Source organism: uncultured Shewanella sp. (assembly GCF_947495455.1).
Lineage (GTDB): Bacteria > Pseudomonadota > Gammaproteobacteria > Enterobacterales > Shewanellaceae > Shewanella.
This window is the reverse complement of record NZ_CANLZC010000023.1, coordinates 1-57,671: the sequence shown is the minus strand read 5'-3', so window position 1 is coordinate 57,671 and position 57,671 is coordinate 1. Positions and strand designations below refer to the sequence as shown.

The 57,671-nt window shown below is 43.1% G+C and carries 48 protein-coding genes (1 of these 48 running past the window's edge); 37 read left to right on the top strand and 11 right to left on the bottom strand.

What is annotated here, in order from left to right; translation table 11 throughout:
- Nucleotides 1-106, bottom strand: the 5' end (the start) of a protein-coding gene (locus tag Q0791_RS08635; protein WP_299004895.1) for an SET domain-containing protein. Its footprint begins 668 nt before the window's first position; the window shows 106 of its 774 coding nt (coding positions 1-106); the start codon lies at nucleotides 104-106; the stop codon falls past the left edge of the window.
- Nucleotides 107-771: 665 nt separating this feature from the next.
- On the opposite strand from Q0791_RS08635, the gene Q0791_RS08630 reads away from it, so the two are divergent.
- Nucleotides 772-1,626 (top strand): alpha/beta hydrolase, encoded by an 855-nt coding sequence (locus Q0791_RS08630; RefSeq protein WP_299004893.1) that lies wholly within the window; start codon nucleotides 772-774, stop codon nucleotides 1,624-1,626.
- 61 nt (nucleotides 1,627-1,687) lie between these two features.
- Here the strand turns inward: Q0791_RS08630 and grxB are convergent, their stop codons facing one another.
- The 8 genes from grxB to sfsA all read right to left on the bottom strand — a co-directional run bounded on the left by grxB (nucleotide 1,688) and on the right by sfsA (nucleotide 9,026).
- Nucleotides 1,688-2,338: a glutaredoxin 2 gene (gene grxB, locus Q0791_RS08625; RefSeq protein ID WP_299004890.1), complete on the bottom strand. Its 651-nt coding sequence runs from the start codon at nucleotides 2,336-2,338 to the stop codon at nucleotides 1,688-1,690.
- 150 nt (nucleotides 2,339-2,488) lie between these two features.
- The gene (panC, locus tag Q0791_RS08620; RefSeq protein WP_299004887.1) at nucleotides 2,489-3,334 is read right to left on the bottom strand and encodes a pantoate--beta-alanine ligase; all 846 of its coding nucleotides are present in this window, start codon (nucleotides 3,332-3,334) and stop codon (nucleotides 2,489-2,491) included.
- A gap of 80 nt (nucleotides 3,335-3,414) precedes the next feature.
- The gene (panB, locus tag Q0791_RS08615) at nucleotides 3,415-4,209 is read right to left on the bottom strand and encodes a 3-methyl-2-oxobutanoate hydroxymethyltransferase (RefSeq protein ID WP_299004884.1); all 795 of its coding nucleotides are present in this window, start codon (nucleotides 4,207-4,209) and stop codon (nucleotides 3,415-3,417) included.
- A gap of 30 nt (nucleotides 4,210-4,239) precedes the next feature.
- On the bottom strand, nucleotides 4,240-4,740 hold the full coding sequence (gene folK / locus Q0791_RS08610) for a 2-amino-4-hydroxy-6-hydroxymethyldihydropteridine diphosphokinase (RefSeq protein WP_299004881.1): 501 nt from the start codon (nucleotides 4,738-4,740) through the stop codon (nucleotides 4,240-4,242).
- A complete protein-coding gene (pcnB, locus tag Q0791_RS08605; protein WP_299004911.1) occupies nucleotides 4,737-6,188 on the bottom strand; it encodes a polynucleotide adenylyltransferase PcnB in 1,452 nt (483 codons plus the stop codon). Before pcnB ends, folK begins: the two co-directional genes overlap by 4 nt.
- Nucleotides 6,189-6,752: 564 nt before the next feature.
- Nucleotides 6,753-7,628 (bottom strand): tRNA glutamyl-Q(34) synthetase GluQRS, encoded by an 876-nt coding sequence (gene gluQRS / locus Q0791_RS08600; protein ID WP_299004880.1) that lies wholly within the window; start codon nucleotides 7,626-7,628, stop codon nucleotides 6,753-6,755.
- 81 nt (nucleotides 7,629-7,709) lie between these two features.
- Nucleotides 7,710-8,153: an RNA polymerase-binding protein DksA gene (gene dksA, locus Q0791_RS08595; protein ID WP_248938269.1), complete on the bottom strand. Its 444-nt coding sequence runs from the start codon at nucleotides 8,151-8,153 to the stop codon at nucleotides 7,710-7,712.
- Between the two features lie 168 nt (nucleotides 8,154-8,321).
- A complete protein-coding gene (sfsA, locus tag Q0791_RS08590; protein WP_299004871.1) occupies nucleotides 8,322-9,026 on the bottom strand; it encodes a DNA/RNA nuclease SfsA in 705 nt (234 codons plus the stop codon).
- Between the two features lie 483 nt (nucleotides 9,027-9,509).
- Between sfsA and pepB the strand changes: the two genes are divergently transcribed.
- The 13 genes from pepB to Q0791_RS08525 all read left to right on the top strand — a co-directional run bounded on the left by pepB (nucleotide 9,510) and on the right by Q0791_RS08525 (nucleotide 22,242).
- Nucleotides 9,510-10,787, top strand: a complete 1,278-nt coding sequence (pepB, locus tag Q0791_RS08585) for an aminopeptidase PepB (RefSeq protein WP_299004870.1) — start codon at nucleotides 9,510-9,512, stop codon at nucleotides 10,785-10,787.
- A 528-nt stretch (nucleotides 10,788-11,315) separates the two neighbouring features.
- Nucleotides 11,316-11,834 (top strand): Hcp family type VI secretion system effector, encoded by a 519-nt coding sequence (locus Q0791_RS08580; RefSeq protein WP_299004867.1) that lies wholly within the window; start codon nucleotides 11,316-11,318, stop codon nucleotides 11,832-11,834.
- Nucleotides 11,835-12,098: 264 nt separating this feature from the next.
- Nucleotides 12,099-14,816: a type VI secretion system tip protein TssI/VgrG gene (tssI, locus tag Q0791_RS08575; protein WP_299004864.1), complete on the top strand. Its 2,718-nt coding sequence runs from the start codon at nucleotides 12,099-12,101 to the stop codon at nucleotides 14,814-14,816.
- The gene (locus tag Q0791_RS08570; RefSeq protein WP_299004861.1) at nucleotides 14,800-15,321 is read left to right on the top strand and encodes a hypothetical protein; all 522 of its coding nucleotides are present in this window, start codon (nucleotides 14,800-14,802) and stop codon (nucleotides 15,319-15,321) included. The genes tssI (Q0791_RS08575) and Q0791_RS08570 overlap by 17 nt, the downstream gene beginning before the upstream one ends.
- Nucleotides 15,322-15,508: 187 nt before the next feature.
- On the top strand, nucleotides 15,509-16,813 hold the full coding sequence (locus Q0791_RS08565) for a pesticin C-terminus-like muramidase (RefSeq protein WP_299004859.1): 1,305 nt from the start codon (nucleotides 15,509-15,511) through the stop codon (nucleotides 16,811-16,813).
- Nucleotides 16,810-17,268, top strand: coding sequence for a hypothetical protein (locus Q0791_RS08560; protein WP_299004857.1), 459 nt, complete (start codon nucleotides 16,810-16,812; stop codon nucleotides 17,266-17,268). Before Q0791_RS08565 ends, Q0791_RS08560 begins: the two co-directional genes overlap by 4 nt.
- Before the next feature lie 75 nt (nucleotides 17,269-17,343).
- Nucleotides 17,344-19,203, top strand: coding sequence for a hypothetical protein (locus Q0791_RS08555; RefSeq protein WP_299004855.1), 1,860 nt, complete (start codon nucleotides 17,344-17,346; stop codon nucleotides 19,201-19,203).
- Nucleotides 19,196-19,606: a hypothetical protein gene (locus Q0791_RS08550; RefSeq protein ID WP_299004852.1), complete on the top strand. Its 411-nt coding sequence runs from the start codon at nucleotides 19,196-19,198 to the stop codon at nucleotides 19,604-19,606. The genes Q0791_RS08555 and Q0791_RS08550 overlap by 8 nt, the downstream gene beginning before the upstream one ends.
- A gap of 61 nt (nucleotides 19,607-19,667) precedes the next feature.
- Nucleotides 19,668-20,300: a hypothetical protein gene (locus tag Q0791_RS08545; RefSeq protein WP_299004849.1), complete on the top strand. Its 633-nt coding sequence runs from the start codon at nucleotides 19,668-19,670 to the stop codon at nucleotides 20,298-20,300.
- Complete coding sequence (locus tag Q0791_RS08540; protein WP_299004846.1) at nucleotides 20,281-20,766, top strand: hypothetical protein; 486 nt, start codon at nucleotides 20,281-20,283, stop codon at nucleotides 20,764-20,766. Before Q0791_RS08545 ends, Q0791_RS08540 begins: the two co-directional genes overlap by 20 nt.
- Before the next feature lie 7 nt (nucleotides 20,767-20,773).
- Complete coding sequence (locus tag Q0791_RS08535; RefSeq protein ID WP_299004843.1) at nucleotides 20,774-21,262, top strand: hypothetical protein; 489 nt, start codon at nucleotides 20,774-20,776, stop codon at nucleotides 21,260-21,262.
- Nucleotides 21,263-21,290: 28 nt separating this feature from the next.
- Nucleotides 21,291-21,821, top strand: coding sequence for a hypothetical protein (locus tag Q0791_RS08530; RefSeq protein ID WP_299004840.1), 531 nt, complete (start codon nucleotides 21,291-21,293; stop codon nucleotides 21,819-21,821).
- Between the two features lie 265 nt (nucleotides 21,822-22,086).
- Nucleotides 22,087-22,242, top strand: a complete 156-nt coding sequence (locus tag Q0791_RS08525) for a hypothetical protein (RefSeq protein WP_299004837.1) — start codon at nucleotides 22,087-22,089, stop codon at nucleotides 22,240-22,242.
- Nucleotides 22,243-22,337: 95 nt separating this feature from the next.
- Here Q0791_RS08525 and Q0791_RS08520 read toward each other — a convergent pair.
- Nucleotides 22,338-23,497, bottom strand: a protein-coding gene (locus Q0791_RS08520) for an IS3 family transposase (RefSeq protein ID WP_299004835.1) whose coding sequence is annotated in 2 segments (ribosomal slippage) — nucleotides 22,338-23,248 and nucleotides 23,248-23,497 — 1,161 coding nt in all. Because the reading frame shifts where the segments join, the coding sequence is not laid out codon by codon here.
- A gap of 592 nt (nucleotides 23,498-24,089) precedes the next feature.
- Here Q0791_RS08520 and Q0791_RS08515 point away from each other — a divergent pair.
- The 23 genes from Q0791_RS08515 (at nucleotide 24,090) to Q0791_RS08405 (ending at nucleotide 56,916) form a co-directional block, all read left to right on the top strand.
- Nucleotides 24,090-24,608, top strand: a complete 519-nt coding sequence (locus Q0791_RS08515; RefSeq protein WP_299004832.1) for an Hcp family type VI secretion system effector — start codon at nucleotides 24,090-24,092, stop codon at nucleotides 24,606-24,608.
- Between the two features lie 323 nt (nucleotides 24,609-24,931).
- Entirely contained in the window at nucleotides 24,932-27,187 is a 2,256-nt protein-coding gene (tssI, locus tag Q0791_RS08510; protein WP_299004829.1) for a type VI secretion system tip protein TssI/VgrG, read from the top strand.
- A gap of 12 nt (nucleotides 27,188-27,199) precedes the next feature.
- A complete protein-coding gene (locus tag Q0791_RS08505) occupies nucleotides 27,200-28,129 on the top strand; it encodes a DUF4123 domain-containing protein (RefSeq protein ID WP_299004826.1) in 930 nt (309 codons plus the stop codon).
- Entirely contained in the window at nucleotides 28,116-31,643 is a 3,528-nt protein-coding gene (locus Q0791_RS08500) for a hypothetical protein (protein ID WP_299004824.1), read from the top strand. Before Q0791_RS08505 ends, Q0791_RS08500 begins: the two co-directional genes overlap by 14 nt.
- Before the next feature lie 51 nt (nucleotides 31,644-31,694).
- Nucleotides 31,695-32,675 carry a hypothetical protein gene (locus Q0791_RS08495; RefSeq protein WP_299004823.1) on the top strand — a complete coding sequence of 327 codons (981 nt, stop codon included), beginning with the start codon at nucleotides 31,695-31,697 and terminating at the stop codon, nucleotides 32,673-32,675.
- 63 nt (nucleotides 32,676-32,738) lie between these two features.
- Nucleotides 32,739-32,957, top strand: a complete 219-nt coding sequence (locus Q0791_RS08490; protein WP_299004822.1) for a hypothetical protein — start codon at nucleotides 32,739-32,741, stop codon at nucleotides 32,955-32,957.
- A 4-nt stretch (nucleotides 32,958-32,961) separates the two neighbouring features.
- On the top strand, nucleotides 32,962-34,080 hold the full coding sequence (locus Q0791_RS08485) for a DUF4123 domain-containing protein (RefSeq protein ID WP_299004820.1): 1,119 nt from the start codon (nucleotides 32,962-32,964) through the stop codon (nucleotides 34,078-34,080).
- On the top strand, nucleotides 34,080-37,364 hold the full coding sequence (locus Q0791_RS08480) for a toxin VasX (protein ID WP_299004818.1): 3,285 nt from the start codon (nucleotides 34,080-34,082) through the stop codon (nucleotides 37,362-37,364). The genes Q0791_RS08485 and Q0791_RS08480 overlap by 1 nt, the downstream gene beginning before the upstream one ends.
- A gap of 37 nt (nucleotides 37,365-37,401) precedes the next feature.
- Nucleotides 37,402-38,688, top strand: a complete 1,287-nt coding sequence (locus tag Q0791_RS08475) for a DUF6708 domain-containing protein (RefSeq protein ID WP_299004815.1) — start codon at nucleotides 37,402-37,404, stop codon at nucleotides 38,686-38,688.
- A gap of 3 nt (nucleotides 38,689-38,691) precedes the next feature.
- Nucleotides 38,692-40,143: a hypothetical protein gene (locus tag Q0791_RS08470; RefSeq protein ID WP_299004812.1), complete on the top strand. Its 1,452-nt coding sequence runs from the start codon at nucleotides 38,692-38,694 to the stop codon at nucleotides 40,141-40,143.
- A 31-nt stretch (nucleotides 40,144-40,174) separates the two neighbouring features.
- Nucleotides 40,175-41,485, top strand: a complete 1,311-nt coding sequence (locus Q0791_RS08465) for a DUF6708 domain-containing protein (RefSeq protein WP_299004809.1) — start codon at nucleotides 40,175-40,177, stop codon at nucleotides 41,483-41,485.
- Nucleotides 41,486-41,648: 163 nt separating this feature from the next.
- Nucleotides 41,649-41,843, top strand: a complete 195-nt coding sequence (locus tag Q0791_RS08460; protein WP_299004804.1) for a hypothetical protein — start codon at nucleotides 41,649-41,651, stop codon at nucleotides 41,841-41,843.
- A 487-nt stretch (nucleotides 41,844-42,330) separates the two neighbouring features.
- Nucleotides 42,331-42,612, top strand: coding sequence for a hypothetical protein (locus Q0791_RS08455; RefSeq protein ID WP_299004802.1), 282 nt, complete (start codon nucleotides 42,331-42,333; stop codon nucleotides 42,610-42,612).
- Nucleotides 42,613-42,961: 349 nt separating this feature from the next.
- Nucleotides 42,962-43,084, top strand: coding sequence for a hypothetical protein (locus Q0791_RS08450; protein ID WP_299004799.1), 123 nt, complete (start codon nucleotides 42,962-42,964; stop codon nucleotides 43,082-43,084).
- A gap of 299 nt (nucleotides 43,085-43,383) precedes the next feature.
- Nucleotides 43,384-43,521, top strand: coding sequence for a hypothetical protein (locus Q0791_RS08445; protein WP_299004796.1), 138 nt, complete (start codon nucleotides 43,384-43,386; stop codon nucleotides 43,519-43,521).
- A gap of 77 nt (nucleotides 43,522-43,598) precedes the next feature.
- Nucleotides 43,599-43,883 (top strand): type VI secretion system PAAR protein, encoded by a 285-nt coding sequence (locus Q0791_RS08440; RefSeq protein WP_299004793.1) that lies wholly within the window; start codon nucleotides 43,599-43,601, stop codon nucleotides 43,881-43,883.
- Nucleotides 43,884-44,222: 339 nt separating this feature from the next.
- Nucleotides 44,223-48,518 (top strand): DUF6531 domain-containing protein, encoded by a 4,296-nt coding sequence (locus tag Q0791_RS08435; protein WP_299004790.1) that lies wholly within the window; start codon nucleotides 44,223-44,225, stop codon nucleotides 48,516-48,518.
- A gap of 161 nt (nucleotides 48,519-48,679) precedes the next feature.
- Nucleotides 48,680-49,291 (top strand): hypothetical protein, encoded by a 612-nt coding sequence (locus tag Q0791_RS08430; RefSeq protein WP_299004787.1) that lies wholly within the window; start codon nucleotides 48,680-48,682, stop codon nucleotides 49,289-49,291.
- Nucleotides 49,292-49,300: 9 nt separating this feature from the next.
- Entirely contained in the window at nucleotides 49,301-49,978 is a 678-nt protein-coding gene (locus Q0791_RS08425; protein WP_299004785.1) for a hypothetical protein, read from the top strand.
- The gene (locus Q0791_RS08420) at nucleotides 49,975-50,412 is read left to right on the top strand and encodes a DNA-binding transcriptional regulator (protein WP_299004784.1); all 438 of its coding nucleotides are present in this window, start codon (nucleotides 49,975-49,977) and stop codon (nucleotides 50,410-50,412) included. The genes Q0791_RS08425 and Q0791_RS08420 overlap by 4 nt, the downstream gene beginning before the upstream one ends.
- A gap of 187 nt (nucleotides 50,413-50,599) precedes the next feature.
- Nucleotides 50,600-53,329 (top strand): ATP-dependent helicase HrpB, encoded by a 2,730-nt coding sequence (gene hrpB / locus Q0791_RS08415; protein WP_299004782.1) that lies wholly within the window; start codon nucleotides 50,600-50,602, stop codon nucleotides 53,327-53,329.
- 9 nt (nucleotides 53,330-53,338) lie between these two features.
- A complete protein-coding gene (gene mrcB / locus Q0791_RS08410; RefSeq protein ID WP_299004779.1) occupies nucleotides 53,339-55,690 on the top strand; it encodes a penicillin-binding protein 1B in 2,352 nt (783 codons plus the stop codon).
- Between the two features lie 464 nt (nucleotides 55,691-56,154).
- Complete coding sequence (locus Q0791_RS08405; protein ID WP_299004776.1) at nucleotides 56,155-56,916, top strand: hypothetical protein; 762 nt, start codon at nucleotides 56,155-56,157, stop codon at nucleotides 56,914-56,916.
- A gap of 3 nt (nucleotides 56,917-56,919) precedes the next feature.
- Here the strand turns inward: Q0791_RS08405 and Q0791_RS08400 are convergent, their stop codons facing one another.
- Nucleotides 56,920-57,483, bottom strand: coding sequence for a DUF4879 domain-containing protein (locus Q0791_RS08400; RefSeq protein ID WP_299004773.1), 564 nt, complete (start codon nucleotides 57,481-57,483; stop codon nucleotides 56,920-56,922).
- Nucleotides 57,484-57,671 lie beyond the last annotated feature (188 nt).

Below are 57,671 nucleotides of genomic sequence, written 5' to 3'. Positions count from 1 at the left end.
CTATTTCTACCTTTGCGATTTGCATATGATGTTGCTGAGCCCAATTAAATAATGCATGGTCATAGGTTGAAGAGGAGCTAACAGCAGTGGTATTGGCTTGGACCATATTAAGGCAGAATGTTGAAAGGCTCTGCATTAATTAATGATTGAGTTTTGACAAAATGCAAGAAAAAGAAGGTAAGCGCTGCCATTGGCTTACGTTTAATACCTGCAGAGTATGAGGGAGTAGAGTTTTTATACCAATTCCATTATATAAGTGATCTTTCAGCGGGAATTCAACATGCTGTAGGCAAGGTCGTTAATTGCTCCTGCATTAACAGACAGTCCCACCATCCATGGTGGTCGCAGATGATTGAAGCTAATAGTTGTTCTCGGCTTGGGTTCAAACGTCGCCCTACCTCCTTCATCCATGAAGTCGTATATCGAAAGCAGCTAACGTAGCATAAAGTATGTTGAAACCCGCACAAAGTGAGCTTCTCAGACATTCCACTTCAGCGTTGCATTCATTTGAAAGGGAACCACCATTACAGCATAAATGCGCCTCAAATTGTCGCTCAACTGATCGCTCTGAGGCTATCATTTTATATTGATTTAGCTATATTAAGTGTAGTGAAAGTTTTTCCCCTAAAGTTAAGGCTTCAAAATGACCTTTTTTGTTGCTTTGAGTTTATGGTGACTGAATGAGAATAATAAGTTGGTCGTTTTTGTTTTTATCAAAGAAAATTGAGGCAAGGTGATGTGAAAGGACTTTGCTTCCTAAGGAAAGCGTCAATGGTCTTAACAAATAAAGACAGCTATTACTTTCATACCAGTGATGGCGTTAAATTGCATTATCTGGATAAAGGTGAAGGTGAGGCTATTGTGATGTTGCCTGGCTGGTCTCAGTCTGTGGAACAGTATCATCATCAAATGGCATTTTTCAGTCAGCATTATCGAACGATTGCACTGGATATGAGAGGGCATGGGCATTCAGAAATCGCAGAATATGGCTATAAAGTCTATCGATTAGCGAAAGACGTGGACGAGCTATTAATGCATCTATCGTTAGATAATGTGGTGTTGTTAGGCCATGATTTAGGCTCTGCGGTGATCTTGTGTTATTGGGATTTATTTGGAGCAAGTAAAATCAATAAACTTGTTTTGATTGAAAGAGTGGCTGCTTTGGTCTGCAACCCCGAATGGAGCCCACAGCAAATTGCCGACTATGGTCCTTTAGTGGATCCTGATTCTGCAATGCAAATTTACAATACTGTGTATGGCAATAAAGGCAATAATTATAAGGCCATGTTATTGAATCATGAAATTTCCAACAAAATGTCAGAGAAAGAAAAACAATGGTTGATTAAAAATAGCTATCATTTTCCGGGAAAATACGCAGCTGAGCTGCTCTATAATCATTTCCATCAAGATTGGCGAGATGTCATTTTACGTATTACTGTGCCAACATTGATTGTCGCGGGGCGAGCGAGTCCCACCTCAGTGAGTTCTCAAGAGTGGATACATAAGCAAATTAAAGGGTCTAAATTGGCCATTTTTGAGGAAGAAGAAGGTGGAAAGCACTTTATGTTTATTGAGGGAGCCGATAAGTTTAATCGGTTAGTGGATGAATTTATAAAAGCGGATTAACCGTATCGTCAATAAAAAACAAAAGCAGCCATACTGAATGGGCTGCTTATTGATTTAGCGATTAAACGGCAACGTCATCAAACAAATGTATGCCTGTCATAGTCGATATTTCTTCAATATATTGACGTATGATTGTTGGAAACTTAATACCTTTAATCACAGTGAGGTTTCTCAATGTTGGGAAAATATTGATATCATCATAGCTAATGCGATCGTTTCGCTCTGATGGCAAGATCAGCCAGTCAATCTTTTTAAGTTGTGAATCTAGTTGGCTTAAGTATTCAGCCGTATTGTGATAAGCCATTTCAAAATCCATTCCCAGTGTCTGGGTTTTCTTCCCTGTAAACCAATCTCTTGCCTCATCACACTGAAATTCTGGAAGGGGGATTTTTAGCCAACGAGGGTACATTAAGGCAGAGCATAATTGTTTTGTTTTTGTGAGCCATTCATCAATCACAGTCTGCAAACACGCAGCGTCAAGCATAGGTTTACCGCTGACGCCATCAAGGTAGTTGACTATGTCTAAGCTTTCGGCCATATAGCTACCATCGGTTTTTTGTAAAATCGGCACTAAATTAGCGCCGACTTTTTCAATGCGAGCTTGAACGTCATGATTTTGCAAAAAGACATATTCAACATCCAATTGCTGGTAACCCACTATCATCATAGCTTTAACGCAATAAGGACAATGATCAAAGAGAAAGAGTTTCATATTGAAAGGCCAATAGAGAGAGTCATGACCTTATTTTACGTGGTTTAGTTTTAAAAAGCACCGCTAGAGGGGAGTATAATGGGCTAATGTTTAGCCCATTATACTATTTTTAAACGAGATGAGAGTTTTAAACGAGATGAGAGCGTGTGGTTATCGACTCACACAGAGATTATCGATAAGGCGAGTGGTGCCCATTTTGGCGGCCACGAGAATGACTAATTCAGTATCCTCATCTGTTGCTGGGTAAAGGTTTGTGGCATTGCGCACTTCGACATACTCAGGCTCAAAACCTGCATCGATTAACGTCTGTTGATGCCTAAAAGTGACTTCCTTGAGGTGGTGGCCTTGTTTAATATCCTCAGACATGGCATCCATCACTTGTTTAATGCTGGCGGCTTGCTGTTTTTCAGTGGGCGTTAGATAACCATTACGAGAACTCATGGCGAGGCCAGACTCTTCACGCATGGTTTCTACACCAATAATTTCAATGGGTAAGGATAAATCTTCAACCATAGTTTTAATGACTAACAGTTGTTGAAAGTCCTTTTTACCAAAAAAAGCGAAATCAGGCTGAATAATATTAAAGAACTTACAGACCACAGTCGCCACACCTCGAAAGTGTCCTGGTCGGCCTGCACCACACAGGGTTTCTGATATTTTAGGCACTTCGACGTAGGTTTGTGCTTCCATGCCATTGGGATACACAGTGGCTGCATTTGGGGCGAAAAGTAAAGCGGTACCTGCCTTAGTTAATGCCTGCTGATCGGCGGCTAAGGTTCTTGGGTAGCTGTCTAGATCTTCATTTTTGCCAAATTGCATGGGATTGACAAAAATGGAGGCCACAACATGATCGGCTTTTTTAGCGGCAGCTTCGACTAAGCTCACGTGGCCTTGATGTAAATTACCCATTGTCATGACTAAAGCAACGGTTTCGCCTTTTTGTCGCCAAGCTTTAATTTGCGCTCTCACTTCATTTACAGTGTGAACAGTGATCATAACGGCTTGATCCTATCTAATATCATTTATGGTTAATGTAACTTGCTTATGCAATTACCCAATATCATTAACTAATATCATTAACTAAAAGTATGCTCAGGGCTAGGAAAAGTGCCTTGTGCGACTTCGTCAATGTAAGCACGAATGGCGCTGCGAATTTCGCCTGTTTGCTTGAGGTAGTTTTTAGAAAAACGAGGGATATAACCGCTTGAGATCCCAAGTACATCGTGCATGACTAAAATCTGACCATCAGTATCATTACCCGCACCTATACCAATAACGGGTATAGTGAGTGTTTCTGTGATGGTTTTGGCTAACGTGGCAGGAATACATTCAACAACCAGTAATTGCGCGCCAGCGGCTTCTAATGCTTTGGCTTCATCAAGAATACGCTGAGCATTATCGGCATCACGGCCTTGTACTTTAAAGCCGCCAAAAACATGAACGGACTGCGGGGTTAAACCCAGATGAGCACAAACAGGAATGCCGCGCTCTGTTAATTTGGTGACAGTTTCCAGTAACCAACGGCCGCCTTCCACTTTGACCATGTTGGCGCCGGCTTTCATTAAGGTGCTGGCATTCATCATGGCTTCTTCAGGAGTGGCATAACTCATAAAAGGCATGTCGGCAATCAGTAACGCGCGTTCTATCCCTCTGCGAACGCAGCGAGTATGGTAGGCAATATCTTCAACCGAGACAGGTAAGGTATCGGAATGTCCTTGAAGCACCATTCCCATGGAATCACCCACTAAGAGCACATCAATGCCTTCGCTGTCGAAAGCACTGGCAAAGCTGGCATCGTAGGCCGTTAATGCAGTGAATTTCTTGCCTTCTTGCTTAAACTTTAATAAGGTCGAACCCGTAATTTTTGACATAATGATTATTTAAACCTAATGAATATTGCGTTATTGCGCCAAGGCGCGCCTTGGCATTTCAATGACACTTAATTCTTGTTCAATTGCTGATGTGATAAATCTTTTTAATGGTGTACCACAAGGTAAAATCAGTGTTGGCGCCAGCTCAAACAGGGGTATTAAGACAAAGCTTCTTAGTGTCATTCCTATGTGGGGAATGGTTAACCTTGGGCTTGAAATTTGCTCATCACCATAGAGAATAATATCCAAATCTAAGGTTCTTGGCCCCCAGTGCTGCAGTCTTACCCGTCCTTGATTGTGTTCAATGGCTTGTAACGCATCAAGTAAGGCAATAGGTGATAAGTGCGTATGAAAACACGCCACCGCATTGACAAAATCAGGTTGCACGACTTCACCCATGGGCTTTGAACGATAATAAGATGACACGTTAAAATCAGATTCAGACAGTAAAGACAAGGCTTGACAGGCTGTGTCTAATTGCGCCTTTGGATCGGCTAAATTGGCGCCTAATGCCACATAAACTAAGGTCATGTGCTTGGTGTATCTTGATGATTAGTGGGTTTACGACGGCGCCCTTGATTAGAGCGACGTCGGCGCGGTGATTGTTTATTGGCCGAACGCGCAATGACAGTACGTTGTTCTTCACTGCCTTCGACAAAGCTTTTCCACCAAGCCGCTTGCTTGGCAATCGCGCCGCCTTCAGCCCCTGCGCGCAATAATAGTAGATCATAAGCGGCTCTGAATTTAGGGTGCTCCATAAATTTAAAGGCGCGTGTGCCTCGATTGCGCTCAAACCTGAGTTGTAGCTGCCAAATATCTTTGGTGATGCTACTAAAGCGTCTTGGAATACTAATAGATCGGCATTGCTGCTCCATGATATCACCCATAGCGGCGTAATAGGCATCATAAGTGCTTAAGCCACTTTCAAGTGCGATATCATCAGCTCGTTGGCTGAGAGGATACCAAAGTAAGGCGGCATAGAAGAAAGCGGGTGTGACAGGCTTTTCTTCTTTAATGCGTTGATCCGTATTTTTCATCACTTGATCTATGAGCGTTGAGATGGGGGCTTGTTTGTCTTCATTTAGCTGTGCATCAATCAGTGGAAACAAAGGACTAAATAAACCTAACTCACGCATCATATTATAATTCTGTTGAGCTTTACCCGATAAGAACATTTTAAGCACTTCTTCATACATACGTGCAGCAGGAATGCCTTTTAATAAAGCCGCTAAACCGGGAATAGGTTTGGCGGCTCTTGCATCGATTTGCATGTCCAACTTAGTGGCAAAACGTACAGCACGTAACATGCGCACCGGATCTTCACGGTAACGGGTTTGTGGATCGCCAATTAACCTTAAAGTGCGAGAAGCGAGATCTTCTAAGCCACCGCCATAACTGCGAATGCTAAAGTCACTGATATCGTAGTACAAGGCATTGACGGTAAAGTCGCGTCTCTCGGCATCCTCATCAATTGTGCCATAGACATTGTCACGTAGTAGGCGTCCTGAGGCATTCTTTTTAGACACTTTTTCGCCGCTATCAACATGATGGCCCCTTAAGGTTGCCACTTCAATGACATCACGCCCAAAGACAATATGGGCTAAACGAAAACGTCGTCCCACAAGGCGACAATTGCGAAATAAACGTTTGATTTCTTCGGGAGTGGCATTGGTGACTACATCAAAATCTTTGGGGGCAAGTCCCAATAAAATATCTCTGACTCCGCCGCCAACTAAGTAGGCTTTATAGCCGGATTTATGTAGCCTATACAGAACCTTAAGAGCATTTTCGCTAATTTGTCTGCGAGAAATACTATGGTCTTTTCTCGGCACAACATCCAGCCTAAGCCCTTCAGTTTTGGCTTCTTCTGTGCTTGTTTTGTCTTCAAATAGCTGCTTGCAGAATTGACTAATACGGCGAAAAATGGGACACCTCTGATTTGAATTGTCACTAAGATTAAAAATTGAGGGGCATATGATACCTCAAAAATGATAGATCCCCAAGCCAACTGAATTCATGAGCAGATTGCGGTATTAAATATGGGAAAACTCACTGATTAAAATAAAAAAATATCTATTTGTGTGGGGATCGAGTTGGGGCTGGTTTATGGGAGTCGTTGGGGGGACTGATGAGTGTTTTTGAACGCTGTGAAACTGAGTTAATCCAAGCGTATTTCTGTTTGTGTGGGAATGGCGTTGGGATCAATTTATGGGAGTCGCTGGGTTGACTGTTAGGATCCTAAGAGTATTTCTGTTTGTGTGGGGATCGAGTTGGGACTGGTTTATGGGAGTCGCTGGGTTGACTGTTAGGATCCTAAGAGTATTTCTGTTTGTGTGGGAATGGCGTTGGGATTAATTTATGGGAGTCATGTGGGGGCGACTGTTAGGAGCTTATGAGTTAATCCAAGCGTATTTCTGTTTGTGTGGGAATCGAGTTGGGACTGGTTTATGGGAGTCGCTGGGGGGGCTGTTAGGAGCTTATGAGTATTTCTGTTTGTCTGGGGATGGTGTTGGGAACAATTTATGGGAGTAGCTGGGGGACTGTTAGGAGCTTATGAGTATTTCTGTTTGTGTGGGAATGGCGTTGGGATCAAATTGAGCGGTAGCTTGAGCCAGCATGATGCGTGTATCGGTCTCAATGGTGACACTTTTTTGCCCTAAAAAGGCTAAGGCCTGATTAATACTGTGTTGGGGTTTCAAAATATCAATGGCAGTGGCATGATTTTGCTTTGATAACTTTTTTCCTTTTTCTTCACAGGCCAGAGGTAAATGGAGCCACTTTGGATGCGGTTTATTCAGTAAGTCAAATAAGCTCATTTGTCGACCTGTGGGCAGAAGTAAATCACTGCCTCTGACCACTTCCGTTATTTGCTGAAAGGCATCGTCAATGACCACGGCTAATTGATAAGCATATAAACCATCGCTGCGTTTAATGATAAAATCTTCTTCAGCAAAATCCGCTGGAATAGGAATAGCGCCCTTAATTTGATCTTGAAACTGAGTAATGGCAATGGGATTGCGAATGCGAATGGCTCCCGATGATTTTGTTGCTTGCCCACAACGGCCATCATAAATTCCTCCCATGGTTTTAATCTCTTTACGGGAGCACTGGCAAAAATAAGCTTGATGCTTGTCAAGCAGGGTTTCTATGATGGCTTGATAATGCTCCACTCGCTGGCTTTGATACAGCACGCTTTCATCCCATTCAAAGCCAAAGGCTTCTAAGCTAAGCAAAATGCGATCTGCAGCCCCTAACTGTTCTCGGGGAGGGTCAATATTCTCCATGCGCACAAGCCATTGGCCCTGTAAAGAACGGGCGCGTAAATAGCTGCCTAAGGCCGCCACTAAGGAGCCAAAATGCAAAGGGCCTGAGGGTGAGGGGGCGAATCGACCTCGATAAACAATGGGGGAAATGGGCATAAAAAGGTCAAGTCAAGTGCTGTGCAGTCAAAATGAAATGAGCGAAGACATATAATTATCTTCGCTCATAAGCCAGTAAGATTAACCGGCTAGTTGTTTTTCTTTAATTTCAGCCAAGGTTTTACAATCAATGCATTGATCGGCTGTTGGGCGAGCCTCTAAACGGCGAACACCAATCTCGATACCACAAGAATCACAGAAACCGAAATCATCTTCTTCAATTTTTTGAAGGGTTTTTTCAATTTTCTTAATCAGTCTACGCTCTCTGTCACGAGCACGTAATTCAAGACTAAACTCTTCTTCTTGGGCTGCACGGTCGACAGGATCTGGGAAATTGGCCGCTTCATCTTGCATATGGTTGAGGGTACGATCGACCTCCTCTCGCAGTTGTCCGCGCCATGCTTCAAGGATCACCTTGAAATGGCTTAACTGCTCTGAATTCATGTATTCCTCACCCGGTTTTTCTTGGTAAGGATCGACTCCTGCTATAGCGAGTACGCCAAGTTTTTTGTTGCCTTCAGGCATAACGCATCTCCTGTTAATCGTTTGCGTTCTGGGTGTCTATAATTAATGGCCGCTATCTATACCAGAATACATAAGTATAATCAAATAATTTATTTTTATTTTATTTTAGCGAAAACGCAAGTATGACTATGGGGCCAAAAGGCCTTTTTATCAAGACTTGGCGTAAATTCAATCGTTAAATGCACAAGCTTTAGTCAATTTGATTTCGTCTTTATTTAATTGGCAGCGATAGGCCAGCACTTCCACGCCCGCTTTTTTTGCCTGTTGAAGTAAATCAGCGTAGTCAGGGTCAATATGCTTTGCTATTTTAACGCTTTGTATTCCTGAGTGTTGTACCACAAAAAGTAATATTGCTCTGTGGCCAGCCTTCACCATTTCCATGAGTTCACGTAAATGTTTTTGCCCCCGTGCGGTGACAGAATCAGGAAAATAGCCTTGTTCATCTTCCATTAAGGTGCAACTTTTCACTTCGATATAGCAAAGGGGTAAACCTTCCGCCTCAAGTAAAAGATCAATACGACTATTTTCGTTACCGTATTTCACTTCCCTTTTTACGCTTTTGTAACCTAATAGTTCGGTGATGATCCCATCCTTAATCGCCTCTTCGGCAACTTGGTTGGCGCGCCCTGTATTGATCCCAATAGTGTCATTATTGGGTGTTTGCATTAATTCCCATGTGCGTGAATATTTTCGTTTAGGGTTTGTGGAGGTTGAAAACCACACTGTCTGCTTAGGAAACAAACAGTTTTTCATGGAGCCTGTATTAGGGCAATGCAGCGTCACTTCTGTACCATCTTGCAATCGAACATCGGCCAAAAAGCGCTTATAGCGTTTAATTAAGGTACCAGACTCTAAAGCGGGAGAAAATTTCATATTTCATCAAAGATTAAAGAAGACGAGATAAAAAGCATACCAAGATTAAGGGGGGAAAATAAGGGGGAGCTCAAGCGCGTGCGATAAGATAACTAGCGCGCAATGAAGCATGTGATAAATAAGGTGCAGTAAGGCATGTGATAAATAAAGTCCAGTGAAGCATGTGATAAATAAGGCGCAGTAAGGCGTGTGATAAATAAGGTGCAGTAAGGCGTGTGATAAAACAGTGTGCTTGAAGCTTGTGATAAATAAGGAGCAGTAAAGCGTTCGATAAACGGTGTGCTTGACGCTTGTGATCGAGTAAACTCTTTGCATTATATTTCCCGTATCATAAAGAATACATAAATAATACATCTTGGTAATGACTCTCTCATGAACTGAAGGATATGGCTCGAATGCGCCAGCGTACCAGCGTATGAAATGAAGAAGGCGGCTAACTATATTCGGGATTCGGGGATGAGCAGAGCGCGATAAGGAGTCAAAATGAGTAACAGAATGACAGTGAAATTAACCCATGATGCAGTACCTGCACATTGGGGACAAGCAAAAGTGAGTTTTCAAAATGAGCAAGCCAATGTGCACTTAAGCAAAGGAGACACATTACGCCAAGTGCAACAGGCAGCGCGAAAGCTTCGCTCTCAAGGTGTCACGGCGGTTGAGTTAGTGGGCACGCAGTGGAACCTTGACAACCAATGGGCATTTGCCCAAGGTTTCGCTACTGCCCGCTTCATTGCCGATATTCATTGGAGTGGTGACGAAGCAATGCGTAAGGTGTTAACTCATAGATTAGAAGCCAGTTTTTTTGCTCGCCAGTTAGTTAATGCAACACCAGAAAATTTAGCGCCCGTCACTCTCGCCGAGCAAGCGGCCACTTGGCTGGCAAAAATTGGTGGTGACAAGGTGTCTTATCGGATCATAGAAGGTGAGGCCTTACTGGCCGAGCAGTGGCAGGGTATTCATGCTGTGGGCCGCGGCAGTGAGCGTCCACCGGCATTATTAGAGCTGGATTTTAATCCATTAGAAAAGGATGCACCGGTTTCAGTGGCCTTAGTGGGTAAAGGCATTACGTTTGATTCTGGTGGTTACAGCATTAAAAGCTCCGAAGGCATGTTGAGCATGAAGTGTGACATGGGCGGCGCGGCCACGGTGAGTGCGGCCTTAGGTTTGGCTATTCAGTCAGGGCTCAATAAGCGAGTGAAATTATTCTTGTGCTGCGCCGAAAACCTCATTAGTGGCCATGCTTATAAACTCGGTGATATTTTAACGTATAAAAATGGAGTCACCGTTGAAGTAGTGAATACTGACGCCGAAGGCCGTTTAGTGTTAGCCGACGGTCTGCAGGCGGCCAGTGACACTGGAGCGGGTTTGATCATTGATGCCGCAACCTTAACTGGGGCTGCTGTAATGGCATTAGGCACTAACTATAATGCGATCTTTTCTCCTCAAGCGGACGTATTAGCCTTAGCACAGAAGAAAGCGGCGCAGGTGGGTGAGCGCGTATGGCCACTGCCATTGGATCCTTGGCATCAAGACATGTGTCCTTCGCCTTATGCGGATACGGCGAATAGCCGCCCCATGAAAGGCGGCGGTGCAGGCGGTGCTTCTAATGCGGCGGGCTTCTTATCCCGTTTTGTTAACCCTGAGGCAAACTGGCTACACATGGACTTAGCTTCGGCATTTTCTGACTCCGGTGACAGTTTGTGGGCTGCAGGGGCAACGGCCCATGGCGTGCTAACCATAGCGGATCTTTTGCAAGATTAAGTGAATAGGGATCATTGCTAATACTGTCACACCGATATGTAATGTGACTAACAAGGGCTCCCTTCAAGAAGTTAATTCGTAAGCGTGGGGGCTTTTTTATGTCTTTTTTCATCATAAAACTGGGCAATTTATTGCTCGATTTGAGCAACTTATTGCTCGATTCGAGCAACTTATTGCCCGAAAAAAACAAGCTAAAAATAAATTTCATTAAAAAACAATAATATAAGAATTGGCACGCTTCATGCTATATCTTGATGCAACTTAAAGTTTGCAGGATAAAGCGTGATGCAACTTAAAGTTTGCAGGATAAAGCGTGATGCAACCTAAAGTTTGCAGGATAAAGAGCATGGCACTCAAAGTGCTTGTTCGTATCCAATAAGAATATCAAGTATGGACGCTGACAATAAACGGCGGCTCATCATAGATGTTAACTAACTATCTGTTAAAACGATTTGTTAAAAACGAGACGTTAAAAACGAGATGTTAAAAAACCATTTAATAACCCGTTTAAAATAAAAGGAATTAATCATGCCAACACCATGTTATATCTCAATCGAAGGTCAAACTCAGGGTAACATCACTGCAGGTGCATTCACTGCAGATTCTGTGGGCGATATCTTCGTTGAAGGTCATGAAGATGAGATGCTAGTACAAGAGTTTAACCATGTCGTGACAGTACCAACGGATCCACAATCGGGTCAACCTTCGGGTCAACGTGTGCATAAGCCGTTTATCTTCACTGTTGCGTTAAACAAAGCGGTACCGCTAATGTATAACGCGTTATCAACTGGTGAAAAATTAACGTCAGTGGTATTGAACTGGTACCGCACTTCTATCGAAGGTAAGCAAGAGCACTTCTTCTCAACCACATTAGAAGGGGCAACCATTGTAGATATCGATTGTCATATGCCACATTGTCAAGATCCGACTCAAGCCGATTTCACTCAGCTAGTCAAAGTGTCGCTTGCTTATCGTAAGATCATTTGGGATCACACGACTGCGGGCACATCGGGTGCTGATGACTGGCGTAAACCGACTGAGGCTTAATGGCTTCTTTTTGCATTAATTGTTTCACATTAAGTGAAAAACCAATAAGCATAGACGATTGAATATCAATCGTGAGTGACTCAAAAAGGCTTCAATTGAAGCCTTTTTATTTAAGCTTTTGATTTAAGCTTTTTATTTAAGCTTTTTTATTTAAGCTTTTTATTGAAACATAGCGTGTGTATTGTTAAAACGTTCCCCCTTGATGTAGGGCAAAGCAGACGCGTTAACAATAAGCATGTGTTAAATGGGGAAAAGGATTTTACTATGACGGGCGCGGCAAATGGCATATTGGCAGGGACAGGGTTACGTTTTCAATTTCAAGCACAAGGGGTAGAGCAAGACACCTTTAATCTCGTGCATTTCGAGTTTAAAGAGGGTTTATCGACGCCCTTTGAAGTGAAGATGACCTTATTGAGCACATTTCATGATTTAAGTGCGGCTGATATTGTCGATGCGGCAGGATTAATGCAATGGGCGGTGAATGGCGAGATAAAACGTCAAGTCCACGGCATAGTCAACGCCTTTTCAAAAGGCGATACAGGTCATCACCATACTGTTTATCATATTACCTTAGTACCTGCGCTATCACGGCTCAAATTACGTCACAATAGTCGCATTTTTCAAGCGCAAAGCGTCACCTCTATTATTTCGACCCTTTTGACTGAAATGAACATTCTTGATGTGGCCTTTAATTGCGATCCAAGCTTAGATGAAAGGCTGCGAGAATATTGCGTACAATACCGTGAAACCGATTTTGAGTTTATCAGCCGCCTCGCGGCCGAGGAAGGGCTGTTTTATCATTTTGAACATACCGACACAGGCCATACACTGGTCTTTAGCGACAGCACCCAAAAGCTGAGTAATATTGGTTTTCCTTTCCCTTATAATGCCCTCAGTGGCGGCGTGGCCGACACGCCCTTTATGGGGGAATTTGCCTTGACCCATCAAGTCAGGCCCACTGTTACCCGTTTAAAAGATGCCAGTTTTCATAATCCTGCCTACTCGTTTTTATTAGAAAGTGAAGGCGAAGTGCTCGATGAGCAGCAACTGCGTTATGAGCACTTTGACTTTCCCGGTCGTTTTAAAGACGATGACAGCGGTCAAGTGTTTACGCAAGCAAGACTGGATTACCTTCGCCGCGATGCGCAAGTGGCGGTGGGCAAAAGCAATATTATGCAGGCCAGTGCAGGCTATAAATTTGATTTAGCCGAGCATATTGACGACACTTTTAATCGTGACTGGCTATTGGTACAGATAAAGCATCAAGGCATTCAAGGGGCGGCCAGCGAAGGTGCCAATACCTCTGTGCCGACGACTTATCATAATGAGATCACAAGTATTCCCGCCAGCAGCCCTTGGCAAGCTAAACCTCAGCCAAAACCTCGCGTAACGGGGCCGCAAATGGCCACTGTGGTCGGCCCTGAAGGGGAAGAAATTTTTTGTGACGAATTTGGCCGCGTCAAAGTGCAATTTCCTTGGGACAGATACAGTAACGGCGATGATAGCGCAAGTTGCTGGGTGCGTGTCAGCCAAGGCTGGACAGGCGGCCAATATGGCATGATGTCGGTGCCGCGCATTGGTCATGAGGTTATTGTCTCCTTCGTCGAAGGGGATCCCGATCAACCTATTATTACTGGGCGCACTCACAATGCCATTAACTTGCCGCCGTATGCGTTGCCGGACCATCAAACGCGAACCGTTTTAAAAACCCAAAGCCATAAGGGCGAGGGCAGTAATGAACTTCACTTTGAGGATCAAGCGGGTGAAGAGGTGGTGTATTTCCATGCACAAAAAGACATGCAGCAGTTAATTGAAAATGATCAAAGCTTGCATGTATTGGGTAATCAGCATTGGAATGTGGCGCAAGACCGTTTTACTCAAATCACTAATGATGATCACCTCACTTTAGAGGCGAATAGTCTTAATTTGATTGAAAAAGATAGTATGTTGGCCGTTAAAGCCAGTCACCATCAAAAAGTCAGTAAAAAACAGCTGATGAAAGTGGGTAGTGAGGTGCACCTTAAATCTAAAGGTGAGTTGATACTCGATGCAGGCAGTGAGATCACTTTAAGCGCAGGTGGTAGCTTTTTAAAAGTGGATCCCGCAGGCGTGCATTTGGTTGGCGCGAAAGTGAATTTGAACTCTGGTGGAGGTGCAGGGAAAGGCAGTGCTTGTAAAGTGAAAAAGCCTGAAGTGGCAGTATGTTTGGATGAGGCCATCCTACCTGAAGAAGGCGAGCTAATTAAGCAGGCCGCGACGTTGGAAGCAACCGAAGGTGAAGAGGTTGTGTTTGAATACGAAGCGGTGGAGCTGAAGCAGTCGCAGGGGGCTTCCACTGTTGGAAATGGTGAGAATGCTGGTGGCAACAATGCTGATAACAAGAGTAATAGTCAAGGTACTGGTGGTGCAGCGGGAGCGACTGGTGCCAGTAATGAGAGTGACAATGAAGGTGTGGAAGAGGCTGAAGATGAACCAATTGCAGAAAAAGCGCTGACGATTAGTGTAGCGGGTGAAGAGTTCATCCATTCTTGGGAGGCTTCTCGTGGGCCAGACTTGATAATATATTTAGACGATGCAGATTTTGAAACCATCGGTTATGGGCATAAATTAACGAAAGCAGAAAAAGAAAGTGGTGTATTTGAACAAGGGATCACAAAGGAACAAGCATTAGCCTTGTTTAAACAAGATGCGAAGATTGTGGAGGCTGCTATTCTTCGCTTAGTGTCAGCGCCGTTAAATCAAGCGCAATTTGATGCCACAGCCTCATTGATTTTTAATATTGGTGCGGGTCGCTTTGCGAGATACAATGCGAGAAAGCAAATGGATAAAGGCAATTATGATGCTGCGATTGCAGAGTTTGCCGATATTAATAAAGTGAGGGATCCACAAACGAATGAATTGAAAGTAAGTATTGGATTAGATCGACGTAGAAAGGCTGAAATAAAATTATTTAAAGAAGGGATTTATGAAAATAATCAATAAAGTAGTTAATATTTTTGTAGCACTATGTTTACTACTTAGTTTAAGTGTTAATGCATATTCAGATGTTAATCTTGATACGAGTGCTGATACTTCAATTCAAATACCTGAAAAATATTTTTATAATTCAGGTATAGATTCAGCTAGTGAGCTAAAGCAATTTTTTGATGAGTTGAAGATAGACATAGCCTCAAATAATAAACAAGGTGTAGCGGCTAAAATTAGTTATCCCATTTCAATTAGAATATCAAAAGAACGAGTGTTAAGTGTTAAAACGAGAGCAGATTTTATTGCGCATTATGATGAGATTATTAATCAACAAGTGAAAGATGCTGTTTCTAAGCAGGATTTTAATGAAATCCGTGGATATTCCTCAGGAGTAAGGATAGGTCGTGGAGTTATATGGATAGGGGCAATTAGTTTAGGAAACGATGATCCTGCCAAAATAAAGATTTATGCGATTAATAATCGATCGTTGAAACGAATAACTGGGACAGCCACTGAATAACTGGGACAGGCACTATTAAAGCTCCTATTAACGCTCTGTTAAAGCTGTATTTAATTTAACCCATAATCACCGGGCGCACGCACAATGCCATTAACTTGCCGCGCTCTTTCTCAGTGCGGCTCTCCCCGACCATCAAACCCGTACCGTCTTAAAAACCCAATCGCATAAAGGTGAAGGCAGTAATGAATTGCATTTCGAGGATCAAGCAGGTGAAGAGGTGGTGTATTTCCATGCGCAAAAAGATATGCAGCAGTTAATTGAAAATGATCAGAGCTTGCATGTGTTGGGTAATCAGCATTGGAATGTGGCGCAAGACCGTTTTACTCAGGTGACTAATGATGATCATCTAACGCTAGAAAGTGATAGCCTAAATTTAATCAGTAAAGACAGTATGCTTGCCGTTAAGGCTAGTCACCATCAAAAAGTGGCTAAAAAACAGCTCATGAAGGTGGGCAGTGAGGTACACCTTAAATCTAAGGGTGAGTTAGTGCTTGATGCTGGCTCAGAAATCACGTTAAGCGCAGGTGGCAGTTTTCTCAAAGTGGATCCCGCAGGTGTGCATTTAGTGGGGGCTAAGGTTAACCTCAATTCGGGAGGAGGCGCAGGTTCTGGATCTGCGTGTAAAGTCAAGAAACCAGAAGCGGCAGTATGTTTGGATGAGGCTATCCTACCCGAAGAAGGTGAGCTCATTAAGCAGGCTGCCTCCATGGAAGCAACCGAAGGCGACGAGGTCGTGTTTGAATATGAAGCGGTGGAGATTGAGCAGTCGCAGGGGACTTCCACTGTTGGAAATGGTGAGAATGCACAAAGCAATGATGGTGCTAGTGGAAGTAGTGATAATGGAGGCGCTGCTGGTGCTGCAGCGGGAACTGCTAGTGCCAGTAATGAGAGTGACAATGAAACCGCTGAAGATCTGTGTCCTGATTGCAATCAAGATAATGATTGTGGTGAAAAAATAGATTTTGACTTTATTAAAATATTAGAAGGTGGAATGGAGCTGACTGCTTATGTACCAGATCCAAAAGGTAGTAAAAGTGGTGTAACGGTTTCTGTTGGTTTTGATTTAGGTGCTAGAAATAGACAAGATCTTATAAATATTGATTTAGATATTGAATTAATTGATAAATTAGTACCCTATCTAGGCTATAAAAAAGAAGAAGCTAAAAAATTCTTAGCTAGAAACCCTCTGAAAATAACAAAAGAACAGGCCGAACAGATTTACTTTAATAATAAGGCTAAAGCAACAAGCAGGCTGATGACTAAGTATAATGCAGATAGTGATGTAAAATTTCATTGCATACCTTCACAAGCACAAACAGTTATTGCATCTGTGGAGTATCAGTATGGTAGCTCAAAAATTAAAACTCCTAACTTTTGGAGACAAGTCACCAATCAAGATTGGGAATCGGCGTATGCAAATTTAATGAACTTTAGAGATGACTATCGTTCTAGAAGAGAGCTAGAAGCTAAAATGTTAAAGGAAATACTATGAAAGGCATAATATTAGCGTTAGCGCTAGTTAGTACTCAACTACTGGCAAATGATTTTGAATTAGATAAATTCAATAACATACAGGAAATTTATCATAATGATAATGCGATCAGTTATATTAAAGATCGTATAGGTAATGCTAAATCATTTGATGGTGAGTTTGTCTATGATTATTTTATGAAGCAACATGCCGCCTCAAAAGGAAAAATAATTAAAATGGATAAATTAACAACAGGAGAGCTTTGCTTCCAAGGTGGATGTGATGGACTGATACAATTTAAAAATGAAGAACCCATTATAATTATTACTTACATTGATCAAGTTTATGTGTTTTTTAAAGGGCACTTATCTAATAAGAATATAGAGTACATCATGCTTTATTTAAAGCCTAAGATAGGCAGTGACCCTTACAGAAAAGATAAAACCGTTATGGAAATAAAATTTATAAATCAGTAATTTTATTCCAATTGTAAGGACGGATATTGTTAAAGCTAACCCATAATCACGGGGCGCACCCACAATGCCATTAACTTGCCGCACTTTTTTCACAGTGCGGCCTTACCCGACCATCAAACGCGAACTGTCTTAAAAACGCAATCGCATAAAGGTGAAGGCAGTAATGAATTGCATTTCGAGGATCAAGCGGGAGAAGAGGTGGTGTATTTTCACGCCCAAAAAGACATGCAGCAGTTAATTGAAAATGATTTAAGCTTGCATGTATTGGGTAATCAGCATTGGAATATCACTAATGATAGATTCACGCAAATAACGGGCAACGATCATCAAACCTTAGAAGCCGACAGTCTAGTGGGGATTACCAAAGACAGCATGTTAGCGGTAAAAGCTAGCCATCATCAAAAAGTGGCTAAGAAACAGCTGATGAAGGTAGGCAGTGAGGTGCATCTGAAATCTAAAGGTGAATTAGTGCTTGATGCAGGCTCAGAAATCACGTTAAGCGCTGGTGGCAGTTTTTTAAAAGTGGATCCCGCAGGCGTGCATTTGGTGGGCGCGAAAGTGAATTTGAACTCTGGCGGTGGCGCCGGATCGGGTAGTCAATGCAAAGTCAAGAAACCTGAGGTTGCCCTAACATTAGACGAAGCGATTTGTCCTGAGACGGGGGAAATCATTAAACAGGCCGCAACGTTGGAAGCCGTTGAAAGCGAAGAGGTCGTGTTTGAATATGAAGCGGTGGAGCTGGAGCAGTCTCAGGGGACTATGAGTGAGGGTGCTGGTGGAAGTAGTGAGAATGGAGGTGCAGCGGGAGCTGCTGGTGCCAGTAATGAGAGTGAAAAGGAAACTAATGAGAGTGCAGCGGGCGAAGGTACCGATGATGTGTATTTAGTATTTTCTGATAAGCGCACCAATGTCGAAGAATTCGCCGAAGAAGTTTATTTGTCAAAAGAACCTGAAATTATTGAACATGTGCTCAACACTAACCCGCATTTAAAGCAAAGTTTCAGTCAAATTCTCGCGGGTATGCCAGTAGTAGTGTCGCCATGGAAATACACCCATGAAGATGAAGCCGATGCTATCGAGCAAGCCGATGAGCTCATGACAGAATATCTGAAATTAAATGAAGAGCAGCGCACTTGGTTTGCCGAGCATCATGAATCTGCCACGAACGCGATATTGATGATGGCGACGTCAGGGTTAGAGACGAGTCTTGGAGAAAGTGGCAGTGATGAGCTAACTGAGTGGAATTTGGGGCACATGCTTGCAGGAACGGGAGCGGTCATAGCTGGCGCGCAAGTACAAGGCAATCGAATTCAGCAAAAAATGGAGAGTTTTGCAAAATACTCTCGTGAAGTCTCGGAGCGCACCAAAGGCTTGTCTGGGCAGGCCTTGTATTCTAATCAAGATTATAAAAATTGGCGTAAGGATGCGAATCGCTTTAAAGGCGAAATGAAAGCCTTGATGTCACAAGTTGGCCAGCCAGGTTATGTGAAGAATATTCAGGTAAAGAATATCAATCGCTACTTAAACATTGATAAACGTCAGCTATATCGAGCCAAGAACTTCTCTCAATCCCTTGCGGGTATCAATATGAGCGGCTTGTATAAAGAAGCGATGAAGTTCAGTAGCCAACTGGGTAAGGTTGGCTGGGCGGTGACGATTTCGGCCTTGTATGGCAATGGGATTGATCTCTACCAACAATGTAATATGAATGGCTGGTTAACAGAGGCTTGTGCCCGTGCAACAACCAAAAATGTTATATCTGGGGTTGTTAATGTTGGTTCTGGGTGGCTTATCGGCACTGCTTTAGCGTTTGCGCCTGTAACTGGAGGGCTTTCTATAGCCATTGTTGGAGCTGGATCTTTAGCGTGGGGTCTTGAAGGTGGTGATATTTCTAACCAGTTTGGTGATAAAATAGAGGAGTTGATCTTTGATTGATTATGAATTGCTGGGAATGGTTTGCGGATTGTTAACCGTTTTGGGCTTTGGTGTTTTTTTAATTCTAATGCCGATTTTGAATTTTAAGTTGCGTAAAAATAGGCGAGGAATGGTAAAAGGTATAATTGATAGCGCTCCCCAGAAATTGCGAGATCGGCTTAACTTGCTAATGGAAAATGGAACATCTTGGCTTGTATTTAGTGGGGCAGGCTATTTGTGGTTTACTTATTTTACATTACGTTATGGTTGGCGGATCCCCAAGTCTGAGATTGTAGATTGGCGAAAAGAAATAAAAATAATTTTTGGTAAAGATTATGGCATTTATCGCATTTTTCTTCTTGCTTTTAATTTTGGAGGATTAGGCTTTGTGGGATTCTGTATTTACAATTATTTGACTAAATAAAAGCAATAAAATTCGATAAGTCGATTTTTATTTAATGATATCCATATCAAGGACGATAAAAATGAGCGAAACAATAAATATTGATAATTTAGCCGTGAAAGATAAATGGAAGCGACGTTTTAAACTATTTGAAGCGCTTGATGCAGGAACGCGCAGCCGAGACGAAATTTTTAAATCAAAGGAATTTAAGACATTAAGCTTTAAAGAAAAACTGGCTTTTAACAGTTTTTGGGGTTTTATTGGTGCGTGGCTTTATTATTTTTATAAGGGCATGCATCTCAAAGGTGGTTGTCTTTTAGCTGTGGCCTTATTGTGGGGAGGAATGTTGAGTCTGTTTGACTTCTTTTCCGGCATAGATATACCCAACGCTGCGTACTGGACGCCCATCTCGGCAATATGTATGTTGTTTGCACCATTAGATTTTTATCGAAAAAGCCTCTTTGGTGAGACCATGTGGCATAATTGGCCAAAAAAACTGCACGATAAAAAAGGGGTCATACAATTTTTGATGGCTGTGATAATACTTCAGGTGATGCTGGCATTCTTTATTTATCACCATACTTTTTTTAGTTTTGCCGCGATGGACTCGAAAGAAGCAGTAAGATTAGTGTGCGGCATTAATAATTATTATGTGACAGAGACAGAACTCATGACCTATGGCAAGGAAAGTATTTGTGCCGAATTTCATCAATAAACTGTGTGGATACTGTTTAGCGATACTACTCATCGTGACTTTCACTGCCTGCACACATGAAAAAGCAGACATTATTGAAACGACCACAACAGAGTTACCTGAAAACGCTTTTTACTATTCAGGTTTTGACTCAGCGAGTGAGCTAAAGCAATTTGTTGATGAGTTGAAAATAGACGTAGCCTCAAATAATAAACAAGGTGTAGCGGCTAAAATTAGTTATCCCATTTCAATTAGAATATCAAAAGAACGAGTATTAAGTGTTAAAACGAGAACGGATTTTATCGAGCATTATGATGAGATTATTAATCAAAAAGTGAAAGATGCCGTTGCTCATCAGAATTTTAATGACATCAAAGAAAATTCATATGGCGTGATGTTGGGCAGAGGCGTGGTTTGGATCGGCTCGATTAAGCTACATGAGCAAGATGACTTTGAAACAAAAATTATTGGCATTAATAATCAGTGAATCTTTGATGTCTTTAATTAATCAAATAGGGAAAGTTGTCGTATGTATTCTATTGGCTTTGCTAGCAATAGTGACTGCATGTGCCAAGAATGATCATAATAAGGATGAAATAAACACTTATTATGGCCATTACAATGTAGTGGATGTTCAAAGGTATCGAGGTGGCCTGACAACAGTGGAGCAAGCTAAACAACACATTGGAGATAAAATTATCTTGTGCCCGACTATTTTTAGTGATTTTATCAGCCAGATAAAACCACCAATTTATAAAGTGGTTATAGAAAAAGTAGAAAAGGAAGAGGGAGTGGTCCCGCCAAAAAATAGTGTATTTTATGGATTTATGCCTGAAAGAGATTTTATTCATTATATCGAAGTTTTCGAAAAGAGTGATATGAAAAATTTTTATACTCGTTATGAAGTAATTGGCCAGAATAAGCTAATGGAAAGTTATGATGGTTTTTTTTATAAAATGGATAAAATTGCTTCTTGCCAATGAGTTGTGATGGTTATTTTTAAAGGGATATATGATAATAATCAATAAATTATATAAAGTGACGCCAACGATATTTTTTATTGTCAGCGTCATCTTAACTATTTCTGTTAAGGCTCAGCCAACGGATAGTTGTAGTTCGACTAAAGCGGGTACGGTTCAACAACAAAATGAAAAACTTCAGGTACCTGAGAAGCATTTTTACAACTCAGGTATCGATTCCGCTTCGAAGTTTAAAGTTTTTTTTGATGAGTTAAAAAATGATATAGCTAAAAATTGTAAAGCTGAAGTGGCTGATAAAGTTCATTACCCAATTTCAATTCGAGTTGCTGATGGTAATGTGTTAGGAATTAATAATAAATCAGATTTTATTGCGCATTATGAAGAGATTATTAACCAAAAAGTGAAAGATGCCTTTGCTCATCAGAATTTTTATAAAATACGCCGTTATAGTGAAGGGGTAATGATAGGTCGTGGTGTGATATGGATTGGTTCATTACTGAATAAGGAGAGTGATCCAATAAGGACTGAAATCATCGCAATTAATAATCAACCGCTTAAGTAGTTTGAATAATCAGAATGAGCATTATTAAAACCAACCCATAATCACGGTACGCACTCACAATGCCATTAACTTGCCGCACTCTTTTCACAGTGTGGCATTGCCGGACCATCAAACGCGAACTGTCTTAAAAACCGTGATCTGTGATAAACCTGAAGCGACAAAGGCGAAGGCAGTAACGAGCCCTCTCTTTAACAGCAAAGGGTCGAGGATCAAGCCGGTGAAGAGGTGGTGTATTTCCACGCCCAAAAAGACATGCAGCAGTTGATTGAAAATGATCAAAGTCTGCTTTTTAAAAGTGGATCCCGCAGGTGTGCATTTGGTGGGAGCTAAGGTGAATCTCACTCTGCACTTATTATCTAAAATCAAGCTGGGGGCGGCGGTGAGACTCTTTATTAAGAAGGTGGCAGTGCATGTAAGGTGAAAAAGCCAGAAGCGGCAGTATGTTTGGATGACGCCAACCTACTCGAAGAAAGTAACTGGGGCAGGCATTGTTATTGTTAAATCATATTGTACTGGTCAACCCAAATTGGACACTTTTAGTTGAGAATATTCAAACTCTACAGGTGACAGATCGCCATTAGCAGAATGAAGCCGCTCTAAGTTGTAGTATTTCATATAGTCAGCCACATTTCTCTTTATAGACTCTCTTGTTGGTTGATTAACTTTTAAAATCCAATCGTGTTTCAAGCTACCAAAGAAACGCTCGACGACTGCATTATCCCAACATGCGCCCACATCCCCCATACTGGCACGGATCTCATAACTCGATAACAGCTTGCCAAATTGCTTACTGGTATATTGTGAGCCTCTGTCACTGTGAAATACCAAGCCTTTAGGCGGTTGCCGAACGTTATAAGCTTTCATTAATGCCTTAGAAATCAAGTCTGTCGTCATGCGTTTATCTATGTGCCACCCCACTATACGACGTGAATATAAATCCATCACTACAGATAAATACATCCAGCCTTCACCCGTCTTCAGATAAGTCACGTCACCTGCCCAAACTTGATTAGCAGAAATTGGATTAAAGTTCATGTTTAGCAGGTTATCTGCAACGCTATCACTGTGTTTTCGCTTTGTTGTCACCTTATAAGCTTGGCGTTGAGTCACCTTGAGTCGTAAACGTCGCATGATTTTACGGACTAAATAACGGCCAACTTGATAACCTTCTTTGCGTAATCGCTTCACCATTTCACGGTTCCCTAGACTGCCTCGACTTTTCTTAAATAAATGCCGAACACGGCGATAAAGCATCAACGTATCAAGGTTTATCACCTTCGCAGGGCGTTTATACCAATCGTAATAGCCAGATTTACTGACACTCATCACACGGCATAACAGCGCTACAGGAAATTGATTAGCGTGTTTTTTAATAAACTGAAATTTTACTTCATTTCTTTCGCAAAGAAGGCGCTTGCCTTTTTTAGGATCTCTTTCTCCATACGCAATTCTTTGTTTTCTTTACGCAATCGTTTTAGTTCATCACGCTCAGATTCTTCTAAAGTCAATCCTTGTTGCTTGGATTCATACTTTTCTTTCCAGGTATAAAGTAGACTTGTACCCACGCCAAGTGACTTGGCAGCATCTGCAACACTGTAACCTTGCTCTAGCACCATCAAGACTGCTTCATCTTTAAATGCTTGCGGATAACTTTTATGCGATTTCTTCAAACTCATATAGACCTCTTAATTTATTAACGATACTGTCTCAAAATTAAGTGTCCGATGGAATTAGACCAGAACATATTGTTATGGCTGGCCTGATTTTTTATTGATGAATGCATAAAAATTATAGTTAAGAATTGTTTTTTGTATAAATAACCACTTTGTTTGAGCTAATAGAATGATTCTCTCGATTTTCTAAAGCCTATTATTTCAGCTTTTTTCAATAAAAAGGTGGGCAATTTTTTGCTCGTTTTGAGCAATTTTTTGCTCATTTTGAGCAAGTTATTGCTCGATTTCTTTCACGTTGAAAATGTTTTACCTTTAAAAACAACAGCTTTAAAAGTTGGCACACTAAATGCTTTATTGAGGATGAAATTTAGAAAAGTGGTCGTTACAGTGTGCTTCACCGTAGAAAGTCAAGAAGGCACTGTGCTCACTGTGCTCACTTTTCATGCATCGTTAGATCGTTCGAAGTAAGTTGGATAAAAAAGGACTTACTTTGTCATTTTGTTGGCCACACTCATGCCTACTATATGATAGGGCAAGCCAGTAAAATAACGACAGTTAAAAATAAATAAGTAGTTAATTAAAAAGGAATTAAACTATGCCAACACCATGTTATATCTCAATCGAAGGTCAAACTCAGGGTAACATTACTGCAGGTGCTTTCACTTCTGATTCTGTGGGTGATATCTTCGTTGAAGGTCATGAAGATGAGATGCTAGTGCAAGAGTTCAATCATATTGTAACAGTACCGACAGATCCTCAATCCGGCCAACCTTCGGGTCAACGTGTTCATAAGCCCTTTATCTTCACTGTTGCGTTAAACAAAGCGGTACCGCTCATGTATAACGCCTTATCAACGGGTGAGAAACTGACCTCTGTGGTATTAAACTGGTACCGCACTTCTATCGAAGGTAAACAAGAGCACTTCTTCTCAACCACATTAGAAGGAGCAACCATAGTAGATATCGATTGTCAAATGCCACATTGTCAAGATCCTTCGCAATCAGATTTCACTCAGCTCGTTAAAGTGTCGCTTGCTTATCGTAAGATTAATTGGGATCACACCATTGCGGGCACATCAGGTGCTGATGACTGGCGTAAGCCGACTGAAGCCTAAGGCTCAGTATGAATCGTGTTTTGCCCTATTGCTAATAGCGTATATTAGCGTACTTTTGCTAGAGTATGTTGCTAGGGCACATTTGTTAGAGCACATTTGTTAGGGCACTTTGTTAGAGTAATAGTGCAGTAGCAGTGTTTAATAATGAAAAGATAAAGGCTTCAACATGAAGCCTTTCATCTTTTTAAAGCGAGTGTATTGCTAAGTTTGTATTGCTAAGTTTGTATTGCTAAGTTTGTATTGATAAGTTAAGCGTGATGCGTAAGATGAGCAGAATTTAGCAATGCGCGCGTATTAGGGACTGGAATAAAAAGGATTTTTGAATGACAGCATCAACAACAGAGCAAGTGGCAACAGGTATATTAGCGGGCACAGGGCTGAGATATCAATTCTCTGCAGAAGGGCTAGATCCCGAGTGTTTTGCATTGACTGAGTTTCGTTTCAATGAGGGCTTATCCACGCCTTTTGAAGTGAAGTTGACCTTGCTGAGCCGTCAAAGCGATTTGAGTCCTATGGACATTGTCGATTTACCTGGGTTGATGCAATGGGCGGTGGATGGTGAAATCACCCGTCAAGTGCATGGTATCGTGAGTGATTTTACTAAAGGCGATACGGGTCATCATTATACTCAATACTATCTAACCTTAGTGCCTGCACTGTCGCGCTTAAAGCTGCGGCAAAATAGCCGAATTTTTCAAGCCACAGGCGTGCTGTCGATTATCTCTATTATATTAAATGAAATGGGGATCACTGATTTTGCGTTTAATTGCGATCCCGCGTTGAATGAGCGCTTACGTGAATATTGTGTGCAATATCGAGAAACGGATTTTGATTTTATTCATCGTCTCGCGGCCGAAGAAGGACTGGTTTATCATTTTGAGCATACCGCGACGGGCCATACCTTAGTCTTTAGTGATTCCAATTTAAAGCTGAGTTTCCTGCAAGCCCATGTGCCTTACAATGCCCTCAGTGGCGGAGTGTCCGGTGCGCCTTTTGTGCGGCAATTGACCTTAACCCATCAAGTCAAACCTGCCAGCGTGCAATTAAAAGATGCGAGCTTTAAAAATCCCAATTATACCTTTTTGCTAGAAAGCTTAGCCAATGATCTTGCGCACCAAAATACTAATTATGAACACTTTGATTTTCCCGGCCGCTTTAAAGACGATGACAACGGCCAAGTGTTTACGCAAGCAAGGTTGAATTATTTACGCCGTGACGCGGTGCAAGCTAAAGGAAAAGGCAATATTATTGCCATGCAAGCAGGCTATAAATTTCCTTTAACAGGCCACAGTGATGATGAAATTAATCGTGATTGGCTGCTTATTCAGGCCTGCCATGAAGGGGTACAAGGTGCCGGCGCGGAAGAAACCAACAGTACCACTCCTACCACCTTTAATAATCAATTTACTGTCATTCCAGCCAATAGCCCTTGGCAGGCCACACCTAATCCTAAACCTTTAGTGAATGGTGTGCAAAAAGCTGTGGTGGTGGGCCCTAAAGGGGAAGAGATTTATTGCGATGAGTTTGGCCGAGTCAAATTACAATTCCCTTGGGACAGATACAGCAATGGAGACGATGTCTCAAGCTGTTGGGTGCGAGTGAGTCAAGGCTGGGCGGGCAGTCAATATGGCATGATGTCGGTGCCGCGCATTGGTCATGAGGTTATCGTCTCTTTTATCGAAGGGGATCCCGACCAACCTATTATCACGGGTCGCACCCATAATGCGCTGAATTTACCCCCTTATCCTTTGCCTGAGCATCAAAGCCGCATGGTCATGAAAACCCAAACCCATCAAGGGGAAGGCAGTAACGAGCTGTATTTTGACGACGAAGTGGGTGAGGAAGAAATTTACCTGCATGCGCAAAAAGACATGAACACTCTAGTGGAAAATGATCATGTGCAAGACATTAAACAAGATCAACATCATCATATCGAAGGGGAACGTTTTACCCAAGTGAGTGGCAATGAGCATGTCAACATTGACGGTGAAAGCCGTACATTAGTCAAGAAAAATCATCATCTGCAAGTCAGTGGCAGCTTACATGTCAAAGCGGGCAAAATGTGGGTGGATGAAGCCAGCAGTGAAATACATATTAAAGCGGGCCAAAAAGTGGTGATTGAGGCAGCATCTGGCATCACAGTCAAAGCAGGAGGCAGTTTCGTGAAAGTGGACAGTGGCGGCGTGCATGTGTCGGGCTCAGCCATTAACCTTAATGCGGGCGGCGGCAAAGGCAGTGGCAGCGGCGCTAGCCCGCAAAAACCGACTTTACCCGAAACCCTTGACGATGCCATTAACCCCGAGGCCGCGGAACTGGCCATACAGGCCGCCACACTTGAAACCACATTAGGTGAAGCCAACTTTGATTACACCGCCGTGACGCTTGCTGCCAATGAAGCGCCAGCAGAGCCCTCTGCAGCGCCTGCGGCGGGAGAAAATGCAAGCCAAGCCACAGTTGCTGTCACGCCTGCTTTAAAACACAAATTGATTATTGATCAACGTGAAGACGCTGCAATCACTCAGGCTTGTCAAAAACAAGCTGATGGCTCTTGTCCACTCACTGATTGCCCCTGTCGATAAGGTGTGATGGATATGACATTAACCCTACCTAAACACGATAGCGATGGGATCATGTTATCTCATTATCTAGTGGCGCATGCTCACCCAGAATTAGCACGAGAAATATATACCTATGCGGGTCATGCCGATATCGCACCTCTTTATATTGATACACCCCTTGCGGATTTCATTGAGCAAAGTCCTTATGTGGTTAATCTTTTTCAAGGTGATCCGCTCTTTGAAGTGTTTCAATCCAATGCTCAACAATTATTCGCTAATCTAGAGTCTGTTGCTCAAAATCAAGCGCCTTTGTCGGGGATCATTGTCTCTGTTAGAGCAACGGTGTCTTTTGACATGGTGTTAGCTTATCTCCGTCATCGAGTATTGATCCAATTTTCGGGTAAACGAAAAGGTGTATTTCACTTTCAAAACCCTAATGTTGCTCGGTATTTTTTTGGAGAAGCTCAGCTCAAAGACACTCAAGAATGGATGGGGCCCTTATTATATCTGCATTGGTATGAGCAATGGTACAGTGGCGGGGAAGAGGTTCAAGGTCAATGGCGACAAGTTGAAAACCCAGAGCCGAGTTATGATCTGTGTCATGACAGTGATTCGGCAGAGCCTCAAGCCTTGTTTCCGTTATGGCAATTACGAGAGTCGCAGCAACAAGCATTAGAGTTGCAATTTGATGACAAAAATATTGTGCGTTTTTTTAAAGAGAGCAGGCAATCAATGCCCAGTGTAGGCGAACGTAATTTATATCGTACTTATATCAAACAAGCTGAGCAATTGGGTTTTTATCAAGTGCAAGAGTTAGATGCTTATTTTCATCTACGTCAACAATATCCTCAAATTAATCAAGCGCGCTTGTCTGATCCTAGCTTGAATGCACTCAGTGCTCACGAAAAATTACAATGTTTAGAAACCATGTTAAGAAAGGATGCTTTATATGTCTGTGAATAAAATTAGCCAAGGACCGGCCTGTGATGGTGCGGGGAAAAAACTCTTTATTGAGGTCACGGGCATTGATCACAATGATGCACAAAGCATTAAATTATTTGATGAAACGGATCAAATAGAACAAGAGTTTCTTGAAAAACATGTAGAAACAGAAATGCTTGATGATTCATGTATTCATAGCTGGAACTGCTGCGAACAACCCAGTCTATTGAATGCTTGGTTGGCGGTCAAAACGGGATCAGAAGAGAACACTGAATCGAAAGATATCATGCTGCCTCTGTACGATGCCGTGGTGCAGTCAAAGCGGGTTGCGGATGATAGGCAAAATTATTTATTGCATGCCATTATGCCGCTGACCTTAATGCCCAGCTTTGATACTTCCCTTAAAGACAGAGACAGGTTAGCGCCCGTACGTAATGGCTATTTATATGTGTTTTATCGCGGCCGAGCATGGCGAGAGATTGAAATTCGCACTCAAGATGATGGTAGTGTACAGCTTAGAGATGTGCATCTTTATGCTTATCGTGCAGGGCGGAATAAGCCATTGAGCAGCGATCCCCGTGTGGCAACGGGTGTGCCACTCAATGATATTTGGCTGCCCGCTAAAGATAATGAAGACGGGACTCATTTACGCATCGCTTACTCAGAAGTGCAATGGAGTGGTGCAAGAATTAACTTTCTTGAAAAAACTGAAGATGCGTTAGCCGAGCGAACAGTGGCGTTTTCTCAGGTCAATATAGATAGAGACAAAGACTTAGTTAAGGCTTCAACCTTAGAGCCGATGCGCACACGGGCTGTGGAGGTCGAACTGGAATTGGCTAATCCTTTGCTGTTCAATCGCGATTTATCTGGCGATTATATGAGTAGCCTGTATCAAAAAGTCAAAGCGGAGCAAGATCAGCTGCAAAAAGGGGGCAGTGGAGCGCTTGAGGTATTTAAAAATAACTCAGAGTTAGCATTAGAATATGGCGCCAAATGCGCGGCACTGGCAGAGATCACAAGCTCGGCCAATCAAGGCATAGCATTTGATGATGTGGGTCAGTCTACTGATTATCTTAACGATGCTAAAGCGCGAAAGCTATATGTGCTGCCTTTTGCCGACCAAAGCTTTATATTACGCCACCATAGCGCTATGACTCTGTCTTGTTTTAGGTATTTACAAGATGTGCAAGCTCAAGCGGGGCAAGAGCCTCATGTGCAAAGTGCCGAATTAGTCCAGCGCATTATTATGCCCAAAAAGATGGGCGATAAAACCAATCCCTACCATAAATTCAATGATGAGCTTAATGCCAACTATGGTGCTGCCTTTCATCGCCGCATTCGCACTATCGAGCGCAGTCAGTTTCGCCATGATTGCCGAGTGTTACAAGATTCATTGGCTAACGTGTTTAATGATGAACAAACCGCCATTTGCCTTAAAGATTTCAGCTCACTCAATGATATCAATGGCGCAACGGCCCATATTTTGGCGGGCAGAGCCGTGGGGGCACTTAATATGGATCCCGACGCCATGGATACTTTATTGCCAAATGAGGACAAAAAGCCCCACGCGCATTTAGCCACGTTAGCCTCTTTTCTGAACCCTGAGGATAAACATCCGCTGCATTCGATTTTATTTGTCAGTACCGATGAGGTGCCACTCGATAGCAAGTATACGCCACCTGAGGCGGATAACGATGGCTCAGGTTTGGCCAATCCTGCCAACATTGCTCGCTGGGCCGATGATAATCTGCTCATGAGTGAAGATAAAATCGAGACCCTTGATTTATTGCTGGCCACCAAAATGGTGGATAACGGTGAAGAGCAGTTTGGCAACTTTAGGCGCATATCTGGCGTGATAGGTAATGTTTTTGAAGGCCTGTTTGAACTTTTACTCAAGTTACAAACGGAGGCGATGAAGCAAAGTACGCAGATTAATTTTACTGCTTTGTATGCCCCAGCTTTGAGCACCTTAAAAGCGGTAAATTCTAAGTATTTAAGTGAAATGGTGTATGTGCCCACCACAGGTGAAGCGGTAAAAGGTTACGTGGTGGGCGTGCACGGCGCGGGGCTGAAATATGGCGTCACACAAGCTGAGAAAGCCTATAAATACCAAAAAGGCAAAGGTAATGTGGCCTATGGCAGCTTGCACGATGACAATGGCCAGTTAATCGCCTCCACCAAAAAGTCACAGTTTAAGCCAAGAACCAAAGCCCTAAGTCGCCAAAAGGCTTCCGTGGTGGTCGTGCCCGAAAACAGTGAGCTGGCCAAAGATAAAATGAAGCTGAAACAAGTACTGGATGATTTGCATAAAGAAGGCCGCAGTATCAGCAACAGCTATGAAAAATTACGACTACCTTATTGGCTGGTGGCCATTGAGATCATTAATTTACAGAAGACTATTGAAGGCTTAAAAACAGAAAGTAATGCTACAAAAATAGGTGCGAATGTAACAAGTGCTGTAGTTGATTTGAGTATTGCTCTTGTGAATGCCTATAAACTGACGGCGAGCGATGCTTCTCGAATCGTGAAGTTGAGTGATAAAGTGTTGCACAGCTTTTCGGCTGATACCGTTGCTCGTTTTACCTTTGCCTCGGGTAAGATCAAGTTAGTTCAGCATTTGCAGTTATTAAAAGTAGCCAGTTTTGCTGCCGGTATGCTCACTGCGGGCATTGCGGTGTGGGATAGTGTGCGGCTTTATAGTGCAAAAGATAACGATGCGGCCATGGCCATGGGCATGGTGGCGGTGGGCACCGCCATGACCAGTATTGCCTCTACTTTTTTCACAAGCAGTGGCTTTTTAGGCTTTGGCCCCATAGCTTGGCTCGGCATAGGCATTGCGGTAGCAGGGGGCCTGCTGTATTACTACTTTAAAGACACTCCCATAGAGACATGGCTGAAAAACGGCCCCTTTGGTGAGGAGCCAGCAATGGATGGTGATTATGCCAAATTGCAAGAGCCTCAAGAGGCCTTTATGCAGCTGATTAATATTATCATGTCGCTGTCTATCAGTACTTATTCTATCGATAAAATCAAATTTCCACCCGAGGCCATCGCCAAATTTAAGCAGAGGAGTGTCACCCACGGTATTTTAGTGCGCAGTAATTTGTTACAGTTACTCAATGCCGAGCAAGTGAACTTGCGCTTTTTTGCCCGCCAAGCCATTAAAAAGGGCACTCAACAACTCACTCGAGCAACGCCTACTCCGCCGACGCCCAGCATTGAGATTATTCAACAAGCTAAAGTGAACAGTCCAGTTATTGAGACCATTGATACTATTGAGGGCAAACTATACCTGTTGAACTTTAACCTTAAGGTACCAAAAGAAAAGTCAGAGCTCACGTGGATCCCTGCTGGCACGCGTATCGAGAAATTTGAGCCCCACTTTAGTGTGCGGGCGCAATTAAGCATAAATGACTTAGCCTTTCCCCGTTTGCCTCTCGATCAGCTGACTCAAAAGGCGAACCCTAAAGCTGAGCCTCAATTTACAGATAACGATTATTATTGGGCCGATGAGCAGCATTATCCCTTGAGATAACAATAACAATTTTTTGAGAGCTTAGCCTCTAATGAAACATTAAGGAAGAACATGAGCGCATCGTTAAAACACGTTGACTATCAACAAGTTGATAATCATCATTATAAAATGAGTGCTTATCGCAGTGATAAGCCAATAGCAGACAAAGTGATCCCCCCTAAGGGCTTATGGGAACTGTCTATCCGTAAAGGGACACATTTACCTTTTACTAAACCCAGTAGCATGATTTCCCCCCAGCTAGCCTCAGGGTTTAAGCCTTCAGAGTACCGAGAAATACAAGATAAACTCACCTCAGGGGAGCGGCATTTATACTGGAATGAGACCGTTTTAAAAGAAGAAAAAATGAGTGCTTGGGGAGGATTGTATTTAACGACTTCAGTGGTGGCAAAGTTTATCGCGTTATATATGATCCCTTTTAGTTGTGTGGTGACTTTTGTTCTTGCGCTGTTTAGTCAGTATTTTTCTTTTCAAGATTTATTAGAATATTATTATTATTTATTTATTTATTTATTTATTCCCTGTGCACTACTTTGGGGGCAATTGGTGTTGATGGACAAAGGCTACTTTACCCCTTGGTTTTTAAAGGCCAAAAAGCATTATGAGCTTAATCGAAAAACTGGCATGGTGACCTTGTATAAAGGCAATGGTAAAGCTCGCTTTAGTCATCCGTTTCATGAGTTTGATTGTATTTTAACTTCCAGCCCCACACCCCAAGGTGCCATGAACTATGGGCTATTTTTGGTACATAGATATAACGGCTATTCCTTTGGTGTGCCGCTGCACAGCTTGATGCCGGGCAGTCCGAAAGTGGCGGAATATCATTACCTGTGGAACATGGTACAGGCCTATATGGATGTGACGTCCCCCATGCCGGATATTTTAGTGTTAGAGCCTGCCCGAGAAAAAGACCCCACCACCAAAGCTTTTGATGATAAGGGCCTGCGAGGGTCTGAACGTGATAGCCATTTTTGGCGCAACATGAGTGATGAGGATTTTGAGCAAACCTTAACGGCTATCGCTAAGAACCAGTGATGCAGATTTAAAATTATCATTGAGCAATAACCCTGCAGGGAAGCCAACTTTGATTACACCGCCGTGACGCTTGCTGCCAATGAAGCGGTAGAGCCCTCAGCGAATGAAAAGATAGAGGTAGAGCCTTCAGCGAATGAAAAGCCAGAGCCCTCAGCGAATGAAAAGTCAGCGCCTGCGGCGGGTAAAGAAACAGATGCACAAGAACCAAAGTTAGCCGTCGATAGTCAAATTGCCGCCTTAAAGTCTGACGATCCTGTTTGCGAAGTCTGTGAGCAAGGATAAACACATGATAATCGATGAACTCACATTAACGGCTTTAACTGAGCATGCCAAAGAAACTTGTTATTTATTATTAGATGGCAGCAAAATTGATAAATTAGAACAAAAGCTATATCAATTTCTAGAAAACCCAAACTATGAGCCCGTGTATTTATTTGAGCCATGGAATGCGTTAAGAGAAGTGGGGCCGTGTCTAGTGCAAATCAATTTAACGGCGGATCTCGATAAGCGTTTATTGGGCTGGTTTATTCAAAGTGAAGCACGAAAACACGGGTATATTTTTTCCAGTTTATTGCCGTTAGAAGAACAAGCCGAGAGCTTGCGCAGTTATATTCAAGTGCTTAGCCCCTATAAGAGTAAAGTCATTTACAAGCAGGCGGATCCTGAAGTGGCATGGCGATTGATGTCAATCGATACTGGTTTTTTATGGCTCAATGTTGAGCGCGCATGGATCCCTATTACACCTCCTGCATTCATCAAAAAAGAGGGCCAAAAAGAGTGTCAAAAAGAGGGCCAAAAAGAGCAGTGGCATTATTTAGAGAATCCTCGAAAAACCATTAACCCTATTCAACAAGAAGAGGGCGCCCTGTGGCGGTTAACCGATGCGCAGTGGGCATTGCTGGGGGAGGTGAGTTATCAAAATTTACTGGCCAAGCTCCATTTGCATGTGCAGCAGTGGTTTCCTGAATTAGCTAAGCGGTTACAGCAGCCACAAAATGAGAGAGGCCCAAATGAGAAAGATCAAGATAAGAGAAACATGCGTTTTTGGGCCGATTTTGCTAAGAGAAAAGGCTTTAGCCAAGAAAGAGATCTCTATTATTTTTTCAATCTACTAGGTTATTTAGGCGAGGCAGCCGTATTGAATAAACAGTATTCCGATATCGAGCAGCTATTGAGTCAGCCCTGCCAACTCACACCTTCACAACGTATCGCCCTTGCCGCCGAAAAAGCCGAAGCCATTAGCGGTGCCCACAGCGATGAAAAAGTCCACAGCGATGAAAAGGCCCACAGCGATGAAAAAAGCAGAGTTATTCGCCAAGAAAGAGCCAGTAGCAGTGCCCAAGGCGTGATAGCAGAAAGCGCCCGCAGCGATGAACAAATAGTCAATCAAGGAGGATCCATTTGATGAGCAGTGCCAATACCGCGGCCAGAGCGGCCAGAAGCAAAGAAGCCGATAACCCAGTGTCATCATGCCCGCTCATGGGCGGCAGCGTGCAGCTTATTCCTCTGAGATATGGATTGTGTGAGGGCAGTGATGAGCAATTGGATAGGGGGAATCTTGAAATGCCCTATCAAACTGAGTCTAAGCCCTTAGGCATAAGGTTGTTGCGAGATGGTTGGCTGTATATTGTGGTGCCAAAAAAGGATAGCACCCTTTTACATGAGTATCGCATCGAGCAAGGCATTATCACTCAGCTGCTTTGGCGCGGCGGCGAGGTCGGCAGTGATGAACGTACAAATGAGGTGGGTGAAGCTAAGCTGATTTTCAGTAAAGCCACCCCTATTTTTACGGCTTATTCTGAGGTGCAGTGGACGGCGGTAAAATGCAGCCAAGTGATAAAAAGCGCGGCGGAACGCGAGCATTTTATGCAACAGGTGGCGCTGGATAATATCGATGCCATCGAGGGTAATGAGCATGTGTTGACGCCAGAGCAAATGCAGCGCCAGTTAGCAGAAGTGGCCGCCGAGCCGAGCGCACAAGATCCTGTAAAGGCCATCACTCAAGATCAAGATTACAAGTGGGAGCATCAGGCGCTATACCGACGTATACAGCCAGAGGAGCTTATCCATGATATCGATCCCGATCATGAATACGCCTACCTGTATTTAGTGGTAAAGGATGATATAGGTGTACTTAGGGATTTAGCCAGTTATCAAGATTTATTAGTGGATCACATCATAGACTGGGGCGAGGATGATCAACGTCAAAAGGCTTATGTAGAAGCTTGCTATATCGAAACCTTGCTGGAAATGAACCATGAAAAGTTGATCGAAGCCACTAAGGTTGAAGGCGAGCAATACGCTAAATTAAAAGATGAGCTGAACGACAAGCAAAAGCAAAGCATTATCGATTGGGTTGATGCTAAGCAGCAATATGGCCAGCATAGCACTGTGGCAGCGAACTTGTTTGTGAAATTAAGGAAAACCTTAGGGCCTGAGTTAGCGACGAAATACCAAGACTTTATTTTTGAACTGGAGTCACAATATGACAAAGAGCTCAACGGCGTGCCATTTTGGCACTTTTGGGACGGTGAGGTTGGCGCAAAGGGGATAGTAGATGTCATTCGTCAGAATGACATGCAGGCTTTTTTAGCCGAGCAGCGGCAAAAGTTGCAAGAGTGGAACCAAAAGTTGGATGCCGTCAGCCGCGACAGGGCTAATTTACTGGGCCACTTTTACCATGCCGCTTGGTATTTCGATGCTAACAGCGATAGTCAGGCGTTAGCGGCTCTCGCTACTGAATATGCCTGTATCAAAGATATTTGTCGTAATGAGCAAGCCATTGAAGCGGTAAAAGCTATTCAAGACAGTTTATTACTGACCTCAGTGCCACTGTTTTACACTCAGTCCAATGCGGATCTGGTGGCACTGCAAAAAGACATTTCTGGTAAAATCAAAGATGCAAAAGTGCTAGTGGATGCCAGCGGTGACGTGGCTGGTATTAATGATCTCAGTGCCAATATTAATAGTTTGTTGCTTGAGAAAATGCCAAAAGTTAATCAACTTTCAGAGCAGATGAGTGTGTTTTATGGCCTAAACATGGCTGCCATGGCACCCATTAGGCAATTAGAATTAGCCGATGGCATGCAAAACATCTCCGAGTATATCAATAAAGGTAGAGCGCTCAATCCTGCTAAAGTGCTACGGGATTTAAGTCACGCCACTTGGTTAAGTTTATTGCGCGCCGTGTCACAAACTGGTATCACGATCGAATTAGCCTCGCAAGGTGAGGTGCAGCAATTTGACCGTCACTGGCAACAAGCTCAGGCGCTGCGCGAGGAAAACACGCAATTGAAAAACCGCATTCGCGAGGCTGAAGTTTCAGCAAGGCGCACTGGGCGTAGAAGCCCTCAAATTGCTCAGTGGCGCCAAAATCGCAAGCAAAATCAGTTGAAGCTTGATGCGTTAGAGCCGCAGCTGGCGCAAGCCATGAGTCCTGTGGGGGACGGCCCCAGTCAAGTCGGGGTGCAAATTAAAGGCCTTAGTGCCGAGCAGCATAGTATGTTGGCTAAGATGACAGTGGATCATCAACATTATAAAACCGCCAGTAGTGCCTTTAAACCTAGCACACTCGATATGTTAGGTGTGGTTGTGGCTGTGTATCAGTTAGTTAATGCAGCAAAGGTGACAAAGGAATATTCCAGTTCTAATACTGTTGATATTTATGGGTTATTCATCAATGTAGGTAATGGCCTCAGTGCTGGCTTTGCTGCGGCTCAAGGGCTAGCAGTAAGCAGTAACAAGCATTATCTTACGCAATATCAAAGTGCAGCAGCTGAAGTGCACTTTAGTGCCAAGATTGGTAGGTTAACCGCGGTGTTTGGTATCGGAGCCTATGGGTTTGGAATAATCGCCTCAGCGGCTGAAATATTAAACCAAGCCGATAAATTCCAACTAGCCCTTAAACAAGGTGATAGCGATGGTATGTTAAAAGCGAGCCTTAGTTTAAGTACTAATGTTGGCCTTGCGGGAGTGAACTTTTGGGGGATTATGCATACAGGGCGAATAACCCTTGATGTTATGAGAATGCAACCACAACTTAGAGCTGCCGCATGGGCAGCGAATGCGGGGCGCTTACTGAGTATTGGTTTTAAGGTGACGCTATTGGGGGTGGGAGTGTCTTTTTTGCAATGGGGGGCAATGGCACTGATTAATCAGATGCAATTGAGTGAGCGTAATCAATGGCTCATGGACTCCTCATGGGGCACTAATACGACTAATATCAGTTTAGATGAAAGTAATATGCAGTTGGCCCGTGTGACCGAAGTGCCGCAATTAAGCATTAAGGTATACAGTCAAGGTCATGCCGCAGTATTAAGTTTCCCCGGTATTCTAACCAAAGATTTAAATGCTGCGCGAGTCAAAATTGCTGCTTATTGGCTGCAAAACCACACCCGTAACGATTGGGTGGCAGCCACTGAAAGCTTGCAGCATCAATGGCGGGTCATGAGCAAACCTGATGAGGCCTTAGTCATAGGCTTGCCTATTTACCCTAATGAAGCTAATGCCGAGCATGGTTTGGCGTTGGCTGTACATTATCGTCCCACCCCCGAGTCAGTAAAAGATGACGTATTGTATTTTCAGGTTGAACAGTTAGGTCATGAACAAGGGGTGAAAAGAGTTGGCATGTTAAAAACCCGTCAGCAAAATGCGCCCTTAATACAGTTGCGTCTTGAAGACATGCTTTAACTTATTCGTTCAATGTTAATGGAACCATGGATAAGCAATGATATTTAAAAAAAATAAAGCTCATAAAAGTCAACAGAATGAGCCTTTAATCGATGCCCACCCAAACAATCGTCCCAATGCGGGGGATGTACGTAAGCATGGTTTGAGTCAAAGCTTGTTTATCTCGCCGCTGCCGTTACCCACGGGGGCTGAAGCGGCAGATCATAATGGTAGCTTTATTGAGGTTAATGAGGCTTATCTCGATGTTGGGAGCAGTAATTATGGCAAGTTTTTTCAGGTGCAAATGTACACATCTTTGATGACCATGGTCACCATTTTTTTTATTGCTATGTTCGCTTTTGTTGTGCATGTAGAAATATCACGTCCCATTAAACCCATGTCAGAGTTAGATGTGCGTATCGAACGTGAGCTGTTTGGTCGTTCTGCCGCAGATTCAAGTGTACCGCAAAAAAGAGAGCCGAGTCAGGTCGTCATGACCATTTTATCGAAAGAAGGGCTGGGATTTTTTGGTATTTGGCTATTGTTGGCTGGTGCAGGTACTTATACTGTTTTAACCACAACTTTTGAAAAAGCGCGGCAGCGGCCCATACGTTTTCATCGCCAGCGGCGAGAAGTGTGCTTTTTTAATGAGGGCAGTGACAGACCTATCATTTGCCCTTGGGAGGATGTAGTCGCTTGGGTATCCACCTCCATCGGCTCCACAGGCGCCAATGTGATGCAAACTCATACTTTTGGCATGGCCTTTGAAGATAAGAAGACAGATCAATATTGGTTTTTCACTCATGGTGTGGTTAACCCTGCGACGGCGTTAATGAAGTGGGAGGCCATTCGTGCTTTCATGGAGCTGGGAGTGGAGCATTGCCCGCCAAAAGCAGAGTATGAGGGCTTACATACCTTTAAGGCCAATCGTGAGCGTCAATATTACAGTTTTGCTCATAGCCCAAAGTTTTGGTTTAAAGTGCGTATGCTAGATTTTTCAGAATCTTATTTAGGCATGGGATTGAACGTTATTTGGAATGTCATGTGCTGGTGGAAATTCCCTTACTGGGTGGCGGAGTGGGATCATAAATACAGTATGAAAGCTATGCCTAGTACCATTGATGATTGGTCTAAGCCATTGCCTGAGTCAGAATGGGCCAAACCTAGTGCGCTATCGGTGAAACACACTAAGGCTTTGACTCAATACCTTAGCGAGGGTGGCGAGTTTATGGATTACTGCAAGGAGCGCTTACAGCCAGATCTGCATGCCGCAATGAGAGCTGGAAATAAGGCTCAAAGTGATAATGCAAGCAAAACAGATAATAAAAAAGACAAGATAGCGTAGAACATGAGCGCATCGTTAAGCAGTGCAGATAAAAACAACAGTGAAGTCAATACCTCTTATGGTGAGGGGAAGGCTGAGCAACAAAGGGTGCTTATGCTTACAAGTGGTGAAACTGTCGAGCATAAAGGTACCATTCGCATTGGATTGGGGCCAAAACCTGTGAATACGGGCCGTGAACCTGTGAGCGTCACTCATTTTTTATCACAATATACGCCGCAATTTATCGAGTTTAGCCAAGTGAATGCCAGTGTGCCCATTATGCAACTGTTTGTCTGGATGCGGGTGAGTATTTTGTGCATGTTTTTTTATGGGGTGTATTGGTCGCTAACTGCTGCAAAATATTCATTAGTGTCTTTGCCATTGACTTTACCTGTGCTACTTGCACTTTGTTTTTGGTTTTGGCATGAGCAAAAAGATCTCGCTCAAGAGTCGGCCAGTGTCTTGCCGTTGCGATTTCATGGTCAGCGTCAAGCAGTCATGCTATCCAGACTTAAACAATTTCAGCCACCTAAACGGCCACAAGTGTGGGATAAAGACAGCACAGTAGCGTTAATGTTTGCGTCTTATTTATTACTAGGTGTGGGGGGAGTTTTTTTATTAAGTAGTTTATATCGATATTTTATAGAAGCGAAATCTATAGGGCTGGATGAAGTGCTTTGGTGTGGTCTTCCTTTAATTTTAGGATCTTTTGCTTGTTATAAATTCATTAAACCTTGGCGAGTGTATTGGCGGCAGTTGAAGGTTTATCAAGCTGAGCATGGCAAGGATGAGGGAGAAGAGCTGGTCTCAGTACCTTGGGAACAAGTGCGAGTGGAATATCAATCATCCAGTTTAATGAATTTGTGGGGTGGCACTAGCATGCAAAAATTAGTCTTTAGCGCGCCAATAATGGCTGATAAAGCTGTGGAGTATAATATTGCTGCGGTGGCGATCCCTGTGCATTCACGAGATGAAGCCTTTAGTTTATATGAAACGATCCGCCAGTACATGCTAACCAATGGCCGCTCTATGAGTGAAAGCGCCCTCAGTAAAACAAAAGTGAACAACGATAAAAGTGCCGACAGCGAACACAATGCCGATAGCGAACAAGGTGCCAACAGCGAACAAAGAGCCCAGCCCACTTATAACCGTGAAGGCTATAAGCGACACTTGGCAAAGCGCTGGAAGCAAAGTCCGGTGATGTATGTTTTTTGGCGGCTGTGGTATTGGCTAACCTTACGTTATTTAGCCCATGTGATGTTGGAATACCAACATGATGTTTACCCAAAAAAAGTGCGCAATCGCGGTGATATCAAAGCGTGGTCGGTGGCTATCCCTGAAAGTGAATGGCAAACCACATCAGTTGAATTAATGGCACTTAATGACAAACTTGAGTCCTTGTATGCACAAGGATACAGCTGGGAAAGCGAAGCAGTGCAGGATCTTTTGGCCAAGCAAAGAAACAGCAAAGCTTAACAACATAAGTAATAAAAAATGCAGGGAAGCGATGTTCCAGTTGTTTAAAAAAAAGAAATCGAAAAAGGATGACCGTTCTCTAACAACAGAGCTTACGCCTCACCCGAATACTCGCCCCAGCGCGGGGGATGTAAAAAATCAGGGCACCAGCCAGTCGCTGTTTATCTCGCCGCTGCCGTTACCCACGGGGGCTGAAGCGGCGGATCATAATGGTAGCTTTATAGAGGTCAATGAGGCTTATCTCGATGTGGGCAGCAGTAATCATGGTAAGGCTTTTCAGGTTCAGGCTGCAGTATTTATTATGACTTTGATAATGATTGTTAATATATGCTTATTGTCACTAATTTTCTATAAAGAAATATCACGGCCGATCCAGCCCATGTCAGAGCTAGATGCCCGTTTTGAGCGAAAGCTGTTTGGCAGCTCTGCCTCAGACTTAAATATAACGTTAACAAGAGAACCGAGTCAGGTATTGATAACCCTTTTATCAAAAGAGGGCGCGGGGATTTTTGCTACTTGGTTACTTCTGGCAGGATTATGTATTTATTCGATTGTTGATACCACCTTAAAAAAAGCGCGGCAGCGGCCGCTCCGTTTTCATCGCCAGAGGCGAGAGGTGTGCTTTTTTAATGAGGGCAGTGACAGACCTATCATTTGCCCATGGGAGGATGTGGTGGCTTGGGTATCCACTTCGACAGGGACGAATGGCGCCAATGTGATGCAAACTCATACTTTTGGCATGGCCTTTGAGGATAAAGCCGCAGATAAATATTGGTTTTTTACTCAAGGTGTGCCTATGCCTAGCATGGGACTGACTCAGTGGGAAGCCATTCGTGCCTACATGGAGTCCGGCATTGAGGCGCTGCCCGATTATGTGGTTAAGCGTATCGGCGAGTATGAGGGCTTACATAGCTTTAAGGCCAATCGAGAGCGTCAATATTATAGTTTTGCTCATAGCCCAAAGTTCTGGTTTAAAGTGCGCATGCTAGATTTTTCAGAATCCTATTTAGGTATGGGATTGAACTTTATCTGGAATGTCATGTGCTGGTGGAAATTCCCTTACTGGGTGGCGGAGTGGGATCACAAATACAGTATGAAAGCTATGCCTAGTACCATTGATGATTGGTCTAAGCCATTGCCTGAGTCAGAATGGGCCAAACCTAGTGCGCTATCGGTGAAACACACTAAGGCTTTGACTCAATACCTTAGCGAGGGTGGCGAGTTTATGGATTACTGCAAAGAGCGCTTACAGCCAGATCTGCATGCCGCAATGAGAGCTGAAAATAAGGCTCAAAGTGATAATGCAAGCAAAACAGATAATAAAGAAGACAAGATAGCGTAATTGTCAGTGTATTTAGAGTGAATGAATAAAAATGCAGGGATGCGATGAAATGAAACGGACTGATTTATGCTGACCTAGTTTAAAAGAAGTTATTGTAAAATAAAGAATCAATCTGTGTAGTATCAACCCAGAAAAATACTGGAAGTGAAACAGGGAGGTGTGTATGTGTGATGGCGCTGGAGAAGTGAACGGTGGTGTTGAGAGTGATTCGACTTCTGACATGGCTAAAGAGGGATCTTTGAACGAGCTTAGCTTGAGCGACTGGGGGCAAGGCCAAAGTGCCAAAAAATGGATAGGGCGACTCAATGTTGTGTTGGGGGGGTTGTGCATTGTCATGCTAGTGATGATCTTGCTCTGAGAAGAGCGCTGCTGCTTTTTTTACAGGCTAAGAAAAGTGAGGTTAATTTGTGTTAATTAATCTTATCATAGTTTCTTGAGTGAGTATTGAGTGAGTTTGGGGCTGAGCATAGAGTGCAACTTGTAAGAGAAAAGCTATTTAAACAAGGGGTGTTAGCGGCAAGCTTTGTAAGATAATAGCTTGTAAGGTAATGGTTTGTAGGATAAAAGCCTTGTCAGAAAATCGGTTTGTTATGTAATAGTGAGTATATTTTAATTTATCGAAACGTGAAAAGGTTAAAGAGGACATGATGTTTACTCACAAAAAGTGGGTAATCGCGGCGATGTCAAAGCGTGGGTGGCTGCTATTTTCGAAAGTGAATAAAAAGTGCATAACACATTGACTTCAAAATAATTTATATATTTCTGATAGTTTTTAACTTTTATGGTAGTTAATGTTTGTTAATAGAAATTATAATCGCGCTCTTAATTGATTACATAGGGTGAAAATGATGCATACACTTACACTTAAAGAAATTGGCGAAGTCAGTGGGGGCTATAACAGTGATGGTTATGAGAAAAGTCAAACACGTAAAAATATATCGTTTATAGCAGATAATATTACTTACTTGGAGGCCGCTACTACGGTAGGATACGGACTTGCATTTGTGGCTGGAGTCTCGGTTTCAATGCCATTTAATAGTGCCTTAAGTGTCGCAGCAGGTGTTGCTATTGTAGGCAGTGCAGGATATTTATGCGTAGAAGCTGCTTATAATAGTTATTATCAATAACCGATGTTTATTGTCTTCTGTTTATAGTCTTCATTCTCAAATGAATAGAATAGATCTAAATGCTTTGGTATACATAAATATTTTAGGGTTAATAACATTTCTAAATGGGTGAATAATATACCATATCATTTGTGATTTAACGAAAAAGGTTTAACAAAACTTCCTAAAAAAAGGAGATAAAGCGTAAAATAATCAATGGTTAGACAGTGTTTTGCCAGTAGAACTGGCTGGCAAAGCACATTGAATATTTTCATATCAATTATTTTAAAGGTAACAGGTTAAGGAAGACATGATGGGGAATGTAGAAAAGCGGGTAATGCAGTAAAAGTGGGTGATATAGGTTCGGCACATGATGGTTTTTTCCTACGTCTGTGGTGTCGGGGTCGAGCACAGTAATCGGCGATGGCAGTCCTTACGGGAAAGTGAGCCAGTACAAAAACCATTAGCGATACAAAGAAACAATAAAGCATAATGAATATTTTCATATCAATTATTTTAAAGTAACAGGTTAAGGAAGACATGATGGGGAATGTAGAAAAGCGGGTAATGCAGTAAAAGTGGGTGATATAGGTTCGGCACATGATAGATTTTTTCCTACGCCTGTGATGTCGGGGGCGAGCACAGTAATAGGCGATGGCAGCCATTACGGGAAAGTGAGCCAGTACAAAAACCATTAGCGATACAAAGAAACAACAAAGCACATTGAATATTTTCATATCAATTATTTTAAAGGTAACAGGTTAAGGAAGACATGATGTGTAATGTAGAAAAGTGTGTAATGCAGTAAAAGTGGGTGATATAGGTTCGGCACATGATGGATTTTTTCCTACGCCTGTGATGTCGGGGGCGAGCACAGTAATAGGCGATGGCAGCTATTACGGGAAAGTGAGCCAGTACAAAAACCATTAGCGATACAAAGAAACAACAAAGCACATTGAATATTTTCATATCAATTATTTTAAAGGTAACAGGTTAAGGAAGACACTATGGGTAATGCAGTAAAAGTGGGTGATATAGGTTCGGCACATGATGGATTTTTTCCTACGCCTGTGGTGTCGGGGTCGAGCACAGTAATAGGGGATGGCAGTCCTTTGGCACGAGTGGGGGATCCTTTATTGCCACACATTAAGCCCAAACATCCTCCCCATGGACGTTCTATTAAAGCGGGTTCTAGCACGGTATTTATCGATGGTAAGGCTGCTGTCCGTGATGGGGATGCCATTGATTGCGGCGGAACGGTTTCCGGTGGCGGCACTATTAATATTGGCTAACCTTCACTTGGTTTACTTGGTTTACTTGGTTTACTTGGTTTACTTGGTTTACTTGGTTTACTTGGTTTACTCGGTTTACTCGGAATAATGAGTGCGAGTGCCAAAATTTGAATACGTTATTTTTGAGTGCGGCCTAACTGCGCAGTTAGGCTGCGACTGTTTTAGCATCTATTTTTACCTTTTACCTTGGCTATTCATCTTATTCTGCTTGTGGTCAAAGGGATAGTTGTGACTTAAACGTTTTATGTTTTATTTTGTGGTGCTTTTTTTGTGTCGAATAAGTAGAAAATGACGCAATAAGGGTGAAGGCGATAGGCGCGTGGTTTGTTTGGCTTTAGAATGGACGCTCAAGATCAGATTGAGGGATTAAATCTGTGGTGTATCGGTGGTGTGATGTTAAATAAAATAAAAAATAATAATGACCGATTTGTGAGCCGGTTTTTTAACCGTTTTTTTTACCCCTTTTTTGACTATTTTGTTGGAATAGTCGTCATTAACGTCACGGCGTATTTAATTAGAAGTGTGCAATTCGCTAAAGGCGCTTTACTAACTAAGAGCGCTTCATTGGCTAAAGGTTTTTCTCTAGCTAAAGGCTCTTTATTGGCTAAGGACTCTTTATTCGCTAAAGGCTTTTCTGTTCAGTCATTATCGCGTCAAATTAGCATGCCTGTAAAAAGGCAAGGTGGTGATACTGCTTCAAAGGGCGCGACTTGGCCTGTTAATGGCCTAAAGGCTTATATGCCGTCATTGCCTGATCCATTTCAATTATCCTCCTCATTATTCAACAGGCGCGTATTGGATAACACATCTGCTGCGAAAGATAACGCCAACAATGATGCGTTTCACTTTAAAAATAGTCGTTTTAATACTCATCTTCTTAATGTTGGCAGAGGTGCTAGCCAGAGGACATGCTTGGTTGAGAATTTTGGCGAGGGAGCTTTTGAGCAACAAGGGCATTTTACTCGAGAAGACTTTCTGAGCCCCTGTTTTGACAGTCGTTATTGTGTTTTCCCCTTTGAAAGTTTCATGGGTAGGTATTCTTCTCACTATGATGGCCTGCAGCATGAGGCTTTTTGGCCTATGGAAGGCATGCTAACGGGGCAACCTTCAAATTTGCACACTTCGGTGCTTAATCAAAACCATCAACAGCATCAACAGCATCAACAGCATCAATATCAACATTCTTATCATGACGCTTTGCGAGGTTTAAGGGGCTTTAACAGCATGGATCGCTTGTTTGACTTCATGGGGAAGGTACTGCTAGAGCCTAAGTTAAAACGAGAGCCTGAGTTAGAGTCTGGGCCAGAATCAGGGTCAGAGGAGGAACGAGAGCGAGAGTCTGAAACTGACATGAGTGCCGCTTTGTTGACAAATATTCAGAATCAGTTTCAAAATCAGATCCAAGATCAGCTTCAAAACCGCTCGCATTCAATGTTCGCTGGGACTAGCCTTGAAGACTTTACACAAAGGCAAGCATTACAGATTAACGCCAATGCCAGTGAGAACGTCGATAATGTCACGGGGCGAATGCAAGCGTGCCAATTAGAATTTAGTCTCGCCGGTTTTATTCCGTTAACTTTTAAACGGGCTTATTCCTCAGCTTGGCATCAGAACTCTGCCACTGAGGCCAATATTTCAGGACTATTGGGCCGAACGTGGTGGTGCAGTTGGGATCTGTGTCTTGTGATAGAGTCTGGGCAGCTTTGCTTTATCGATGAAAGAAAACAACAAGCCCGTTTTGCCTTTCCGTTAGAAGGGCAAGAAGTTCGATCGGCGAGCTTACCCGCTTGGTGGCTTAAACGCTTTCAAGGGCGATATTATATGCGCCATGTGAGTGGGCTCACTTATGGTTTTCATGAGAGTGGTTTCCATGAGGGGGGGGGCCATGATAGTGGCTTTCACGAGAGGGCTTTTCACGACACGGGGTTACATGAGAGTGTTTTTCATGAGATGGGGGGTCACGAGAGTGATTTTCACATGACGAGCAGTCATGAAAATGGCGCTAATCGTTTATTATTGTCTGAAATTATTGATGAAAATAAGAATAGTATTCATTTTATCTATGAAAAAGGATTGCTGACTTGGGTATTATTGAGTGACGACCGTTATATAAAAGTGGTGACTGAGCAAGCTTGTATCACGCAATTGGTGCTTACCGATAGTAAAAAGCACACCATAGCGCCTTTGGTGGACTTTACCTATAACTCAGCGCAGCAATTGGCTGCCAGTCACGCTCATGGGCGGCATAGTACTTATTATGACTATGATACAAGTGATCATTTGCTCAAAACCGCCAGTGGCATTGAGGCCATAGAAGCAAAAACCGACTCACCAGTGCCCTCGGACTTATCATGGGTGCAATATCGCTATGATGACAAGGGGCGAGCAGTATCACGGATTGGTGCTCAAGGGTTAGGTCGAGCGCAATGGCGCTATGATGATGACAATGGCATTATTTATCATAAAACTAGCCATAAAGGCATAGTGTGTTATCACTTAAACGCCCAAAAACAGTTAGTTAAATGGATTAATGCCAAGGGCGGGATCACCTCTTTTGAATGGCGTGGCGAGCAATTACGCCGTCAAATCGATCCACTAGGCCAATGCACGGCTTGGGAATATGATGATTGGGGCCAAGTGTGTGCCATTAAACAGCATGGCAATCGTGTTCACCGTTATGGTTTTAATCATCAAGGTAAGCTGGTTTCTGCAACCGATAGTGAGGGGAAGACTTGGCAGTACCTTTACGATAAAAAAGGCAATCGCATTGAAGCGAGTTTACCTTGCGGTGACAAGTTTTTTTATCAATATACTGGCCGAGGACAGCTGGCTTGGATTGTGAAACAAGATGGCAGCCAAATGGGCTTTCAGTATCACACTGATGGTCAATTAAAGGCGGTTTATTTACCTGAGCGTATAGAAAAAATCAGTGCTCAAGAGGAGTTAAGCAATCAAAATGCGCTGAGGGATGCGCCTAGACTGGAGGCGAGCGATAAAGGGCAATATCAAAAAATAAAAGACACGCTTTTGCTTGAGTATGATGCTCTAGGGCGACTGATTTCACAGCAATGGCAAACAGAGGCGGCTTTAATGAAGACGCGATTTGAGCGGGTTCAATTAGACAGAAAAGCGTTGAGTTTGTTTGATTTTAACGGTTTCTCTGTGGCTTCTTCATTGATGCAAAACCCCATTATTAAGTGCAAGAAACACGCTTGGTCTTATGATGACCTGTCGATGCGGCCCGCTAAGTGGACGACATCGATAGATGAAAGACCACTTAAGCACCAGACTTTTCACTATAATTCTCGCGGTCATTTGATTCGATTGAGTGTCTTTAATGCAGATCAAGCAGCAAGATCACAAAAGGCGTTTCCTTGCCGTATTTATCGCTTTACTTACGGCGCCTTTGGTTGCCTACGTCATTATGAAAGCACGAAAACCCCAAATGATGAAAAAAGTGAAAAGCGTGAAAATCCTGAAAAAGTGCAATTGGGTTATGACGCACACGGACAACTCATGGGCATGAAAAGTGGAATGAGTCATTGGTGTTATCGCTTTAATGCATCGGGTGAGCGAAGCGAGTTAGTATATGGCGATGGTCGACGAGTTAAGTACGAGTATGATGCCCTAGGTCGACTTTCTCTGCGTACTGGGCTTGATGGGACTCAGCTGCGATTTTTTTACGACGCTTTAGGTCGCCTGATCCAAAAGCAAGCTTTAAGTGGCGTAGCAAAAGAGAGCCACTTTGTGAAGAAGGATAAGCATGAAAAAGCCGGTGTAGATAGAGCCAGTGTAGAGAGCGCAGTGGTGATGAGTAATACCTTCTTTCACTATAATGCTCAGTCGCAACTCTTATCGGTGAGCAGTGATGATGTACGCGGACGAAAAATGCGAGTGGATTATCGACTGGATGTAAAGGGTAAAGTCATTGGCGAAAGCATTCACGACGGCATTGGCGAAAGTACTCCTAAAGGCACCCCTGAAGGTATTAGTAAAGGTATGAGCGAAGGTATGAGTCCAGCCGCTAATGAAGAGGTTGCTGAAGCGGTTACGGAAGCGGGGCGGGAAGAATATTTAAGTGTAGCCTTTTTTCAGCAAGCAGGTTGCGAACATAAAGCCCTCATTGGCTATTTTGCAGCGCTTCGTCAACGGCACCTCGTCAGCAACGCTATGGTGAACCAGAAAGCGCTATGTGTTTTTGAGCGCGAGCCTATCCATTTACAGCAGAGTCTATTGCAGAATATGGAGAGTTTATGGATGAATCGATCACCTTTGCCTTTAAGCAATGAAGCTATAAGCAATGAAGCCTTATGCTATGAATCTAGAAATCATAAAGCTAAGCGTAATGAAAGAACGCTGCAAGATGAGTATGGTGGAGGGTTAATAAACAAAGGTTATGCCAATAGTGTGCAGCATTTTGGAAATGTCATTTATCGTTTTGATGTGTGTGGCCGTATGATTGAAAAGCGAGTACATGATGCTAAGTTGAGCGCTAAACAGACTCGGTTTATTTGGAATGAAGAAGACAAGTTAATGGCAGTATTACTTCCCACAGGAGATAGTTGGCGCTGCTATTATGATGGTCTAGGTCGGCTTATTCATTTGAAATATGCCAATAGCCATAAATTGCACTAAAGACTAAAACAAGTATAAAAAAGCACTTAAGCTTGATTTATTTATTAAACAATGATTAATTACTGTTTAATAAAGCATCTTTAACGTTAAAATCAATAATCTAATAAGTGTAAACAAGAAACAAGAAACAAGAAACAAGAAACAAGAAACAAGGAAATATTATGTTCATGGATATGCCTCCCGTTGTTGATATCAATCCCGTTGCCATTCAAATGCCTACAGCAAACGCTGTTTCAAAGGCGGCAAGATCTCCTATTAATACTGAGTATTTATTGAGCTCTTACACTCAAGATACAGCCATAGCATTGAGCGCGAGTTTTTTTGTGACGCTTAACGGGGGAGATTGGGTGCCACCTGTGCCATTAGGTGGTGGTGGTGGGACAAAGCCTAATAACAATGCCAATTTTGCTTTCTTGAATGGTAGTGCGAGTTGGGTGCCACCTATGCCCTTGGGTGGTGGTGGTGGGACAAAGCCTAATAAGGATGCCAATGTTGCCTTATTGAATGGTAATGCTAGTTGGTTGTCACCCGCGCCTTTGGGTGGTGGTGGCTCGAGTAAACCTAATAACGATGTCAATGTTGCCTTATTGAATGGTGGAGCGGGTTGGCTGTCACCCTTGCCTTTGGGTGGTGGTGGAACGACTCAACCTAATAATGATGCCAATGTTGCCTTATTGAATGGTAATGCTGGTTGGGTGCCACCTGTGCCTATGGCTGGTGGCGGAACAACTAAACCTAATTTTGCATATTATTTACAGGATGCGGTGAGCTAGGGATTCAGCATGGATGTGTGGTTTGTCGTGCTCATAGGTATCGGCTTGATTGGCTCGGGAGTGATTTACTTTGCCAAGCAAAAAACTTTGTTGTGGTTAGGAGCCTTTGTGGCCGCTAGTAGCTTAAGTTTATTGTTTGTGATTACGACGTTATTTCGTGAATGGGCGTGGTTATCTAATATTGGTTTAGCCTTAGCGTTAGGTATGAGTGTACTTATGTGTCGGCGCTTGCCTAACTGGGTTTATTTATTGATGATCCCAACAGTCATGAAACTAGTAGATGTCTTGTGGCTCAATGAGTATTTATTGAGCCAAGTACCCAGCTGGGTGTTTTATTTCAGTTACATTGCCTATGACTTATTGGTGATGACACTGATTTGGTATCGCGGTCCCATAGCTCAAGCCTTAAAGCTTAATGTGCATTACAAACGCTTCGCGCAGGAATATTTATTGCTGGGTGTGTATGGGGTGTTTGTATTGACCAATTTGATCACTGGCATTGAAGATTTAGTGCGCAAAGATGTTTTAGGTAATTACTTTGTAGGCTTTGAGCCGATGTTTTTTTACGATATTTATGAATACCTGCGTTTGCCAATGAATATGATTGAAATCTTTCTATTAGTGGGCATGGGCTATGTGGCGGTGAAGGCGGGAACGTCGAAACGATTAACAGGAGCAGGGATGTGAGGGAGCTGGAAAAGATACGCACAAGTTTCGATTTAACTGAAGCAAAGTTGGCCGAGATCATGAATGTGAGCGAGGCGGAGGTGCAGCAGTGGCAGGCGGGTGAAGGCCAGCCAAGCATAGGAAAAATGTTTAAGTTGCTGGGTTTTATTGCCAAAAATTATGGTCGCTACTTTAATCAAGCTGCCGAGGATGAATACCAGTTAGACCGTGAACCTGCATTTGAACAACTGCAGTTTAATCCTGCTTGCGAAGAAAACGCACCGATTGCCGAGCTGAGTCAGGAAGACAATGAGAAAGTGCGTAACAAGCTCAACCAAGTGACATCAGCCACTAATATGCTGCTTTTGGCAACGGATGAAAATGAGTTACATCATGGCACCTTAAGCTTAATGTCTGATACGTTGTGGGACATGAAACAGATTTTAAAGAGTTGATGATATCTTGCTGAGCTTACGATATAAGCTTTCAATATAAGCCCATATTAAGTGCTTTTAATAAACCGACGTTCATGCGTCGGTTTTTGTTTATTATTTCTCAAAAAGCGTCTTATTTTTAATTTATGTGAGATCCGAGTACACTGTTTAGCATTATTTTGTATCGATTAATTTATTTGAGTCTGTTTTGAGTCAACTACCCGTTCTTGATCTGCTAAGTGATTTACGCGCCGCCTTTCGTCAACATAACCAAGTGATCCTTGAAGCCCCAACGGGGGCGGGTAAGTCAACGGCTTTACCCTTAGCTATGCTGGATTGGCCTGAAATATCAGGCAAAATTATTATGTTGGAACCTAGACGAGTGGCCACTCGAAGCGTGGCCCATTATATTGCCGCTCAGCGGGAAAAAGTGACAGGTAAAGCCTTAGGCCAAGAAGTGGGTTATCGTGTTCGAGGAGAGTCACAATCCAGTGCCGAGGTGAGATTAGAGGTGGTGACTGAAGGTATTTTGACGCGAATGATCCAGCAAGATCCTGAGCTGAGTGGCGTCGCTATGATTATTTTTGATGAGATCCACGAGCGTCATTTAACCACAGACTTAGGTTTAGCCTTGGCGTTAGAAGTCCAGCAAAGCTTTCGAGAAGATTTAGCCATTTTGGCCATGTCGGCCACCTTATCGAGTCTGCCTTTAACTAGGTTAATGCCTCAAGCCATAATGCTTAAGAGTGAAGGCCGCAGCTTTCCAGTAGAAGTGGCGTATCATAGTATCAAAAAGGGTCATTCATTCCATCATCAAGCCTGGCTTGAGCCCATGGGAGCGGCGATTATCGCTTTGCTTGAGGCGAGTCGATGTGGTGGCCATGATAAGACATCGATGCCCCATGATAAGACATCGATGGCGAAATATAATGCATTTTTGTCACAAATCAGTACCTTTGATGGTTTAGAAGACAAAAGTTTATTGGCTTTTTTACCGGGGCAAGCTGAAATCAAGCGGCTGCAAACTTATCTAGAGGCGAGATTGGACAGCAAGCTTTATGCGATTTGTCCTTTATACGGCAGTTTACCGCCTCAAGCTCAAGATATTGCCATAGCGCCTGCTCGAAATGGACAACGTAAAGTGGTCTTAGCCACGAATGTGGCCGAGTCCAGCTTAACCATAGCAGGCATAGGCCTAGTGGTGGACTCTGGTTATCAAAGGCAAGCTATTTTTAACCCTAAAACAGGGACGAGTAAACTCACTTTAAAGCGCATTAGCCAAGCCTCAAGTGCTCAACGAAGTGGCCGTGCTGGACGTTTGTTCAGGGGAGTGGCATTAAGACTCTGGGGGCAAGAAGAGCAAGGGCGATTAGCAAGAGTGGACTTGGCTGAAGTTGAGCACAGTGAACTGACAGATCTTGTGTTTAATTGTGCCTATTGGGGAGTGAAATCTGTGGGTGAATTGCCTATGTTGACCTTGCCAAGTGTGGGCAATGAAGAGGCGGCATGGCAATTACTACAAACATTATTTTTGGTGGATCATGAGCGTAAAATTACCGCTCACGGCATTGAAGCTTATGGCTTAGGGTGTGCTCCTCGTTTAGCGCATATGTTGCTTAAAGCCAAAGAATGGGCTTGTAAAAATGATGATAGTGCTTTAGTCGGTTTGGCTTGTGCGGTGGCAGGCCTATTGAGTGCTCGTAGCCGTGTGGGCATGAATGTGAATATTTTGACCCAGTTATCATCGGCATTAAAAGGAGAGGCGGGGCAATTAACTCAGCAGTTTATGGGGAAGTTGAATGCTAAGGTTAGGGAGCGAAAAGCACTTAATTTAAAGGCACTTAATCTAAAGGCACTTAATCTAAAGGCCTTGGATTTACACTTTGTGATCAGTCATGCCAGTCCTGCCTCTGTGGCTTTTTTATTAGGCCTAGCTTATCCAGACAGAATTGCCAAGGCCAGAGGCAATAAAGGCTATCAGCTGGCTAACGGCACCGGAGTGGAGCTGCCAGATAATGATCCGTTAACGGCTGAGCCTTGGTTGGTGGTGGCGGATTTTCAGGAAAAATCACAAATGGCGGCGCGAGTCTATTTAGCGGCGCCGTTTCCTCATACCTTGTTAAGGGCCAGCTCCACTAAAAAGACTCAAAAGGCCAGCCATAAAACCGAACTTTTAGTGGATCACGACCTGTCTTTTTTAGTGTCTTCGATTAATTTTTGTGAATGGGACGATGATAAAGGCCGCTTTTATTCTGAGAATAGGCGTTATATGGGTAAGATTTTACTCAGTAAAGTGCCAGGAGCTCAACCTGAGCCTGAACATCGAGTGCAAGCGCTGTTAGCACAAATTCGCAGCAAAGGGCTGCAAATATTGAACATGAATGATAAGGTGCGGCAGCTGCAATATCGCATTAAGCTGGCTACAAGCCTCGATACAAGCGAAGCATGGCCGAATATATCGGATCAATATTTGTTGAATAGCTTAGAGGATTGGTTAGCGCCTCACTTGATCGATATCAGTAATTTAACCCAGTTAATGAAGCTGGATTGTTATCAGCTGCTATTGAATACCTGTTCATGGCAGCAACAGCAAAGATTGAATACCCTACTGCCGAGCCAGTGGCCGATGTTAACGGGGACTCAAGCGGCAATAGAGTATGATGATGCCGGACGTGCCACATTAAGTGTGCGTCTGCAAGAAGCCTTAGGCATGAAAGAGAGCCCGCGTTTAGCGCAGGGCAAGTTAGTGGTGACAATGGCGTTATTATCGCCAGCAAGACGGCCTTTGGCGTTAACGGCTGATTTAGCAAGCTTTTGGCAAGGACCTTATGTTGAGGTGAAAAAAGAGATGAAAGGTCGATACCCTAAACATCTGTGGCCGAATGATCCTGCTAATACACAACCGACTAAATTTACAAAGAAAAAGACATTGAAGTAATGTGGATAGATGATGAAAACGACAGCGAACGGAAAAGAAAAAGGCGTGTCACCTAAGAAAAAAGTCGCTAAAAAAGGCACGACGAAAAAAAAGCAACCGAAACGCAAAGGATCACTTGGCGCTGGCCGTAAAGTCTGGTCTATGTGCTGGAAGCTGAGCCTAGTGGTGTTTGCGGCATTGAGTCTTTATTGTATTTATTTAGATCAAATTATTGCGAATAAATTTGAAGGGCAAAAATGGCATTTGCCAGCGCAAGTGTTTAGTCGTTCAATGGCCTTGTATCCCGGCGCGGCAATCAGCCATAACCAATTACTGTCTGAACTTAAATTGCTGGGTTATCGCAAAGTGGCTAATCCTCGTCAAGTGGGCGAGTTTTCAGCTTCTAAGACCAAAATTGATGTTTGGCGTCGTCCTTTTTTACATCCTTCAGGGCAGCAAGTTGCACAGCGTGTGATGGTAACCTTTGATGATCAAGGGGTGAGCTCGGTGACAAGATTAAGTGATCACCGTCAATTAGCAGTGTTTCATCTAGAGCCTGTGTTATTGGATCGTATTATCACAGGTGATGGAGAAGACAGGTTATTTGTGCCTATGGCGCAGATCCCGAAACAAATTGTTAATGCATTAATCATGACAGAAGACCGTACTTTTTATGAGCATTACGGCATTAACCCTTTTGCCATATTGCGTGCGGCATTGGTTAATATTAGTGCTGGTCATACCGTGCAGGGAGGCTCGACACTCACTCAGCAGTTAGCTAAAAACTTTTTTCTCTCGAGTCAGCGCTCATTGACGCGAAAACTACGTGAAGCCTTAATGGCTATCATTATTGATTTTCGTTATTCAAAAGATGCCATATTAGAAGCTTACCTTAATGAAGTGTATATGGGGCAAGATAAAGCCCGTGGTGTGCATGGTATGGGGCTGGCGTCACAGTTTTATTTTGGGAGGCCCATTGCCGAATTGACCTTGCCTCAGCAAGCGTTTCTCGTGGCGGTCATTAAGGGGCCATCTTATTATAATCCATGGCGTTATCCCAAGCGTGCCCAAGCGCGTCGAGATCTAGTGTTACGTTTATTGATGGATGCGGGTAAGTTAACTGTGCCTGAATACAAGGCAGCAGTGGAATCGCCATTAGGCCTGCGTAAAGCCGATAAACCTGTCCATCAAAAATTGCCTGCTTTTTTTGCTGTGGTTAAGCAAGAGCTAAATGATAAGTATGGCGGAGCATTATTGAAACGTTCAGGCGTTAAGGTTTATACCACCCTTGACCCTATCGCGCAGGAGGCGGCTGAAAAAGCGGTGAAAGACACCATGAAGCGCTTAAGCCAAAATGATAAATCCTTGCAAGTTGGCATGGTGGTCACGGATAAATATTCTGGTGGGATTGCGGCCATGGTAGGCGATAAAGTGCCTGGGTATCATGGTTATAATCGTGCGGTTGAAATTCGTCGTCCTATTGGTTCGCTAATCAAGCCTTTTGTGTATGCGACGGCCTTGAGTGAAGGGGATAAATACAGCTTAGCGACGCCGTTAAAAGATAAACCTATTACCCTTAAAAATGGCCAAGGAAAAACTTGGTCTCCACAAAATGTGGACAGAAGATTTAGAGAGCAAGTACCTTTATTAACCGCTTTTAAAAAATCCATGAATGTGCCAACGGTGAATTTAGGCATGGCCGTCGGCGTGAAAAATGTGGCTCATACGTTAGAGGCTGCTGGTTGGCGAGGGAAAGTTTCTCAATATCCGTCTATGTTACTTGGAGCGGTAAATGGTTCACCTCTTATGGTGGCGCAAGCTTATCAAACACTGGCGGATAATGGGCAATACCAACACTTATCGTCTATTACTGCAGTGCTTGACTCCGATAATAAAGCCTTACCTGTTAGGCGTGAAGCTCGTGAGCAAGCCATTTCTCCTGCGACAGATTATTTGGTGAAATATGCCATGACACAAGTGGTGCACTCTGGCACGGCGACACGTTTAGGTCAGGCTTTTCCTGATGTGACCTTGGCTGGAAAAACCGGAACCAGCAATGATTCGAGAGACTCTTGGTTTGCAGGCTTTGATGAGCGCAATGTGGCAGCTATTTGGGTGGGGCGTGATGACAACGGTAAAACAGGTCTTTATGGCAGCAACGGTGCCATGGCTGTGTATCAAGCCTTTTTAAAGAATCGTCCGCCTATGAGTCTGCGAATGGCTCCTGTGAGTGGTGTAGTGAATGGTTATTTTGAGCGTACTTCAGGTGTGGCAAGGCAAAGTGATTGCCATAATACTGTCGCCTTACCCGCATTAAGTGAAAGTTATCATCCGGCAGCGAACTGCGGTCAACCTTTATCTTGGTGGCAACGTATTTTTTAAGTGTTAAAAATAAATAGAGAGAAAACACAGTTTTTAGCTTGTTTGGTTATAAGAGAGTATTTTAGTGGTCTATTAGCGGCTGTTGAGTGTAGACTTAACGTATTATAGGTATTTGATTATATTGTTGCGAAGGAACGTCTGAACTTGCCATTACACACTTATACCCGTGATACTTGAAGATGCAGGATTCAGCTGGAATTAAAAGCTTTTTAGGCAAGGCTTTGAACAGCGTGCCTAGTCATTCTAAGCTGATGTTCAATAACGCAGTATAAAAAGCTTTGAAACCAGCCCGTTGGGAGTCTGTAAAAGCACCAACTTCTGCGTTGTATAATCTTAAAAGGCAATAAGCATTCTTGCAATAATACGCCTTGAATTAGGCACTTTTACAGGCTCTGAAAACAGGCATCTTCAAGTATCACGGGTATATATGTGTGTTTGGCTTTAATTGATGAGGTATGACGTTTATGAAACCTTTAGCGCCTGCTATTGTGTTACCTTTGCTGTTGTCAGGCCAAGCTGTTGCTGCCGAAGTGGATACTTATTCATCTTTAGCGGCAAAAGATCATTCTGATGTGACTGAACTGCAACTTAATGAGGCCATTAAGTTACGACTGTTCAGCCAATTGGGTGATGAGGCCGTAGCCAATGACTTGACTCATTTTTTAATGCAGCAAGTGCTCACGTGGAAAGCTGAAATGCGAGACGTGCAACAAGGTGACAGTATTATTGCTTATTCTTTTGGGAATCGTATTGATGAAAAAGGCAATAAATTACCCGGGCCGATGAATGAGCAAATTGCCGACCGCGTTGTTGAGATTTTTAAGCAAAATCAAAAGCCTGTTTATGCTCAATGGGAAGTGGCGCAGGCGATAGGTGATCGCATTCCTGCTGATTTATTATTCTCTATTTATCCTAAAATTGATCCTCAAGGTAAAGTCATTTATTTAAGCACCTTAGGGGTGGCTAAAGAGGTTGTGAGACTGGCTAATGGGGCTAAGCAGTTAGGCACGGCTATTGTGGTAGCTTTTGCTGATCACAGTTTACGGGCAGTGAATGTATCACGAGAAGTGGGCATTGATGCTTATTCACCTAAAGGGATCAGCTTGCCAAAAGATTATGATGCAGACTCGGGCCAACCTTGGACACGAAGTCGTGAAGCTTTTACTTTGTATGAAATTAAAACGCGTGCGGCCCATGAAGCAGAGGGCATTGAAAGCAAAAAATAGGGTTTATTGTATGTAAATCGAGTCACTCCAGTAGAAGGGGTGGCTGTCAGAGTGAGAAGTGACATTTAAATGACCTTGCTTTTGACCGCTAAAATCAAAGTAATGGAGCAAAGCGGTGACTTTTTCCCCTACTTGGCAAAAGTGAAGCCTGTTCACTTGGCCACATAAATACTCAGAATGAAAAGCATTTTTCGTTGACCCATTGAGGCTGGCTTGCGCAGAGTGGCCTGCTCCAAATTGAAAGACTACAGCCAGCAATTGTCGACCTTCATGATTTAATTCGGTGGCTTTTTGTGATTGTGTGACATTCATCCAACCTAAATGGCTGGAGCCGATGGAAACAATTTCAAAGTAGCTAATGCCTTTTCTATTAGGGTTCATTTGGCGCTTGCTATTAGGTAATAAGGACAGTAATGCATTAAGGGTAAATTCATGACCCTGAAAACTGGGCCTATTGGCAAATCGGTTGATATTAATGACAGTATTATCTTTTATCCTTGCTGCAAGTAGCGTTTCACTGAATAAAAGTGCCAGAGAGAGTAATAGATAAAGTGTCCTTTGAGTCATACTCATACCGACCATAGTTATTTTCCTGTGCTTTTAACCCTAACTTGGGTATAGAGTAGTTTTTTTTAAAACTCAACCTCTAGGGCCTAATACTGATCAGTTAATAATTTGGACGATCAATTGAACGATCTTTCAGATACGGTATAAAGACCTCTACGTTGTATGGAGGTCATTAATGGAACTATCTA

Excerpts from the sequence above, each read along its gene's own strand:
- Q0791_RS08630 (WP_299004893.1), top strand. The coding sequence starts at position 772 with ATGGTCTTAACAAATAAAGACAGCTATTACTTTCATACCAGTGATGGC.
- grxB (WP_299004890.1), bottom strand. The coding sequence starts at position 2,338 with ATGAAACTCTTTCTCTTTGATCATTGTCCTTATTGCGTTAAAGCTATG.
- panC (WP_299004887.1), bottom strand. The coding sequence starts at position 3,334 with ATGATCACTGTTCACACTGTAAATGAAGTGAGAGCGCAAATTAAAGCT.
- panB (WP_299004884.1), bottom strand. The coding sequence starts at position 4,209 with ATGTCAAAAATTACGGGTTCGACCTTATTAAAGTTTAAGCAAGAAGGC.
- folK (WP_299004881.1), bottom strand. The coding sequence starts at position 4,740 with ATGACCTTAGTTTATGTGGCATTAGGCGCCAATTTAGCCGATCCAAAG.
- gluQRS (WP_299004880.1), bottom strand. The coding sequence starts at position 7,628 with ATGCCCATTTCCCCCATTGTTTATCGAGGTCGATTCGCCCCCTCACCC.
- dksA (WP_248938269.1), bottom strand. The coding sequence starts at position 8,153 with ATGCCTGAAGGCAACAAAAAACTTGGCGTACTCGCTATAGCAGGAGTC.
- sfsA (WP_299004871.1), bottom strand. The coding sequence starts at position 9,026 with ATGAAATTTTCTCCCGCTTTAGAGTCTGGTACCTTAATTAAACGCTAT.
- pepB (WP_299004870.1), top strand. The coding sequence starts at position 9,510 with ATGAGTAACAGAATGACAGTGAAATTAACCCATGATGCAGTACCTGCA.
- Q0791_RS08580 (WP_299004867.1), top strand. The coding sequence starts at position 11,316 with ATGCCAACACCATGTTATATCTCAATCGAAGGTCAAACTCAGGGTAAC.
- tssI (WP_299004864.1), top strand. The coding sequence starts at position 12,099 with ATGACGGGCGCGGCAAATGGCATATTGGCAGGGACAGGGTTACGTTTT.
- Q0791_RS08570 (WP_299004861.1), top strand. The coding sequence starts at position 14,800 with ATGAAAATAATCAATAAAGTAGTTAATATTTTTGTAGCACTATGTTTA.
- Q0791_RS08560 (WP_299004857.1), top strand. The coding sequence starts at position 16,810 with ATGAAAGGCATAATATTAGCGTTAGCGCTAGTTAGTACTCAACTACTG.
- Q0791_RS08545 (WP_299004849.1), top strand. The coding sequence starts at position 19,668 with ATGAGCGAAACAATAAATATTGATAATTTAGCCGTGAAAGATAAATGG.
- Q0791_RS08535 (WP_299004843.1), top strand. The coding sequence starts at position 20,774 with ATGTCTTTAATTAATCAAATAGGGAAAGTTGTCGTATGTATTCTATTG.
- Q0791_RS08530 (WP_299004840.1), top strand. The coding sequence starts at position 21,291 with ATGATAATAATCAATAAATTATATAAAGTGACGCCAACGATATTTTTT.
- Q0791_RS08515 (WP_299004832.1), top strand. The coding sequence starts at position 24,090 with ATGCCAACACCATGTTATATCTCAATCGAAGGTCAAACTCAGGGTAAC.
- tssI (WP_299004829.1), top strand. The coding sequence starts at position 24,932 with ATGACAGCATCAACAACAGAGCAAGTGGCAACAGGTATATTAGCGGGC.
- Q0791_RS08505 (WP_299004826.1), top strand. The coding sequence starts at position 27,200 with ATGACATTAACCCTACCTAAACACGATAGCGATGGGATCATGTTATCT.
- Q0791_RS08500 (WP_299004824.1), top strand. The coding sequence starts at position 28,116 with ATGTCTGTGAATAAAATTAGCCAAGGACCGGCCTGTGATGGTGCGGGG.
- Q0791_RS08495 (WP_299004823.1), top strand. The coding sequence starts at position 31,695 with ATGAGCGCATCGTTAAAACACGTTGACTATCAACAAGTTGATAATCAT.
- Q0791_RS08485 (WP_299004820.1), top strand. The coding sequence starts at position 32,962 with ATGATAATCGATGAACTCACATTAACGGCTTTAACTGAGCATGCCAAA.
- Q0791_RS08480 (WP_299004818.1), top strand. The coding sequence starts at position 34,080 with ATGAGCAGTGCCAATACCGCGGCCAGAGCGGCCAGAAGCAAAGAAGCC.
- Q0791_RS08475 (WP_299004815.1), top strand. The coding sequence starts at position 37,402 with ATGATATTTAAAAAAAATAAAGCTCATAAAAGTCAACAGAATGAGCCT.
- Q0791_RS08470 (WP_299004812.1), top strand. The coding sequence starts at position 38,692 with ATGAGCGCATCGTTAAGCAGTGCAGATAAAAACAACAGTGAAGTCAAT.
- Q0791_RS08465 (WP_299004809.1), top strand. The coding sequence starts at position 40,175 with ATGTTCCAGTTGTTTAAAAAAAAGAAATCGAAAAAGGATGACCGTTCT.
- Q0791_RS08460 (WP_299004804.1), top strand. The coding sequence starts at position 41,649 with ATGTGTGATGGCGCTGGAGAAGTGAACGGTGGTGTTGAGAGTGATTCG.
- Q0791_RS08455 (WP_299004802.1), top strand. The coding sequence starts at position 42,331 with ATGATGCATACACTTACACTTAAAGAAATTGGCGAAGTCAGTGGGGGC.
- Q0791_RS08450 (WP_299004799.1), top strand. The coding sequence starts at position 42,962 with ATGATGGTTTTTTCCTACGTCTGTGGTGTCGGGGTCGAGCACAGTAAT.
- Q0791_RS08440 (WP_299004793.1), top strand. The coding sequence starts at position 43,599 with ATGGGTAATGCAGTAAAAGTGGGTGATATAGGTTCGGCACATGATGGA.
- Q0791_RS08435 (WP_299004790.1), top strand. The coding sequence starts at position 44,223 with ATGGACGCTCAAGATCAGATTGAGGGATTAAATCTGTGGTGTATCGGT.
- Q0791_RS08430 (WP_299004787.1), top strand. The coding sequence starts at position 48,680 with ATGTTCATGGATATGCCTCCCGTTGTTGATATCAATCCCGTTGCCATT.
- Q0791_RS08425 (WP_299004785.1), top strand. The coding sequence starts at position 49,301 with ATGGATGTGTGGTTTGTCGTGCTCATAGGTATCGGCTTGATTGGCTCG.
- mrcB (WP_299004779.1), top strand. The coding sequence starts at position 53,339 with ATGATGAAAACGACAGCGAACGGAAAAGAAAAAGGCGTGTCACCTAAG.
- Q0791_RS08405 (WP_299004776.1), top strand. The coding sequence starts at position 56,155 with ATGAAACCTTTAGCGCCTGCTATTGTGTTACCTTTGCTGTTGTCAGGC.
- Q0791_RS08400 (WP_299004773.1), bottom strand. The coding sequence starts at position 57,483 with ATGACTCAAAGGACACTTTATCTATTACTCTCTCTGGCACTTTTATTC.